The 40,863-nt window shown below is 27.1% G+C and carries 41 protein-coding genes; all 41 read left to right on the forward strand.

The window, feature by feature from the left end; all coding sequences use genetic code 11:
* The first annotated feature begins 65 nt into the window (after positions 1 to 65).
* Positions 66 to 164: an LPXTG cell wall anchor domain-containing protein gene (locus tag Q5O44_RS15270; RefSeq protein ID WP_370545577.1), complete on the forward strand. Its 99-nt coding sequence runs from the start codon at positions 66 to 68 to the stop codon at positions 162 to 164.
* Positions 165 to 294: 130 nt separating this feature from the next.
* Positions 295 to 1,455, forward strand: coding sequence for a DUF6688 family protein (locus Q5O44_RS12200; protein WP_022168708.1), 1,161 nt, complete (start codon positions 295 to 297; stop codon positions 1,453 to 1,455).
* A gap of 140 nt (positions 1,456 to 1,595) precedes the next feature.
* On the forward strand, positions 1,596 to 1,754 hold the full coding sequence (locus tag Q5O44_RS12205; protein WP_302637996.1) for a hypothetical protein: 159 nt from the start codon (positions 1,596 to 1,598) through the stop codon (positions 1,752 to 1,754).
* 70 nt (positions 1,755 to 1,824) lie between these two features.
* Positions 1,825 to 1,980, forward strand: coding sequence for a hypothetical protein (locus tag Q5O44_RS12210; RefSeq protein ID WP_022168710.1), 156 nt, complete (start codon positions 1,825 to 1,827; stop codon positions 1,978 to 1,980).
* Between the two features lie 184 nt (positions 1,981 to 2,164).
* Positions 2,165 to 3,841 carry a PP2C family serine/threonine-protein phosphatase gene (locus Q5O44_RS12215; RefSeq protein WP_302637998.1) on the forward strand — a complete coding sequence of 559 codons (1,677 nt, stop codon included), beginning with the start codon at positions 2,165 to 2,167 and terminating at the stop codon, positions 3,839 to 3,841.
* A gap of 18 nt (positions 3,842 to 3,859) precedes the next feature.
* A complete protein-coding gene (locus Q5O44_RS12220; RefSeq protein ID WP_022168712.1) occupies positions 3,860 to 5,218 on the forward strand; it encodes a VWA domain-containing protein in 1,359 nt (452 codons plus the stop codon).
* An 18-nt stretch (positions 5,219 to 5,236) separates the two neighbouring features.
* Positions 5,237 to 5,743 carry an FHA domain-containing protein gene (locus tag Q5O44_RS12225; protein ID WP_022168713.1) on the forward strand — a complete coding sequence of 169 codons (507 nt, stop codon included), beginning with the start codon at positions 5,237 to 5,239 and terminating at the stop codon, positions 5,741 to 5,743.
* An 11-nt stretch (positions 5,744 to 5,754) separates the two neighbouring features.
* Positions 5,755 to 6,891: a protein kinase gene (locus tag Q5O44_RS12230; RefSeq protein WP_022168714.1), complete on the forward strand. Its 1,137-nt coding sequence runs from the start codon at positions 5,755 to 5,757 to the stop codon at positions 6,889 to 6,891.
* Positions 6,888 to 7,967 carry a mitogen-activated protein (MAP) kinase gene (locus Q5O44_RS12235; protein WP_022168715.1) on the forward strand — a complete coding sequence of 360 codons (1,080 nt, stop codon included), beginning with the start codon at positions 6,888 to 6,890 and terminating at the stop codon, positions 7,965 to 7,967. Before Q5O44_RS12230 ends, Q5O44_RS12235 begins: the two co-directional genes overlap by 4 nt.
* A 30-nt stretch (positions 7,968 to 7,997) precedes the next feature.
* A complete protein-coding gene (locus tag Q5O44_RS12240) occupies positions 7,998 to 8,702 on the forward strand; it encodes a hypothetical protein (protein WP_022168716.1) in 705 nt (234 codons plus the stop codon).
* Between the two features lie 546 nt (positions 8,703 to 9,248).
* Positions 9,249 to 10,844 carry a peptide chain release factor 3 gene (locus tag Q5O44_RS12245; RefSeq protein WP_022168718.1) on the forward strand — a complete coding sequence of 532 codons (1,596 nt, stop codon included), beginning with the start codon at positions 9,249 to 9,251 and terminating at the stop codon, positions 10,842 to 10,844.
* A 362-nt stretch (positions 10,845 to 11,206) separates the two neighbouring features.
* Positions 11,207 to 13,153: a nucleoside-diphosphate sugar epimerase/dehydratase gene (locus tag Q5O44_RS12250; RefSeq protein ID WP_022168720.1), complete on the forward strand. Its 1,947-nt coding sequence runs from the start codon at positions 11,207 to 11,209 to the stop codon at positions 13,151 to 13,153.
* A 28-nt stretch (positions 13,154 to 13,181) separates the two neighbouring features.
* Positions 13,182 to 14,324, forward strand: coding sequence for a DegT/DnrJ/EryC1/StrS family aminotransferase (locus tag Q5O44_RS12255; RefSeq protein ID WP_022168721.1), 1,143 nt, complete (start codon positions 13,182 to 13,184; stop codon positions 14,322 to 14,324).
* 13 nt (positions 14,325 to 14,337) lie between these two features.
* A complete protein-coding gene (locus Q5O44_RS12260; RefSeq protein ID WP_302638018.1) occupies positions 14,338 to 14,961 on the forward strand; it encodes a sugar transferase in 624 nt (207 codons plus the stop codon).
* Between the two features lie 22 nt (positions 14,962 to 14,983).
* Entirely contained in the window at positions 14,984 to 15,679 is a 696-nt protein-coding gene (locus Q5O44_RS12265; protein WP_022168723.1) for a YveK family protein, read from the forward strand.
* Positions 15,670 to 16,359: a CpsD/CapB family tyrosine-protein kinase gene (locus Q5O44_RS12270; RefSeq protein ID WP_022168724.1), complete on the forward strand. Its 690-nt coding sequence runs from the start codon at positions 15,670 to 15,672 to the stop codon at positions 16,357 to 16,359. The genes Q5O44_RS12265 and Q5O44_RS12270 overlap by 10 nt, the downstream gene beginning before the upstream one ends.
* A gap of 12 nt (positions 16,360 to 16,371) precedes the next feature.
* Positions 16,372 to 17,049, forward strand: a complete 678-nt coding sequence (locus tag Q5O44_RS12275; RefSeq protein WP_022168725.1) for an acetyltransferase — start codon at positions 16,372 to 16,374, stop codon at positions 17,047 to 17,049.
* On the forward strand, positions 17,015 to 18,172 hold the full coding sequence (locus Q5O44_RS12280) for a glycosyltransferase family 4 protein (RefSeq protein ID WP_022168726.1): 1,158 nt from the start codon (positions 17,015 to 17,017) through the stop codon (positions 18,170 to 18,172). Before Q5O44_RS12275 ends, Q5O44_RS12280 begins: the two co-directional genes overlap by 35 nt.
* An 18-nt stretch (positions 18,173 to 18,190) precedes the next feature.
* On the forward strand, positions 18,191 to 19,378 hold the full coding sequence (locus tag Q5O44_RS12285) for a glycosyltransferase (RefSeq protein WP_022168727.1): 1,188 nt from the start codon (positions 18,191 to 18,193) through the stop codon (positions 19,376 to 19,378).
* On the forward strand, positions 19,332 to 20,405 hold the full coding sequence (locus Q5O44_RS12290; RefSeq protein WP_022168728.1) for a glycosyltransferase: 1,074 nt from the start codon (positions 19,332 to 19,334) through the stop codon (positions 20,403 to 20,405). The genes Q5O44_RS12285 and Q5O44_RS12290 overlap by 47 nt, the downstream gene beginning before the upstream one ends.
* A gap of 20 nt (positions 20,406 to 20,425) precedes the next feature.
* Positions 20,426 to 21,577: a glycosyltransferase family 1 protein gene (locus Q5O44_RS12295; protein ID WP_022168729.1), complete on the forward strand. Its 1,152-nt coding sequence runs from the start codon at positions 20,426 to 20,428 to the stop codon at positions 21,575 to 21,577.
* Positions 21,543 to 22,418 (forward strand): glycosyltransferase family A protein, encoded by an 876-nt coding sequence (locus Q5O44_RS12300; protein WP_022168730.1) that lies wholly within the window; start codon positions 21,543 to 21,545, stop codon positions 22,416 to 22,418. The genes Q5O44_RS12295 and Q5O44_RS12300 overlap by 35 nt, the downstream gene beginning before the upstream one ends.
* A gap of 29 nt (positions 22,419 to 22,447) precedes the next feature.
* Positions 22,448 to 23,512, forward strand: coding sequence for an EpsG family protein (locus tag Q5O44_RS12305; protein WP_022168731.1), 1,065 nt, complete (start codon positions 22,448 to 22,450; stop codon positions 23,510 to 23,512).
* Positions 23,513 to 23,524: 12 nt separating this feature from the next.
* Positions 23,525 to 24,259: a glycosyltransferase family 32 protein gene (locus Q5O44_RS12310; protein ID WP_022168732.1), complete on the forward strand. Its 735-nt coding sequence runs from the start codon at positions 23,525 to 23,527 to the stop codon at positions 24,257 to 24,259.
* A gap of 24 nt (positions 24,260 to 24,283) precedes the next feature.
* Positions 24,284 to 24,877, forward strand: coding sequence for a DapH/DapD/GlmU-related protein (locus Q5O44_RS12315; protein ID WP_022168733.1), 594 nt, complete (start codon positions 24,284 to 24,286; stop codon positions 24,875 to 24,877).
* 20 nt (positions 24,878 to 24,897) lie between these two features.
* Complete coding sequence (locus tag Q5O44_RS12320; protein WP_022168734.1) at positions 24,898 to 26,091, forward strand: glycosyltransferase; 1,194 nt, start codon at positions 24,898 to 24,900, stop codon at positions 26,089 to 26,091.
* Between the two features lie 13 nt (positions 26,092 to 26,104).
* Positions 26,105 to 27,136, forward strand: coding sequence for a glycosyltransferase (locus Q5O44_RS12325; RefSeq protein WP_022168735.1), 1,032 nt, complete (start codon positions 26,105 to 26,107; stop codon positions 27,134 to 27,136).
* Between the two features lie 12 nt (positions 27,137 to 27,148).
* The gene (locus Q5O44_RS12330; RefSeq protein WP_022168736.1) at positions 27,149 to 28,312 is read left to right on the forward strand and encodes a polysaccharide pyruvyl transferase family protein; all 1,164 of its coding nucleotides are present in this window, start codon (positions 27,149 to 27,151) and stop codon (positions 28,310 to 28,312) included.
* An 11-nt stretch (positions 28,313 to 28,323) separates the two neighbouring features.
* Complete coding sequence (locus Q5O44_RS12335) at positions 28,324 to 29,508, forward strand: glycosyltransferase (RefSeq protein WP_022168737.1); 1,185 nt, start codon at positions 28,324 to 28,326, stop codon at positions 29,506 to 29,508.
* Positions 29,509 to 29,539: 31 nt separating this feature from the next.
* Positions 29,540 to 30,370: a GT-D fold domain-containing glycosyltransferase gene (locus Q5O44_RS12340; protein ID WP_022168738.1), complete on the forward strand. Its 831-nt coding sequence runs from the start codon at positions 29,540 to 29,542 to the stop codon at positions 30,368 to 30,370.
* A gap of 24 nt (positions 30,371 to 30,394) precedes the next feature.
* The gene (locus Q5O44_RS12345) at positions 30,395 to 31,522 is read left to right on the forward strand and encodes a glycosyltransferase (protein WP_022168739.1); all 1,128 of its coding nucleotides are present in this window, start codon (positions 30,395 to 30,397) and stop codon (positions 31,520 to 31,522) included.
* A gap of 23 nt (positions 31,523 to 31,545) precedes the next feature.
* Positions 31,546 to 32,580 (forward strand): acyltransferase family protein, encoded by a 1,035-nt coding sequence (locus Q5O44_RS12350; protein WP_022168740.1) that lies wholly within the window; start codon positions 31,546 to 31,548, stop codon positions 32,578 to 32,580.
* Positions 32,581 to 32,591: 11 nt separating this feature from the next.
* Positions 32,592 to 33,128: a DapH/DapD/GlmU-related protein gene (locus Q5O44_RS12355; protein ID WP_022168741.1), complete on the forward strand. Its 537-nt coding sequence runs from the start codon at positions 32,592 to 32,594 to the stop codon at positions 33,126 to 33,128.
* 20 nt (positions 33,129 to 33,148) lie between these two features.
* Positions 33,149 to 34,045, forward strand: coding sequence for a glycosyltransferase family 2 protein (locus tag Q5O44_RS12360; protein ID WP_022168742.1), 897 nt, complete (start codon positions 33,149 to 33,151; stop codon positions 34,043 to 34,045).
* A gap of 4 nt (positions 34,046 to 34,049) precedes the next feature.
* Positions 34,050 to 34,607, forward strand: coding sequence for a DapH/DapD/GlmU-related protein (locus Q5O44_RS12365; RefSeq protein WP_022168743.1), 558 nt, complete (start codon positions 34,050 to 34,052; stop codon positions 34,605 to 34,607).
* Positions 34,608 to 34,622: 15 nt separating this feature from the next.
* On the forward strand, positions 34,623 to 35,798 hold the full coding sequence (locus Q5O44_RS12370) for a glycoside hydrolase family 88 protein (RefSeq protein ID WP_022168744.1): 1,176 nt from the start codon (positions 34,623 to 34,625) through the stop codon (positions 35,796 to 35,798).
* Between the two features lie 3 nt (positions 35,799 to 35,801).
* Positions 35,802 to 37,355 (forward strand): lipopolysaccharide biosynthesis protein, encoded by a 1,554-nt coding sequence (locus tag Q5O44_RS12375; RefSeq protein WP_022168745.1) that lies wholly within the window; start codon positions 35,802 to 35,804, stop codon positions 37,353 to 37,355.
* 15 nt (positions 37,356 to 37,370) lie between these two features.
* Complete coding sequence (locus Q5O44_RS12380; RefSeq protein ID WP_022168746.1) at positions 37,371 to 38,285, forward strand: SP_1767 family glycosyltransferase; 915 nt, start codon at positions 37,371 to 37,373, stop codon at positions 38,283 to 38,285.
* An 18-nt stretch (positions 38,286 to 38,303) separates the two neighbouring features.
* Entirely contained in the window at positions 38,304 to 39,311 is a 1,008-nt protein-coding gene (locus Q5O44_RS12385) for a glycosyltransferase (RefSeq protein ID WP_022168747.1), read from the forward strand.
* A gap of 18 nt (positions 39,312 to 39,329) precedes the next feature.
* Positions 39,330 to 39,773, forward strand: a complete 444-nt coding sequence (locus tag Q5O44_RS12390) for an acyltransferase family protein (protein WP_022168748.1) — start codon at positions 39,330 to 39,332, stop codon at positions 39,771 to 39,773.
* A gap of 460 nt (positions 39,774 to 40,233) precedes the next feature.
* Positions 40,234 to 40,863: glycosyltransferase (locus tag Q5O44_RS12395; protein WP_302638020.1), on the forward strand; the 630-nt coding region annotated here is incomplete at its 3' end.

The following is a 40,863-nucleotide window of genomic DNA, read 5'->3' on the forward strand; positions in this document are numbered from 1 at the left end:
CACAGCCAGCTCCAAAGCCAGCACAAGAGCAAAGTAATATATCTAAAAAACCAAGCAATAATAATATTTCTGAGCTACCAAAAACAGGTGATGCAAGCATAATGGGATTTGTTGGTGCATTATTACTTTCAGTTGGTGGACTTTTAATTAATGATAGAAAGTAAAATGATAGATAATGAAAAACTCCGTTTAGGCGGAGTTTTTTGTGCATATAAATCTGTTTTTAATAAATCTTGCCACAATAAAATAGAAATAATATGGTAAAATTAATATAGAATTAAAAGGAGTAATTTTATGTTAGTAAAAGTGTTGTTTTATTTATATGTAATTATAGCTTTTTCAGTGCCAATTTTTTGGATTTATAAATTAATACAAAGCTTCTTTGGTAAAAGTGGGATATTTATAAGCAAAAAATTTATCTTAAATAATGAGAAGGTAGAAGTATTTTACTCTTTTATTGTTATAGCTTTAAGTAGTTTTAATTTACTGTGTATCAGTGGATTAGTAGATACAGGTAAGCCCCTTCAAATATATGAATTGAGTAATCAATATCTAAACAGCTATACTCCATTATCCTTTCAGCATATATTAACCTTTGTTGTATTTTTTATTTTAGGATTATTAGTGTATTTTATATTGATAAATTTCAATGGAAAAATGGCACCTTTACTTTATGTCATAAGTTGTAGCATACTTTTAATAAATATAGCCTTAAACGTAACATATTTTACTCATACCTTTAGGGTGAAGGATTTGGAATTTACATCTTCTTATATGATAAAAGCTTTAGGACGTCATTTAATTTATTTAAGCATGATGTATGTATCACTTTTAAAGCAATCTATGGATAAGGTTAGAAGTGTAGAAGGAGAAAAAAATAAAATTTATAACAATATATTAGTAAATAAGTTATATAAAATTTTTATAAAGTATGAAACTAATGTTGGTTTTTGGACATTATTTATATTTCCTGTACTTATGGTAATTCAGCTATTTCTTGTATTATTTGGTCAAAAGCCTGATAGCTTTATTCAAGTATTTTTAGATACAAGTACCTATAATTATTCCAAGGTCATACCACCAGATCCAGTTATAATTCCAGGAGATGGACACTATCTATGCACTGTGGCAGCTAGAGGCCATGAAAAAGTAGTAAAGCCTTTAAGAAGTGGCGTTAGAAATGGTAAGAGAATAACTGTAAACAGACAGCTTATGGTGGCCAATGCCTTTGAAAATATTTTAGAGCAATATACTCCTAAGCTTCATAAAATTATCAGAGACATCTATGATAAGTATGGTTATCCATTAAGTAAGCATATAAACAGTAAAATTTCTGCAGATATAGTTTATTATCTTATGAAACCTTTAGAGTGGAGTTTTTTAGTTGTTTTATATTGTGTAGATAATAATCCAGAAAATCGTATCAATATTCAATACAGTGAATTAAGAAAATAATCATAGTGTATTGTTTTTAATAAATAATGAATAATAACATTTCTTAAAAGTAGAATTACATATGATAAATGTATTTAAAATATGGAAAATGTGTTATCATTATGAATTGTGGTGTAAGAGAATTAGGTGGAGGGATGGTAATGAAGAAAGTGAACTTTGGTATTATTATTGCAATACTATGTATTGTTTTAGCAATGATTATTGAAATAAGTATTATGCTCACCGCTAGAAGAAGGGTACATATTAAATCAGAAACTGTTAAGTATAATAGAGAGTGTACATTAAATAGTATAGTTTAATAAGAGGAACAATTAATAAAAATATAAGCAAAACATAAAATATATAAAACGTACGAAACGGGGAAGACAAATGAACTTAAGAAAAGTATCCATAATAATTTTAATGATAATAATGATTTGTATATTACTTTTTGTTAGAGGAAAAATTATAGAAAATAAATTTCTTCTAGATAAGATTAACGGATTAGACAGTATGATATTTGAAGCAGAAGATAGTATTAATTAAAGCGGTATTGATGAGCAATGCTGCTTTTTTTGTGCAGAAAAATAAGGATAAACTTCAAGAGTATAAATAACAACATTTAATGCAAACAGAAGTAGAGGCAGTTATATTTCAAGGGAAACTGTAATATATATTATGGAGTTATTAGTTTGATTTATAAGAAATTATAAGGCAGGGAGGTGGAATGGTGGTAAATATATGTCCAAGGTGTGGAAAGCTGCTGAAGGATTCAAAGTATTGTGATAGCTGTGGCAATATAGTTAATCTTGGAGAAGGAATTCAAGAATATGAAGAGTGCACTCTTACCAATAAGTTTTACAAGATAAAATCAAAGGTAAGCTATGAAGATTTTATTTTCCATAGAAAAACTATTGAAAATCCTCAATATGTTGATGAGGAAAAAGAAGAAATTTACTTTTTAAAAAAAGAAAATAGTAAGTCCTTACATCAATATATAGGTGATAGAAAGCTAGAGTTAAATGAAATAAATAAAATTACCATGAGGCTTATAAAAATCTTTAAAGAACTTGCAGAAGAAAAGCTCATTATAAGTGCTATTAACTTGGAAGATTTCTGGTTAAATAAAGATGATATAGAAACCTTAAAGCTATTTAATAGACGTAGATTCATAAAAAATAAGGTCATTGTAGATAACTTTGATTATGGCTATTCAATAAGTTCACCGGAGGTGTTAAATAAGGTTGAAGAAAAACTTGGACAGGAGTCCAATGTTTATATTTTTGGCAGGCTTTTCTTACAGCTTATCTTAAATAACTTTGGCATCCTAAGTGATGATGAAGAAATGTATTATGGATATAATTTAAGATTATTTAGAGATGATCTACCATATAGATTTCATAATTTTATAATGAAATGCTTAAATATTACTAAAGAAAAAAGGTTTAAATCCATTAAAGAATTGGAGGAAAGCTATAAGTATTTCATTGAAGAAAAATATAATGTTGAAAACACAAAATTAAAGGTAAAAAGCCTTGGCAGTACTAATGTAGGTGTAAATAAACTGAAAAAGGCCTTACGAGATATGCATATAAAAAAATATGAAGATGAAAACCAATTTAATGAAGATATGTTTTTAGTGATGAAGGATGAAAAAAGGGAAATTACCCTTTTAGCCTTAGGAGATGGAGTATCAACGGCAAAGCTAGGATCAGGTAAGGAAGCTAGCTCCATATTAAGAAAAAATATCATAGAGGCTTTTAAGGAAAAGGCATCTCTTTTAAAAGATGAAATTAGTATTAAAGAATTTTGTAGTAAAGTAATTGCAAAATCTAACATAGATATTATTGAGTCAATAAAAACAAAGGTGGATATAACAAAAGAGACACCATCAGGAATCATGGCTACCACATTGATATTGGCTGTTATTGTGAGAAATAAAATGTATTACACCTCTATAGGAGATAGCAGGCTTTTTATATATAGTGAAAAAGATGGACTTAACTTGCTAAATTATGAAGATAATGTGATGAATTTAAAATTGGCCAATGGAATGGCTTGGGATAAGGTGGTAAATTCAGAAGGCAGATATGCAATAACAAGATATATAGGGGGAGGTTCCTTTAAGGATGGCAACCTTTATCCAAGAGAATTTACCATAAGTATACATTGTCTAGACTTGGAACCAGGTCAAATTATTATTATTTGTTCTGATGGAGTTACTGATTACATTAATAAATCTTATTATAATGATGACTTATGGAAAGTCACAGAAAGCCTAGAAAAAATCATTAAAGAAAATAAGGAAAAGTCATTGGATGTATTAAATAACAAGATAATAACTGAAGCTAACTTAAATGGCGGAGGAGATAATATAACAATTATAACTTCTAAAGTTTTAAAATAATTTCATGGAGGGAACTAAATGCAAGATTTAGTAATAAAAACTGGAGCTAATATTCCATATTTGCTTTCAGATAATGAAGAAAAAAATATCATTGTAAGGGTTGGGGTACAGCCTAGCGATGAAATAAGAAAAGACTTTATGGAAAAAGAAAAAGTAAACTCAGGTGTAGATTTATGTTTAGTGTTAGATGTTAGTGTATCCATGACAGATGTTATAGAAGAAGATAATGTTGAATATGGCAGTAGATTTAAAGTAGCTAAAAAAGCAGTGGAAAGTTTAATAAAAAATAGTAGTGATGAAGATAACTTAAGCTTAATAACATATAATGATTTACCTAAAGTAGTATTTAAAAATATCAGCGGTAGTGATAAAGATTTTATGCTATCAGAATTAAACAAAGTAACTGCATCAGGTAATACCAATATTTCAGCAGCCATAAGAGAAGCAAGGATATTAATGAAGGAAGAAGTTAGTGATAAAGTAAAAAAGATAATTTTCGTTACTGATGGTATTCCTACTTGTGATACTGAGGAAGATGGTATTAGAGAAGCAGAATACTTAGGTGATGATAGTATTTCACTAGATTGCCTTGGTGTAGGAAATAAAGATATAAAATTTTCATTCTTAGAAAAACTTTCAATACCTAGCAATGGTAGAACAGATATTATATCTAATGGTGAAGAAGCAGTTAAGATATTTCATAATTTATTTGATAAATCAAAACAAGTAATTATGACTAATGTAAAGCTTAGACTTACTGAAATAAGTCCTCTTGTAAGAATAACAGATCATTATAGAGGTACTCCAGAAAAGAAGTATTTAGGTAAGGCAAAGATTTCATCAGATAGAGAATACGTCATCAATATAGGTCAAATAGAAAAAGATCAGCTTTATAACTTTTACTTTAATGTAACTGTATCCAGCAGAGTTAACTTAAAGGGACCTTTTAATATCATGAAAACTTCTGTGGAATACTGTATACCAGATATGTATGGTGATAATGTAAAAACCAATGCCAATGTAGTTGTGGTTGAATTTGGTACAGATAGTAGAAGGAGCAGATATAGAGTTGGAGATATTGAGAGAAACTTTAAGATGGTGGAAATCAAGCGATATGAGGATGAAATAGAAGAAGATTCTAAAGAAGGTAATGATGTTAGAGTAATAAATAACCTTCAAAGAATTATAAGTATCTGTGAATACTTGAAAAATGAGGAGCTTATTACTGGCTATAAAGGAATACTTGAAAAGTATCGTGAAGAAAAGAAGCTTGATATGTCAAAGATGAATGAAAATAGAAATACCAGCACCAAGATAGGTGATGATGGGCTTATTAATCTGCCTCTAGACATAGAATCAATTTTTGAAGACCAATAATGGGAGGGAGCAAGGTAAATGGAAAAGAAAATATGCATAAAGAATTCCTGTGGCAAGATCTATACTCCAGAAAATGATGAAGAATATGAAGCAAGAACATGTTGTGGAATATGCGGTGCACCTGTGGAAGTAGATTTAGGTGATTACCCTTATGAAATAGTGGAAGAAGAAAGAATTGTAAAAAAAATAGAGCCACTTCCAGGGCAGGGACCAAGGGTTATTATTTATAAAGGAAGAGAAATTGCAGCAGTAGTTAATCTTGAATATGATGAAACCATAATAGGACGCCAAAGTATCAATTCAACACCAGATATAGATATGACTAGTATTGATGAAGATAGAAATGTCAGTAGGCAGCATGCAATGATTTATAAGGAAGATGGTAACTTTTATTTAAGAAAGCTTTCAGCTTCCAATGCACTGCATGTTAACACAGAACCAGTAATAGATGAAGATGTTAAATTAAATGATGGAGATATGATAGTCTTAAGCAGGAAATACGGATTACAATTTATAGCGCAGTAGGTGATGAATTTATGTGGAAGTGTTGTAGATCACTAAATAGAAATTTTCAAGAATTCACCATTGAAAGTGGTGAAAAGGATGAAACACTAAAGGCTCCAATAACCATTGGAGAAGGAAGGTATGAAATCAAGGATATAAAATCTGCTGATGGAGGCTTTGGCATAGTATATAAGGCTATTGATAAAAGACTTAATAATAGAAATGTCCTTATAAAGGCAAGAAGATATGATAATATTCCAGGACTATTCAGTTATGCTTATGATAAATCCCGGGATGATGAAATAAAGGATATGAGAGAAGAAATATCCTTTGAAATAAAGTGTCTTAAGGCATTTAAAAACAGTGGTGAAAGCAGGATGCCTAATATAAATGATGTGGTCTACGATTACTGTCCAGAAATCCATGGGCCGCATATAGATGTAGATGGTGTTAGATTTTATTGTGAAGATGAAGAAATATATAATAATGAACCATATATAGTAATGCAGATGATAGATGGGGAAAACTTAGGACATTATGTTAATATGGGATTTAATTATGTGATGAATGATAGAAATTATACCAATATAAGACGTTGGGAAAATGATGTGATGGAATATGCCTTAGAGCTTACGACTATTCTTTCAAATTTTCATAAAAGACATAAATCAAAAATTTATCCTAAATATAATAAGCAGTATTTCATTTATCAAGACTTAAAGCCAGACAATATCATCATCACCAGCAAACTTTTTATTACTCTCCTTGATTTTGGTTCAATGAACCTTGTATTAGAAAATGATGATGGAGAAGTAATCAGTAATATAAAAGGGGCAGGTATACCAGGAGCAGGAACCTTTGGATATAAACCACCAGAATTTAGAAGTGGTAGTGCTTCTTTGGCCAAGCTTGATGAAAGAGCTGATATATATACCTTGGGAGCAACTCTCTATCATTTATTAAGATGCAAGCCTTTAACAGAAGAATTAAAAACAGAAGATACCATTATTCCTATAGAAAGATTAATGGAAATGGGATACTTAGATGAAACAGCCAACATTATCAAGAAGTGTACTGAATATAGGAAGGAAGATAGATATAAGAATGTAATGGAAGTGCGGGCTGCAATTCTCAAGAACATGGAATTAATAAGGAGAAATATGCTATGACCATGGAAAATATAAATGAAAGATGGAAGATATTATCCTTAGAAGAAATTGAAGAACGCTACAAGGAAAATTTTACTTGGGTAAAGAATGTAGAAGAAAGAACAGATACTCTTACTAAAATAAATATGGCTTATGATCAATCGGTGAAGAGGCTTGTAATAGCAAAAAGTACATGCTATAGGGAAAAAGATATAAATGAAGGGCGTATAGAAGAAAGAAGAGAATACCTAAGGCAGCAGTTAAATATCTTAAATGATATTTCATCAATGCTTTTACCAGAACCACTGGATTGGTTTAAGACCGTAAATGACAACTTTGAAGGTGAATATAGTATTAGTGAGCCTATATTAATTTTAGATTATATACCTGGCACAGATTTAAGAAGTAAAATTAAAGAAAAGGTATTTATAGATGAGTTTGGCAAGGTGCAAGTAAATAGAATAATAAAGCTTTGCCGTAAGATATTAGCATTCTTAAAAGTATTAGAAGAAAAAGGCTATGGAGTAGTAGGTTTAAGTGATGAGCATATTATAATTCTCAATGACGATGTACCTAGATTTGTAGGTTTAAGTCACATATGTAAGATGAGAGAAGGATATCTGGACATAGGGCATTTAAATTTTGAAAGAACTATTTATGGATATTCAGCACCAGAGCTTAATGATTATAGCAGTAACGCTCGTTTTAATATAAAAGGAAGGCAAGTGGGAGCTTTTTCTTTAGGAGTGTTAATGCATCAAATGATTTGTAGTAGAAATAAGTTTACTTCCAGTGATATAAAAGGTGGAGCTTTTGTTTATCCCAATGCAACCACAGGAGATTTTATTATAGAGATTAATAATAAAAGCTATAAGGGCAAGCTACTTCATATGCTTATAACAGATTTATGTAGGCATGAAGTCACTGAAAGGCTTATGGATTATGATGAAATTGAAAGGCGCCTTATGGAAATAGAAGAAGCCAGTGATGAAGATATTTATGAAATGAAACCTATAAGAAGTGGAACAATTCATATCCAGCGCCAAAATAAGAAGGGATTTTTAGATAAGTTAAAAGAAATTTTAGGATTAAATTAATAAATTATTTGTGTATAAGGAAGTGACATAGTGGAAGAAAAATTAGAATTAAAATTTGCACAAATAGATAAAAGTGGAGCCATAGAATTTACCAATAAGTGGCTGCTATCAGAATATAATAATGGGGCTTTCTTTTTAACTAAGGATGATAAGTCATTGGTGGGCAGACGTATAGTAATGTTAGATGATAATGAACAAGAAATATGGACATCAAAAATAATGTGTATGGATAATGTGTTTTTTGATAGCGAAAATGTTAAGTATAATTACTTATCATCTAATGCCATAAATATAAAAAATATGCCTAATATGAATAAAAGCTATCGTATATATGTGGAAGGAACAGAATTATATACTAATTTATCCATAGAAATAGCAACTGATAAAGATGAGATTGTGCTTAATGAAGAAGTAAATGGTCAGGAAAAATCCATTTGTGATTATTTAAAAGGAGCCATTGCTAATTTGCAAAATGAAAGCAAGTATACATTTTTTCACAATAAATCCAGTGTGAACTTTGTTAGATTTGCCCATAATAAATTTCAGTTTTCAGCAGTAGATAAGGACAACGGAAATATATGGCTAGAGGTGGAGTACAGGACACCAGCAGAAGAGGAAGCTTTAAAGGAAGCAGTAAAAAAGATTAAAAATAACTTTAAGGAAATAAATTTAGTAGAAGTTAGCAAGGATGAAGAAAAGTTTGCTTCCATTGCAGAAATTATGGTTAAGAATTAAAATATAGGGAAAATGTATTGCTAATATAGCATAATACATTTTCCCTGTATTTTATTGATCATTAAATTTATCTTTTGAGCTAGCATTTAAAAGCGCAAATATGAAAATATATATAGCTAATAAAATTACTAAAAATATAAACATTTCATCAAATCCTTTTATTTATATATAACCATATAGTAAGTTAAAAAAGTATTTTTATAATATAGTATTTACTAGATAATTTATTTTAAAACAATTTTAAGAAAATAAAAAAACATAGTTTTTTAAGGAGCTTGTATATGTTGTTTTTTGATTATTCTTCTTTTAATTTAATACAATAAATCCTTCTTTAAACAAAAAATACATAATTAATTATATATTTAAAATATATCCAATTAAAGAGGGAAAGATTGAATTATAAATAAACTTGAATAAAAGACATACATGAATTAAAATAAATTAGGAAGATTTATAATGATGAATTATATATTATGAATGATGAATTAAGGAAAAAACTCCAACGGAGTTTAAGTAATTATAGATTAAATTTAGGAGGATAATAAATTGGCAGATTACATAAATGAGATTAAGAAAAGAAGAACCTTTGCAATCATATCTCACCCTGATGCTGGTAAGACAACATTAACAGAAAAATTCCTATTATACGGAGGGGCAATTAGATTAGCAGGTTCTGTAAAGGCAAGAAAAGCATCAACACATGCTGTTTCAGACTGGATGGAAATAGAAAAACAAAGAGGGATTTCTGTTACATCATCAGTAATGCAGTTCAATTATTCAGGACACTGCATCAATATATTAGATACTCCAGGACACCAGGACTTCTCTGAAGATACATATAGAACTCTTATGGCTGCTGACTCTGCAGTAATGGTTGTAGATGCTGCTAAAGGGGTGGAAGATCAAACAAGAAAGTTATTCCATGTATGCTCATTAAGAGAAATGCCAATTTTCACTTTCATCAATAAGATGGATAGAGAAGCACAAGATCCATTCCAATTACTTGAAGATATCGAAAGCGAACTTGGAATCAAAACATATCCAATGAACTGGCCAATAGGTTCAGGTAAGGAATTTAAAGGTGTTTATGATAGAAAGAATGAAAGAATCATTGCTTTCAATGGTGGTAACCACGGTGCTACAGAAGTTGAAGCAATAGAAGGTTCTGTAGATGATGAAAGATTTAGAGAGATATTAGGATCAGCACTTCATGATAAGTTAATGGAAGATATTGAACTTCTTGATATAGCTGGTGATGAATTTGATGTGGAAAAAGTAAGAACAGGAGAATTAACTCCAGTATTCTTTGGATCTGCCTTAACTAACTTTGGGGTTGAACCATTCCTTGAAAACTTCTTAGAAATGACAACATCACCACTTCCAAGACAATCAAACATTGGAGAAATAGATGTATTTGATGAAAACTTCTCAGCTTTTGTATTTAAAATACAAGCTAACATGAACAAAGCTCATAGAGATAGAATTGCTTTCATGAGAATATGTTCAGGTAAATTCCAAAAAGGATTAGAAGTTTTCCATATGCAAGGTGGTAAGAAGGTTAAACTTGCTCAACCACAACAATTTATGGCTCAAGATAGAGAAATAGTTGAAGAAGCATATGCAGGAGATATTATTGGGGTATTTGATCCAGGTATATTCTCAATTGGAGATACATTATGTATGCCTTCAAAGAAGTTCAAGTTTGAAGGAATTCCAACATTCGCACCAGAACATTTTGCAAGAGTAAGACCAGTGGACACTATGAAGAGAAAACAATTCGTTAAAGGTGTTACACAAATAGCACAAGAAGGTGCAATCCAAGTATTTAGAGAAAACCATGTTGGTATGGAAGAAATCATTGTTGGTGTTGTAGGGGTACTACAATTTGAAGTTCTTGAATATAGATTAAAGAGCGAATACAACGTTGAAATAAAAATGGATAGACTTCCATTTAGATATGTAAGATGGATAGAAAATAATGATGTAGATGTAGATAAGTTAAACTTAACTTCAGATGCTAAGAAGGTAAAAGACTTTAAAGATAGAAATATATTAATATTCCAAAATGACTGGGGTATCAATTGGGCTCTAGAACATAATAAAGGTTTAATACTTTCAGGTGTAGGGAAAAGTGACGAATAATTAGATTAATTTACATATAATGAAATATATGTAAATTAAAATAAGAAAAAGCTATTGAATTTAAAGTGAATTCAATAGCTTTTTTTATATTATTCAAGAAATAATTCAATAAATAGAGAGTGTTAATGGAATATATAGAAATATTAAAAAATAAAAAAAATAATAGGATAAAAGAGAGAGAAAATAATTATGTAATGTTGAAAGCTATCAATTTGAATCGTAAATTTGGGGACGAAACTTTTTTTCTGTATATTTAAAGAGTGTTATACTAAATTAAGTAATAATGTTAAATAATGGGGGGTTGTGCTGATAAATACTTTATTAAAATTAAATATAGAAATGGTAGATAAGGGGGAAATCTAATGACAAATATTACGCTGGCAGAAGATGTATTAAAAAATAGAAAGATTAAAGTTGGGGTTTTACTTTTATTGGATTTTTCTTTAATTATATTTTCATATTTTTTATCTTATATATTTAGATTTTATTTAGAAAATATGAGTTTCTTAGAAGTTATGACATACTTTAAAGGAAATTTTAATAAGATAATTTTAGCAGCAGTAATATATATTATAGTAATGGCAATATGTAAGCAATATAACAGTATATGGTCGTTGGCTGGAGTTTCAGAATTAAGTAATGGAATTATTGCAATTACAATAGCCTATTTAATAAATGTTGTATCATCATTAGCATCAACAAATAGAATTCCAATGATGGTAACTACTTTGTCAGCCATATTTATCATGGCTTTTTGTAATGGTCTTAGATTAGGTTGGAGAATATTAAGACGAGCAATTATTTTTAGCACAGCCATTAAAAATAAGGATTTTAAGAAAGTACTAGTTATTGGGGCAGGAGCAGCAGGAGCTTTAGTGGTAGGAGAATTAGGCAGAAGACCTGAGCTTAAAAAAAGAGTTGTAGGACTTATTGATGATGATAAGCAAAAGCTTGGAACTTATATAGATGGTGTGAGAGTATTAGGCAATAGGCATGATATGAAGCAAATAGTTAAAGAAAAGGATGTAGAAGAAATAATAATTGCCATTGCCAGTTTGGAAAAAAAGATATTAAAGGAATTAATTAATGAATGTAAGGATCTAAAGGTTAAAGTTAAAATAATGCCTGGTCTTAATGAAATAATTGATGGTAAATTTTCCGTTGAAAGCATTAGAGATGTGGATGTTAATGACTTATTAGGAAGAGAAGCAGTGAAGCTTGACTATAGTGGAATAGCTGATTATTTGCAAGAAAAAATAGTATTAGTAACTGGTGGAGGAGGCTCTATTGGGTCTGAGTTGTGTCGTCAAATAGTAAGGTTTAATCCAAAGCAGCTTATTATATTTGATATTTACGAAAACAATGCATATGAAATTCAAATGGAACTAAAAAGAAATTATCCAGAACTTAACTTAGTAACTCTTATAGGTTCAGTGAGAGATAAAGCTAGGTTAGAACATGTATTTAATAAGTACAGGCCTAACGTTGTTTTCCATGCAGCAGCTCATAAGCATGTACCTCTAATGGAAGATAGTCCATGTGAAGCTATTAAAAATAATGTTGCGGGTACATTAAATGTAGCAGAAGTATCTAGTAAATATAAAGTTGAAAGATTTGTTTTAATATCAACAGATAAAGCAGTAAACCCAACAAATGTTATGGGTGCAAGCAAGAGGCTTTGTGAGATGATAATACAAGCTATAAATAAAGAAAGTAATACAGATTTTGTGGCTGTAAGATTTGGTAATGTACTAGGATCAAATGGTTCGGTGGTTCCATTGTTTAAGAAGCAAATTGCTAAAGGGGGGCCAGTTACCCTTACTCACAAGAAAATTACAAGATTTTTTATGACTATTCCAGAAGCAGCACAGCTTGTGCTTCAAGCAGGTGTTTATGCTAAAGGTGGAGAAATATTTGTTCTTGATATGGGAGAACCAGTTAAAATATATGATTTAGCAGAAAACCTAATTAAGCTTTCTGGTTTTGAACCTAATAAAGATATAAAGATAGAAGTAACAGGATTAAGACCAGGTGAAAAACTATATGAAGAGCTTCTTATGGATGAAGAAGGACTTAAAAATACAGCTCATGAGAAGATTTTTATTGGAAAGCCTGGCACATTTGATTTAGCAAAATTGAAACAATCAATTTCAAAATTAATGAATATTTCAACTAATGATGACATGGGACAGTTAAGAAATACATTGAAGCATATAGTACCAACTTATAAAGAAAGTACGGAAAATAAAGAAGTATTAAATGATATATCAAAGAAAGAAATAGCAGCAACTACAGTTTTAATAGAGTAAATAATTATGATAATTAGAGGTGTTTAGTATGAGTAATAAGAGAATATTTTTATCATCACCACATATGGGAGAATTTGAAAGAAAATTTGTTAAAGAAGCCTTTGATACAAATTGGATTGCACCACTAGGACCAAATGTTAATGAATTTGAAAAAGAATTATCAGAATATGTAGGGATAAAATCAGCAGCAGCCTTAACTTCAGGTACCAGTGCTATTCATTTAGCAGTGAAGCTTTTAGATATAACAAAAGGAGATTATGTTCTTTGTTCATCTTTAACATTTTGTGCAAGCTGCAATCCTATAGTATATGAAGGTGGAATTCCAGTATTTATAGATTCAGAGCCAGAAAGCTTTAATATGTCACCAAAAGCTTTAAAAAAGGCTTTAGAAGATTTAAAAGTAAAGGGAATCACTCCAAAGGCAGCAATTGTTGTTAACCTTTATGGTAATAGTGCCAATATGGATGAGATTAAGGAATTATGTGATGAGTATAATGTGAAAATTATTGAAGATGCAGCAGAAAGCTTAGGTTCTACTTATAAAGGTAAAATGAGTGGGACTTTCGGTGAAATAGGAATATATTCTTTCAATGGTAATAAGATAATTACTACTTCTGGTGGAGGAGCATTAGTATCAAATAACGAAGAATATGTGAAAAAAGCAAGATTCTTATCAACACAAGCAAAGGAACCTATGCCTTATTATGAACACAAAGAAATAGGATATAACTACAGAATGAGTAATGTGGTGGCAGGAATAGGTCGTGGTCAATTAAGAGTATTAGATAATAGAGTAAAAGAAAAGAATCATATATTTAACACATATAAAGAAGCTTTTAAGGATATTGATGATATAAATATGATGCCAATAACAGAAGGGTGTACAAGCAATCAATGGTTATCAGTGATTACATTAAAAGAAGAAAGTAAGGTTAAGCCAACAGATATAATTGATGCTTTAGAAAAAGAAAACATAGAATCAAGACGTATTTGGAAGCCAATGAATTTACAACCTGTTTATAAAGATAATATGTTCTATAACCATAATGAAAATGGTATAAGCGTTGGAGAAGATATATTTAATAGAGGAGTATGTCTTCCATCAGATACAAAAATGACTAATGATGATTTAAAAAGAGTTATTAATATAATTACAAGTCTTTTTAATTAATATGAAGAGGTGAATTGATATTAAAGCAAATATTTTATATGAAATTGTAAAAAGGTTTTTCGATATTATTCTTTCTTTCACTGCATTAATAGCTTTATCGCCTATATTAATTGTAGTGTCAATTCTTGTTTATTTTAACTTAGGAAGTCCTGTATTTTTTGTGCAGGAGAGAGTTGGTAAAGATAATAAGGTTTTTAAAATGATTAAGTTTAGATCAATGAAAGATAGTAAAGATAAAAATGGGAATTATTTAAGTGATGAAGAAAGATTAACTCCTTTTGGAGCTAAGCTTAGAAGTTTAAGTATAGACGAGCTTCCGGAGCTTATTAATATATTAAAGGGAGATATGAGTATTGTGGGACCAAGACCTCTTTTAACTCAATACTTACCTTTATATAGTGAAGAGCAAAAAAAGAGACATGATGTAAGACCAGGATTAACAGGATGGGCTCAAATAAATGGAAGAAACTCAATTACTTGGACAGAAAAATTTAAGTTAGATGTTTGGTATGTAAAGAATAGAAGTTTTCTATTGGATTTAAAGATAATATTTTTAACTGTGAAGAAGGTAATTATTAAAGAAGGTATTAACCAGGATGATAATGTAACAATGGAGTATTTTAATGGAACTAACTAAAGCAAAATAGGAGGCGAATCTAATGGAAGATAAATTAATTAACTTAGAAGATATGAGAAGTTTATTTAGAAAGAGGTTATGGATAATTATAGTAGTTACAGCTTTAACAACAGTTTTAGGTATATATAAAACTAGACAAATGGCACCTACTTATACATGCAGTATGAAGTTTTTAGTAAGTACCAGTGATAAGATACTAGATAATTATTCTGAAAATGAGATAGAGGCATATAGTAAATTTATGGCTACTTTCAATGAAATAATGAAGGTAGGAGATTTTTTAGATGATACTTTAAAGAAAAATAAAATATCTAAAACATCAGATCAAGTTAAATATGCAATATCTTATTCAGTATCAACAACAGCTCCTATATTTACATTAAATTATACTAGCTCTTCAACAAATGAAATGGAAGATATCTTAAATGCTGTTTGTGAAAAATTTGAATATGAAATAAAAGAAATAGATTCAAGGGTAAAAGTAAAGATACTAGAAGAGCCTACAACATATAGTTCGCTTCCTAATAAGGCTAAGGTTATTTTAGTTGCCATTGCAGCAGGAATAATAATATCTATTGGAATTATATTATTTTTAGATTATATAGATGACACTATAGGCAAAAGAGAAGAACTTGAAAAAATACTACCAGTTCCAGTGTTAGGCGATATACCACATCATGAAAGAGAATTTGAGAGGGAGTTAAAAAAATGTTCATAGTTAATAAAATGCCTCAATCTTTATCGGCAGAAAGTTATCGTTCAATAAGAACAAGTATAAAATATTCATCGGTAGATAATCCAATAAAAACAATTGTAATTACCAGTTCTAATAGTAGTGAAGGTAAGTCTACAGTGGCAGGAAATTTAGCTTTTAGCTTAAGTCAAAATGGAAGTAGAACTTTACTGATTGATTGTGATTTAAGAAAACCTTCAGTACATAAGAAGTTTTTAATACCTAATGATAAGGGATTAACAGATGTATTATTTGATAAGCAAGATTTAAAAGAAGTTATTAAAAAGATAGAGAATAATCTTTATGTATTACCATGTGGAACAATTCCACCAAACCCAGCAGAAATTCTTGGTTCTAAAACTATGGAAGAATTCTTAGATGAATTATCAATAAATTATGATTATATAATTCTTGATACACCACCAGTGTTAGCAGTGACAGACGCACAACTTTTAGCAGCAAAGTCGGATGCAACAGTATTAGTGGTGAAAGCAAATAAAACTAAAGGAAAAACTGTTATAAATTCATATAAAGAATTGGAAAAAGTAAAAGCAAATATAATAGGTACAATTTTAAATGATTATGATAATTCAGGAGAAAGACTTTATTATAGACATGAAAGTGATAAAAAAATTTCTAAATTTTTAAGAAAGTTTAAAAGGTAAAAGGAAATTATTATGAAAAATATAGTTATTGTTGGAGCAGGAGGCGTAGGGCGAGAGGTCTCTTTAATAATACAACAGATAAATATGTTAGAGCCAACTTGGAACTTGCTTGGGTATATAGATGATAATCCTGCAAATTGGGGTAATGTTGTAAATGGTTATGCAGTTTTAGGCGGAACTGATTCTCTTATTATGATGGATGAAGATACTTATGTGGTAATTGCCATTTCCAATTATGAAGCTAAGAAGAGTATTGTAAAAAAATTAAATAATAAATTTAAATTTGCTACAATTGTACATCCAAATGTTTGGATACATGATTATATGGAAATTGGAGAAGGATGTATAGTTTATGAAGGTGTTATATTAACAGCGAATATATCCATAGGTAATCATGTAATAATAAGTCCAAAATGTGGAATTGGTCATGATACAGTAATAAAAGATTATGTTTCTCTTTTATGGAATGTCAATATATCAGGTAATGACAAAATTGGAGAAGGAGTTATGTTTGGAACAGGATCCACAATAATTCAAGGGAAAACAGTAGGTATGGGAGCTATTATAGGAGCAGGAGCAGTAGTAATAGAAGATATACCAGTAGGAGCTACAGCAGTAGGGGTACCTGCTAAAGTAATAAAGGTAGGAGGAGTTAATGAAGAAAGTATTATATGTAACAACAGTAAGTAGGACAATAAATGCATTTCTTGTTCCTCACATTGAAATGTTATTGAAAGAAGGATATGAAGTGCAATGTGCTTGTTCCATAGATAAGCCTGTAAATAAAGGACTGCTAGAAAAGGGAGTAAAGATATATGATATTCCTTTTTCTAGAAATCCTTTAGGTTTAGGAAATATAAAGGCATTTAAAGAACTTGTTAATATACAAAAAAGAGAAAATTTTGATATAGTACATGTTCATACACCTATAGCATCTATATATGGAAGATTATTAAAGCTTAGGTTTAAGTATTTAAAAACAATATATACTGCCCATGGATATCATTTTTTAAAAGGTGGTTCAAAGTTAGGATGGATAATGTATTATCCCATAGAAAAGATAATGGCCAAGCTTACAGATACTACTATTAATATTAATTCTGAAGATTATGAAATAACTAAAAATAAGTTAAAGCCAAAGAATTGTTATTTATTAAATGGTGTAGGTTTAGATTTAAATCAATATAAGAAATTATCAAAAGAAGAAATAGTAAATAAGAAAAAAGAGCTTGGCTTAAAAGAAAGTGATTTTGTTATTTTAATGATAGCAGAACTTAATGAAAACAAAAATCAAATACAACTTATTAAAGCAATGGAAGTTTTAAAGGATAAATATCCAGAAATAAAAGCCATATGTGTAGGCGAAGGAGATAAACTTTTAGAACTAGAAGAAGAAGTTAAAAATAGAGGATTAAAAGATAAAGTTACATTCCTTGGTTTTAGAAATGATATTAATGAACTTATTAATATATGTAATATAGGAGTACTTCTTTCTTATAGAGAAGGACTACCAAGAAACTTAATGGAACTTATGGCATGTGGTAAAAAAGTAATTGCTACTAATATAAGAGGCTGTAGAGATATTGTGGTAGATGAAACCGTTGGTGAATTAGTGGAAGTAGGAGACTATGAAGCTACAGCTAAAGCCATAGAAGAACAATACCTTTATGGAGATAATGAGTTTACAGTTTCTAAGGAAATTGAAAAATATGATGTGGAAAATATTAATGAAAGTTTAAGACTTATTTATAAAGGGCTTTGTGATAGTAGCGTAGTTAGTTCAAATAAGTATGTATTAACAGAAAATAAATAAAAGAAGTATGAGGTAAGTATGAGTAAATCAGAAAAAGTAAGAGTTTTAGAAATATCTCATGGATTAGCTCCAGGAGGGATAGAAGCATTTTTGTTGAATGTTTTTGATAATATTGACAAAGAAAAAATAGAATTAGATTTTGCAGTAGCATGTCAAGGAAAGCAATATCATGAACAATATATTCTTGATAATGGAGGAAAAGTGTATCACACTGCAGATTTAAATGGAACTAGAAATATAGTAAAACATTTTTTCAGACTGATAAAGCTTTTAAAAAAAGAAGGACCTTTTGATGTTGTTCATACTCATATTGACTTTTTTAACGGAATAAATTTATTAGCTGCATTTATTGCTGGAGTTCCAATTAGAATAGCACATTCCCATAATACAAATAGTGCACATGCTAGAACAGTTGGAGTAAGTAAAAGCATAAAGATATATAGAAAATTCATGAGAATATTAATTAACACATTTTCAACTTTAAATGTGGGATGCTCAAGTGAAGCTAATATATATATGTATGGTGAAAAAAATATAAAGAAAAAGGGCAACAATGTTATTTTTAATGGAATAGATTTAAAAAAGTTTAGTCAAAAAGATATTGTTATTAAAGATCTAGATATAGATAAAAGTAAAATAAATTTTGTTACAGTAGGAAGAATGTGTGAACAAAAAAACAGTATCTTTATAGTAAAAGTAATTAATGAGATTAATAAATTAAGAAATGATATTCATTTATATTGGTTAGGAAAAGGGCCTGATGAGGAAAAAGTAATAAATTTAATCGATTCATATAAGTTAAATGATGTAATTACTCTTTTAGGAAATAGAAAAGATGTAGGGGATATTTTAAGTAATATGGACTACATGATTTTTCCATCTAAATGGGAAGGACTTCCTGTTACATTAGTTGAAGCTCAAGCAGCAGGATTACCATGTTTTATTTCAGACAAAATTACTAAAGAAGCAGATTTAGGTTTATTAAATGTAATATCACTACAAGAAAATGAATTTAAATGGGCTGAACATATTAATAAATTTATTAATGAAGATAAAAAAGACTTTAGTAAAGCAAATTTAGAGAAATTTAATATAAAAAATGTAAGTAAACAGATTGATAAAATTTATTTAAGTGGCAGATTTAATTCGGAGGTAACTTATGAAGAAAATAACTCCAGAAGTAAGTATAGTAGTACCAGTATTTAATGTTGAAAATTATATAGAAAGATGCGTAAAAAGCATAATTTCACAGACATTAAAAGATATTGAAATAATATTTTTAGATGATGGTTCAACAGATAATAGTTTAAATATATTGCGAGATTATGAAAAAAAAGACGAAAGAATACAAGTTTTCGATTGTGGAGAAATTGGAGTATCTAAATGTAGAAATAAAGGAATTGAGCTATCCAGTGGAAAATATATCATGTTCGTAGATAGCGATGATTGGATAGATTCTAATATGCTTGAAGTAATGTATAAAAAAGCAGAAGAAAATAATCTTGATTTAGTAATGTGCAGTTATATAAGAGAGTTTAAAGATCATTCAAAAGAAAAGATATTTAATTTACCAGAAGAAATAATTTATAAAGAAGATAAAGTGAAAAATGAATTGTTAAGAAAATTAGTTGGACCAATTAAAGAAGAATTATCAAATCCAGAAATGTTAGATGCATTAGGTACTGTATGGGGAAAGTTATATAGAGCTGATATATTGAAAGAAAATAAAATAAAATTTGTTGATTTAAAAAAAATAGGATCAGCTGAAGATACCTTATTTAATATATTTACATTTAATTATTTGAAAAAAGTAATGTTTTTAAATAAATCTATGTATCACTATTGGAGAGATAATCCTAAATCAGTAACATCACAATATAATCCAAAGTTAAAAGAGCAAAGAAAAGTTTTTTTCAAGTATATTAGTGATTTTATAAAAGAAAATAACTTTGAACAAGTATTTGAAGAAGCATTAAATAATAGAATATGTACTTCTGTATTAGGATTAGGTTTAATAGAGTGTTCTAAAAATAATAAGATAAGTGGAATTAATAAAATAAAAAATATAAAGAAAATAATCAATGAAGAATATATAAGAAATGCATATAAGAATTTAGAATTAAAATACTTTTCCATTCATTGGCGTTTTTTTTACTTTTTTATAAAGAATAAAATGAGTTTTTGTAGTTATTTAATGTTAAGTACAATAGAATTTTTAAGAGCTAAAATATAGAAATATTTAAAGGAGAATTTATGGAACCAATTAGAGTATTACAAGTAGTTACTATAATGAATCGTGGTGGACTTGAAACAATGCTTATGAATTATTATAGAAAAATAGATAGAAGCAAAGTTCAATTTGATTTTATGGTTCATAGAAGTGAAAGAGGTCATTATGATGATGATATAGAAAAACTAGGTGGAAAAATATATAGAATGCTTCCAATACGACCAGGAAACTATCATAAATACTTTGGTCAATTAGATAAATTCTTTCATGAACATAAGGAGTATAAAGTAGTTCATTCTCATATGAATGAAAATAGTGCATTTGTACTAAAGGCTGCGAAAAAAGCAAATATACCTTGTAGGATTGCACATAGTCATTTAGCTGATTTAAAACTAGATTATAAATATGTTTTTAGAATATATGCAAGAATGAATTTAAAAGATAGTATAACTGATTACTTTACTTGTTCAAAGAGGGCAGGAGAGTGGCTGTTTGGAAAAGAAATAAATAATTCTGGACAAGTTATTACGTTAAACAATGCTGTTGATAGTGAAAAGTTTCAATTTAATAATGATATAAGAAATAAAGTAAGAAAAGAATTAGGTATTGAATTTAAAAAAGTTATAGGACATGTAGGACGATTTAATCCCCAAAAAAATCATGAATTTTTAGTTGATGTATTTAATGAAATTCATAAAAAAGATGAAAATACTGTTTTGCTATTAGTAGGAGAAGGTGACTTATACTCAAAAATAAAGGAGAAAGTTAAGTTGCTAGGTATTGAAGATTCAGTAAAGTTTTTAGGGGTTAGGGAAGATATAAGTGATTTAATGCAGGCAATGGATTTATTTTTATTTCCATCTTTATTTGAAGGGTTAGCTGTGGTTTTAGTTGAAGCGCAAGCTGCAGGACTTAAATGTATAACTTCTACAGGAGTAACAGAGGAATCAAATATATGTGGTGATGTAGAATTTATAGATTTAAATTTAGAAGCTAAAGTATGGGCAGATAAAATATTAAAGATGAACTGGAGTAAATCTAATAATATGAGAAAAATTATTGAAAGTGGATATGATGCAGCAACAAACGTAAAGTTTTTAACAAAGTTTTATTTAGATAAATATAAGGAGGAAAGAACATATGAAGACACTAACAGTGTTTACGCCAAGTTATAATAGGGCATATACTTTGCATAAGTGTTATGAGAGTTTATTAAGACAGACTTCCAAAGATTTTACTTGGGTAATCATTGATGATGGTTCTAGTGATAATACTAAAGAATTAGTAGATAGCTGGATAAATGAAAATAAACTTGAAATAAATTATATTTATCAAGAGAATCAAGGAATGCATGGAGCTCATAATACTGCTTATAAAAATATAAAGACAGAATTAAATGTATGTATTGATTCAGATGATTATATGCCAGATGATGCAGTGGAAAAAATAATTAGTTTCTGGAATAAAAATAAAAGAAGTGACTTAGCCGGAATAATGGCATTAGATGCTTATACAAATGGAAAAGTAATAGGTGATAAGTTTCCAAATGAATTAAAGGAGTCAACTTATTTTGATATTTATAATAAATATGGCTTAAAAGGTGATAAAAAGCTTATATATAGAAGTGAGCTTACTACACAATATCCATATCCAATATTTGAAGGAGAAAAGTATGTAAGTTTAGCATATAAATATGCAAAGCTTGATTCTAAATATAAATTAGCATTAATGAATGAAGTTGTATGTAATGTTGAATATATGGAAGATGGATCTTCCTTAAATATGTTAAAGCAATATAGAAGAAACCCTAAAGGATTTGCTTTTATAAGAATTGATAATATGAAAAATCCAAAGGCTTCATTAAAATTTAAATTTAAAGAATGTATTCATTATGTATCTAGTAGTTTTATAAGTAAAAATAAGAATTATTTAAAAGAGACACCATGTAAAATACTCACTGTTTTAGCTATTCCAGCTGGATATGTATTATACAGACATATAATAAGAAACACGTAATAAATATAGTTTATTCAGGAGGATAATTTATGGGGGCGTTTTATTTTGCTTTAGTTACTACATATTTATTAGGGTATATAAGTAGAATAGCAAGGAATAGAAAATGCTTATCAATTTTTTATGCTTTTCTTATATTTTTAGTTATTTTTTTAATATCAGCATTTAGAAATGATATTGGTGATACATTTCAATATAAGCATAGTTATTCATTATTATATAAATATAAATTTAACACAGAAGGTGATTGGGGATTTAATTTATTTCAGTATATTCTATATACAATAAATAAAGATCCATTATTATTAATAGTTGTAACTTCATTAATAACAGTAGGATTTAATATTTATAATTTGTATCATTATAGCAATTATTTAGAATTAGAAATATATATGTATATCACATCAGGATATTTTACAACAACAATGAATGGTATAAGGCAAAGCATGATTGCAGCAGTAATATTTACATTTACAAGAATTATTGAAAAAGGAAATACAAAACTATATATAATCTCTATTTTGCTAGCATCAACATTTCATCAATCGGCATTAATACTAATTCCAGTATATTTTATAGTAAAACAAGAAGCTTGGTCAAAAACAACAGTAGCAGTAATAATTGTAAGTTGTATAGGATTTATGGGGTTTTCAACTATATTTCCGGCATTATTAGGAGCACTAGAAGATACTAATTATGGATACTATTCAAATCAAACTGATATGGGTGGATCAAGCTTTATGAGAGTAATAGTAAATGCTGTTCCTATAGTTTTAGCATATATAAAGAGAAAAGAACTTAAAGAAAGTTGGCCTAAGAGTAACATATTTGTAAATATGTCTTTAATAAATGTTATATTTGTTGCTTTTGGCATGTACAATTGGATATTTAATAGATTTACAATTTACTTTCAATTATATAATTTCGTATTAATTCCGTACATAATCCAAAATTGTTTTAAGGGAAAAGAAAAGAGATTATTATATTTTGGGTTTATGCTTTGTTATTTTGGATTTTTTTATTACGAACAGGTTATTGGATTTAATATGCAGTATAATAGTAAGTATTTAAAATTTGATAAGATATTTTATAAATAAGGGTGAGTATATATGGATAGAAGTATACCTAAAATAATTCATTATTGTTGGTTTGGAAATAAGGAAAAGCCAAATATAGTTAAAAAGTGTATTTCATCTTGGGAAGAACATTTAAAAGAGTATGAGATTGTAGAATGGAATGAGAAAACATTCGATATAAATAGTAATAAATTTGTTAAAGAGGCTTATAAAAAAGGAATGTATGCATTTGTAAGTGATTATGTAAGAGTTTACGCTTTATATAATTATGGTGGTATATATTTAGATACAGATGTTGAGGTTAAAAAAAGTTTTAATAATTTATTAAATAATGATTCTATATGGGGATTTGAAGAAAAGAATTTTATAGCTACAAGTACCATTGGAGCATGTAAAAAAAATAAATTAATTAAAGAGTTTTTAGATTCCTATAATGATAAAAGCTTTATAAAAAAAGATGGAACAGTAGATACATTAACTAATGTGGCAATAGTAAGCAAGATGGTAAAAGATTTAGGAATTAACCTTGATGGAACTTATCAAAAAATAGATGGAGTAGCTACATTTTATCCACAAGAATACTTTTCACCTTATGATTATATTAATTGCTATATGAAGGATGGAAAAAATACTTATGCAGTACATCATTATTATAAAAGCTGGTTACCAGTAAGTACTAGAATTAAAACATCAATAAAAAAATCAATGGCATTTATTATTGGTGGAAAAAATATAGCTAAATTTAGAGAAGTGCTTAGTAAAAATTAATTTAGATAGGTTGAGATAAATAATATGAAAAAAATAATTAACGTTTTAATAAATGAATGTAAAACAAGAGGTTTTTACCATACTTTTATAATGTATTTTTCTAATTTTATATCAGTGCTAAGAGGATTAAGATATAAAATTTTCTATTTTAAAAATATCAAAAGTTCTATTTTTTTTATTCAAAGTAGAAGTAAGATAGATATATTCAGCAATAAATGTAGGATAATAATAAAACCTTTCGTGTTTATAAGAAGAAATACAACTATAAGAATAGATCATAAAGGACAATTAATTTTAGGTGATAAAGTATTTATAAATGATAATTGCAGTATAAACTGTATAGATAAAATAGAAATTGGTGAATACACAAAAATAGGACCAGGGGTTTCTATAAATGATAATGATCATAACTTTAGAAAAACTGGTGATGGAAGAATGTTAACTGGACAAGTTATTATAGGGAAAAATGTATGGATAGGTGCTAACTCAGTAATATTAAGAAATACAGTAATTGGAGATAATGCAGTAATTGCTGCAGGAAGTATTGTTAAAGGTGAAGTTCCTGCTAATACAGTTTTTGTAGATAAAAGAGAAAAAAGTTTAATTAAATATAAATAATAAAAGGAGTAATAAATCTTATGAAAGACGTGTTAATTGCATCTTTTGATATGGAGATAGGTGGAGTAGAAAGAAGCCTTATAAGTATGTTAGATAGTTTTGATTACAAAAATAATAATGTAGATTTAATGCTATATAGTCATACTGGGGATTTTATGAATTTAATAAATAAAAAAGTGAATTTAATAAGTGAAAATAAGAAATACTCCACCTTTAGAAAATCAATAGGTGAGATATTTAAAGAGGGGCAAGTAGCATTAGGTATTTCAAGACTTAGAGCAAAAAGAAATTGTAATAAAATAGCTGAAAAGTATAAATTAAATGAAAGTTCTTATGTTCAAATGCAATTAATGTGGAAATATTCAATGAAGTATTTACCTAAATTACAAAAACAATATGATATTGCAATAAGTTACCTTTGGCCACATTATTTTGTAGCAGAAAAAGTAAATGCAAAAATTAAAGTGGCATGGATACATACTGATTATTCAAAGCTAGATACAGATATAGAATTGGATTTAGAAATGTGGGATAAATATGATTACATATTTGCTGTTTCTGAAGAATGTAAAAATTCTTTTTTATCTAAGTATCCCAGTTTATTGAATAAAGTGAATGTACTTGAAAATATAACAGCAGTTAACTTTATACAAAAAATGGCTAATGAAGAAGTAAAAGATTTTAATACAAAAAAAAATGAATTTAGTTTATTATCAGTGGCAAGATTTTCACCAGCAAAAGGTATTGATAATGCAGTAAAGGCATTAAAAGTATTACATAATAGAGGGTTAACTAATATTAAGTGGAATGTTGTTGGCTATGGTGGAGATGAAGAAAATATAAGAAAGCTTATAAAGGATAATAATTTAGAAGACAGTTTTATATTGCTTGGAAAGAAGACAAATCCTTATCCGTATATGAAAAAGTGTGATTTATATGTTCAACCATCACGTTATGAAGGTAAGGCAGTAACTGTAGTGGAAGCACAAATATTAAACAAGCCTGTGCTCATTACTAATTATCCAACTGCAAAGAGTCAAGTGAAAGAAAATTATGATGGAGTAATTTGTGAATTATCTGTGGAAGGAATTGCAGATGGTGTGGAAGAATTATTCAAAAATAGAATGAAGTTAAATGCACTAGAGGAGAATTGTAAGAAAACTAATTATTCCAATAGTTATGAGTTAGAAAAATTATATAGTTTATATAGATAATGAGGAAATATTTATGAATGTAAAAGTATCAGTTATTATTCCAGTTTATAATTGTGAAAAGTATATTGAAGAATGTATAGAAAGTTTAATAAACCAAACTTTGCAAGAATGCGAATTCATATTTGTAAATGATGGCTCTAAAGATAAAAGTGAAGAAATAATTAAGAAGTATGCAGATAAAGATGAAAGAATTACACTTATTAACCAAAAGAATAGTGGAGTAAGCGTAGCAAGAAATGTTGGTATAAAAAAAGCTGTAGGAGAGTATATTGGATTTGTTGATGCTGATGATTATGTAGAAAGTAATTATTATGAAAAATTATATAATGCAGCTAAAAGTAATAATTGTTCAATTGTAGTATGCAATTGGAAATCACAAATTAATGGAAAAGAAAATAAGTTAAGTTTACCATTTGAAAAAGATAAAATATTAAATAAAAGTTATATAGAAGAAAAAATATATCCCTTTCTTATAGAAAATGATAGTTTTAATTCTGTTTGTAATAAATTATTTAATAGTAATTTAATAAAAGAAAATAAAGTAGAATTTCCAGTGGGAATTGAATTAGGGGAAGATGGAGCATTTAATGTTCAAGCTTTTACTTATTGTAAGGATAGTTATTATATAGATTACTGTGGTTACAATTATAGAGAAGTTGAAGGCAGTGCTACAAGGAATATCGTTAAAAAAGATTATTTTAAAAGGGCACTTAATGTATATGAAAGTAATTTAAAAGAATATGATAAATGGCCAATTAAAAAGGATAAAATTGAGAAGTTAAAGGCTATTAAATTTCTAAATGTAGTAATAGGATTAACATATATTTATTTTGTACCTAATGAAAATACTCAATTTAAAGACAGATATTTATATGTAAAAAATATGATTAATAACGAAACTGTTTCGAGAAATATAAATAAATATTATGAACTTATAAGTAAAAATAAGGGACGTTATGAGAAAAAAATAATTGATTGTATAAAAAATAAAAATACAGTTGGAATATATTTATTAACTTTATACAGCAGATTAAGAAATAGATAGTGGAGGATTTAAATGATGAAAATAATGATGTTTGCACATAATGGAAGTTTAAATAGAGGTTGTGAAGCAATAGTAAGATCAAGTAGTAAAATAATAAAAGATTCTATTGATAATGCTTATATAGAATTGGCATCAGGAAGACCTGAAACAGATAAAATAATAGATAATGTGGACAACTTTTTTAATGCGGCACCAAGGGAATTAAATCCGTCATTGGTTGATAAAATAAAAATGTTTTTAGAATTAAAAATCAATAAAACAGAAGAATATGCACAAACACAAATATATAAAAGTATTGTAGATAAAATTGATGATGTGGATGTTTGTTTATCAATAGGTGGAGATAATTATTGCTATGGTGAGCAGCAATGGTTATATTCAATTGATAGAAACATAAAGAAAAAAGGTAAAAAACTTGTATTATGGGGATGCTCTATTGGTGATGAAGATTTATCAGAAAGAAAACTTGAGGATTTAAAAACCTTTGATTTAATTTTAGCAAGAGAAACTTTAACTTACGAAGCATTAACATCAAAGGGGCTTACTAATGTTAAACTAGTGGCAGATCCAGCTTTTACTATGGTTAAAGAAGAATTACCTCTTCCAAAGGGATGGAAGGAAAATGATACAGTAGGGTTAAACTTTAGTCCATTAGTATTAGAAAGAAATCCTAAAGCAATGGAAGCCACTATTGAATTAATAAAGTATATATTAAAAAATTCAGAATCAGTAATAGCACTAACTCCACATGTTATTGATAAAGGTAATGATGATTCAGAGTTATTAAAAAAATTATATTATATGTTTAAAGATACTAATAGAGTTATTTTACTACCAAATAATTTAACTGCCATTCAATATAAGGGATATATTGCAAGAATGAGATTTTTTATAGGGGCTAGAACTCACGCAACTATAGCAGCTTATTCTAATTGTGTACCAACTATGGTATTGGGATATAGCATTAAATCAAGAGGAATTGCTAAGGATTTATTTGGAGAAGAAAAATTAGTATTAGGAATAAATGATATTTCAAATACAGAAAAATTAACTAAGGGATTTGATGAATTATTAAGAGATGAAAATGAAATAAGAAAAACATTAGAAAAAAGAATTCCAGAAATAAAGAAAATGTCATATAAAGGGGCAGAATATTTAAAAGAATTATTTAACTAATGGGAGATACTATGAAAAAGAATATTTTATTTATTATTCCCAGCTTAGGTGCAGGAGGTGGGGAAAAAAGCTTAATTAATTTATTATCACAATTTGATTTTAATAAATATAATGTTGATTTGTTTTTATTAAATCATAATGGACTTTTTATGGATTTTATTCCAAAAGAAGTGAATGTGCTTGATATTCCTAATGATGTAAAAGTGTTTAATAAGAATTTAAAAAAATCAATTATTGAATTTTTATGTAATGGAAAAATAAAGTTAGCATATAGTAGATTAATGTTTTGTATAAAAAATAGGAGACATACTGTAGGAAAAGGTGAGCAATATGCTTGGAAGTACTTAAGAAATGCTATAGGCAAATTAGATAATAAATATGATACTGCCATTGGATATTTAGAAAAAACATCTAATTATATATGCGTAGATTGTGTACAAGCTAATAAAAAAATAGGTTGGATACATAATGATTATAGAAAATTAGATTTAGATAAGGATTTTGATAAAAAATATTTTAAAAAATTAAACTATTTAATTACTGTATCAGAAGAATGTGAAAGTGTATTAAAAAGTGAGTTTCCAGAAGAAAAACATAAGATAAAACTAATTTATAATATAGTATCTAAGAAAGCTATAGAAACTTTGGCACAAGAGAAGCTTGATGAAGATGAGATGCCAAAAGATAAAATAAATATTCTTTCCATAGGAAGATTACATGAACAAAAAGGCTTTGATATGGCCATTGAAGCATGCAAAATACTTGTTGATAAAGGGTATAAAATATGCTGGAGTGTCATTGGAGAGGGAATGGAACGAGAAAGATTGGAGAATTTAATTGAAAAAAAAAAATTGCAAGAATCTTTTAGGCTTCTAGGCTTAAAAAGCAATCCATATAAATATTTAAAAGCATGTGATATATATGCACAACCTTCAAGATATGAAGGAAAATCAGTTGCAATAGATGAAGCAAAAATATTATGTAAGCCTATATTAGTTACAAATTTTTCTACGGTTTATGATCAAATAGAAGATAAGAAAACAGGTGTGATAACTGAAATGAAATCAGAAAATATAAGTGAATGCATACAAATGATTATAGATAATAAGGATTTAGTAGCGAAGTTAAAAATAAAGTTAAAGTCTTTAGATTTAGGAAATGAAGAGGAAATAAAAAAACTATATATTCTTATATAGCGAATAATAGTATATGAAAGGAATTAATTCTATGAAATTAAAAACATATATAGTATATAGCTATAATAGGGCATTAAAATATTTTTTAAATCTTAATATTTTAAATACTGATGAATCAATTGATGTAATAAAAAATTCAAATAAATCTTTAGTAAGATATGGTGATGGTGAAATGTCTATTATTTTAGGTGGATTTATAAATTTCCAAAAATATGATGAAGTATTATCAAGGAGATTGCGAGAAATATTAAAAAGTTCAGAAAGTAATTTAGAAATAGGAATTCCATTAGCTATAAAAAATACAGATGGTTATAACAATGCAGCTAAAAAATTTTGGAAACAAAATATGGATACTGGAAGAATGCATTGGAAAAGACTTTGTAATTCTAATAGAATATACTGTAATGCAAGTATGACAAGATTATTTAGAGATTATGAAGATAAAAGTAATTCAATTAGATGGTTTAAAAATTTCAAGCAGATATGGAATGATAAAGATATACTGTTAATTGAGGGAAGTAAAAGCAAATTAGGAATTAATAATGATTTATTTAGTAATGCAAAAAGTGTTGAAAGAATAATAGCACCTTCAAAGAATGCATTTGATAAATATGATGAAATTTTAGCTGTAATAAAAGAGAGATGTAAAGGAAAACTAGTATTATTATCATTAGGACCAACAGCAACTGTATTAGCGTATGATTTATGTAAAAAGGGAATACGTGCACTAGATATAGGCCATATACAATTAGAATATAATGAATTTTGTCAGTATATTAATAAGAATAAAATAGAAATAGAGTCCAATGAAAAAGTACTATCAGAGGAAGAATATAGGAATCAGATAATATTTAAAATATAAATGATGGAGATTGAGGAATGATATATGAAAAATGTGTTGTTTTTAATAACATGTATGTCTATAGGTGGAGCAGAAAAGGTTCTAATTGATATTGTAAATAGTTTAGATAAAAATAAATATAACATTACAGTAATGCTAATTTATAAGAGTAATATATATGGTAAGGATACTTTTAAATATGAAGACTATTTTGATAAAAATATTAAAGTAAAGTACATGTGTGATAATGAAAGTAAAATTATGTATAGGACATTTAATAGGGCTTTGAATAGAATTAATAATAGATTTATTCATAAATTATTTATTGGAGATAAATATGATATAGAAATAGCATTTTCTGAGGGTTTACCAACTCAAATAATTTCATCATCTACAAATAAAAAAAGTAAAAAAATAGCTTGGCTACATACTGATTCAGTAAATAGAACCAAGGGAAAAAATATGGATGATATTGAAAAAGAAAGAATAATGTATTCAAAGTTTACTAATATTGTAGCAGTATCAAAAGATGTAGCTAAGTCATTTAATATAGTTCATAAAGATTTAAATAGAGTAACTGTAAGTTACAACCCCATTAATATAAATAATATTATGATGAAGGCTAAGGAAAATGTAAAATTCGATTTTGGAAAATATATAAAATTTATATGTATTGGAAGATTAACAGAAGTAAAAGGGTATGAAAGATTAATAGAAGTAATGTATAAATTAAAAAAGGAAGGGTTTAATTATAGATTGCTGATTATTGGAGGGGGGGAACTGAAAGATAGATTAAAGGCTTTAGTTGAAAAATATAATTTAGAAGATATGGTATTATTGTTGGGGTTTAATAGTAATCCATATAAATATTTATATAGAAGTGATGTATTAATTTGTTCATCTTTTGTTGAAGGTTTAAGTACTGTTGTGTTAGAAGCTATTAGTTTAAATAAACCAGTTATAACTACAAAATGTAATGGAATGGATGAAATATTTGGAGGAAATAAATGTGGGATAATTTGTGAGAATAGTGAGGAAGGATTATATGTTTCAATAAAAAAAGTACTTTTAAACCCCGATTTGATAGAGCAGTATAGTAAAAATTGCAAAGAAAGAGCAGCAGAATTTGAAATAAATAAAATATGTTTGAACATTGAAAAATTAATTGATTAGAGTTAATAGTGAGGTATATAAAAATGAGTATTGGAATATATTTAGTTACATATTTAATAATACCAATAGTCGTTGTATTTAGTATTAGAAGGAAGAAAGATGAATATGAAAATTTAGATAAAGAAACTACAGATTCCATAAAAGGTGTACTTGTATTAGGAGTTGTATTAAGTCATTTGGCGACTAGAGTAAATAAGGGACCATTTTTATTACAATTCCCATTTGGACAAATAGGAATGTATTGTGTAATACTGTTCTTTTTTTTATCGGGATATGGGCTTATTAAATCATATATGAAAAAAGGAGAAGTTTATTTAGATAGTTTTTGGAGCAGAAAAATAGTTAAACTATACATTCCTTTTATTATTGTTAATATTATAAGCGTAATAATGAGGTATCCACAAAAACATAATATTTCTTTTTTAGATTTAATTTTGAACATATTAGGGATAAAACTTATAGATACTACATTGTGGTTTATACAAACAATTTTTATTTTTTATTTAGTATTTTATATTGTAATAAAATATTTTAAAAATAAAGCAATTGAAGCAATGTTGGTAAGTTCTATTATGTATATATTAATAGAATATTGTATAGGGGCAGGAGTATGGCAGATAGACACATCTATCTCATTCTTTATAGGTTTTTTATATGGATATAGAGAAAGAATAATTTCAAAATTTATGAATTGGCACTATAGAAACGTTTTAGTGGGATCATGTATTTTATTTATTATTACTAAATTTATTTCAATGAAGTTTTATACTGAAGTTATAGATATTATATTTGTTAATATTTCGAGTATATTTTTTATAATATTTACAGTATTAATATTATATAAAATATCAATAAAAAGTACTATTTTAAAGTTTATAAAAAATTATTCATATGAGATGTATTTACTACATATGAAAGTGATGTTAATTTTAAATACTAATAAGCCCGTTAGAGTTTTAGAAATAATGATATTTTTAAGTATGTTATTTTTTTTATCCATTATATTTAGTAAATTGTGTAATATTATTAATAAAATATATTTCAAAATATTTAATTAAAGAGGTATATCATGATTATTAAAAGAATATATAATTCAATAAAATTTAGATTAAACCCTAAAAGTGAACTTGAAATTTTGGAAGAAAAAGGGTTGATACATGGGAAAAATTTTGATTTAATAAATAGTCATATTGATTATGGACATGCATGGCTTGTTGAAATTGGTGATGATGTAACTATAACTCATAGTAGCATATTAGCTCATGATGCAAGTATAAAAAAAGCATTGGGAAAAGTTAAAGTAGGAAGAGTTATTATTGGTAATAGGGTATTTATTGGATGGGGAAGTATTATCTTACCAAACGTAAGAATTGGTGATGATGTAGTAATTGGAGCTGGAACTGTTATAAGTAAGGATATTCCAAGTAATAGTGTAGTAGTAGGAAACCCAGCAAGAATAATAGGAAAAACTTCTGAATTTTTAGATAAGCATAGAAATAATTTAAATAAAAAACATGTTTATAGTGTATATGCTGATAATAAGACTTATGAGCAAAAAGAGCAGATGAAGAATGAATTAATAAATGATTTTGGTTATGATGATTAAAAATAAGTTAGGTGAAATGAATGCAATATAAGATTACAGTATGCACTCCAACATATAATAGGGGGCACTTATTAATAAAATTATATAATAGTTTTAAGCAGCAGGAATTTAAAGAGTTTCAATGGTTAGTTGTAGATGATGGAAGTAATGATAATACTGAAGAAATTATTAAAAAATTTATAGATGAAAATATTATTAAAATAAAATATATAAAAAAAGCTAATGGCGGAAAGCATACTGCACTTAATGTAGCAATTGACAATGCAGACGGAGAATTATTTTGGATAGTAGATTCAGATGATTATATTACCAGTGATTCCTTGAAATATATATGGAGTCAATGGAGTAATATTGAAAACAAGGAATTATATGCTGGGATATCTGGATTAAGAGCATATAAAAATGGAACAGTAATAGGTACTAAATATAATGAAAAATATTTAGATACTGATGCCTTAAGTTTTAGATATAAATTTAAAGTACAAGGTGATAAAGCAGAAGTGTATAGAACAAGTATATTAAAAAAACATAAATTCCCGGAATTTAAAGGTGAGAAGTATGTAACTGAAGCTTTAGTATGGAATAGAATAGCCAATGAAAATTTTAAGTTACGTTATTTAAATAAAATTACATATATATGTGAATATTTAGATGGCGGGTTAACTAATACATCTGATAAAAATATAATGGATAGTTGGCAAGGAACAACATTATATTATAAAGAGCTTCTTAGGTATAAACAGGTTCCATTAAAAGACAAGATATTAAATGGAGCAAGAGCATACTTACATTATTGCTATGAAAAAGGCATAGGATTTAAGGGAATATTCAATATTACAAAGAATCCACTATATTTAGTTTTATCTTGGTTTGTATATATATCTAAATTAAGTAAAAGAGTAATAAAAAGAGGTTAATGATATGAAAATAATTAATTTTCTAAGATATAGATTTAGAAAGTTTTTAATGGAAGAGAAAACAATAGATGATTATATTAAAAGAGGATTAAAAATTGGTATAGGATGTGATATTAAAGACAATGTTATATTAGATTATGGAGCATGTAATCTTATTACAATTGGGAATAATGTAACTATAGCTCCTCAGGCATATTTATTAGCACATGATGCATCGACAAAAAGAGATTTAGGATATACAAAAATAGGGTTAATTAATATAGAAGATAATGTATTTATAGGAGCAAGATCAATAATCATGCCAGGAGTAACTGTAGGTAAAAATTCTATAGTAGCAGCAGGTTCTATAGTGACTAAAGATGTTCCGCCTAATACAGTTGTAGCCGGAAATCCTGCTAAAATAATTACAAGTAAAGAACAATATATAAATAAAAATAAAATGTTATTAGAACAATGTCCTAAATTTTCATGGGATTACACATGCGATTCAGGTAAATTAGATAAGAAAAAGATGGACGAACTTAGAGAAAAATTAAAAAATACTAAAGGGTATATTGTGTAGTGAAAGGAGAAATTAATGAAGAGTATAACAATAATTATATTTGCTATAATAATCTTAATTGATATTATTCCAATAATGAAAACATGGGCATCTAGAATACATATAGGAAGATATGATAATAAAGATATTTGGAAAAATGTTATAGCTAAAGAAAGTATTAAGTGGTTAAATAATACTCCAAAAATTAAAGTTACTGATAATACGAGATTAGTCATTATTGATAAATTAAAGGGCAACTATAGCAAGAGTGCTATACAGCACTGGCAGCATGCTGCTTTATTACTAGGGTTAAATGAAGGTGGAGATAATAAAGCAAATGAATCAATAAATAAATATTTAAATTCTCATTTTGATGGTAATGGGCAATGGAAAGAAAAACCGGAATTTGTTGATTGTTCGATATTATCTTATGCAATTATGAAATATGATACAGCAGATAAGTACAAGCCTTCTTTAGATTATACTTATGAATTGATAAAAGAGCTTGTAGGTGAAGATAATACTGTTAAATATAGGGAATCTATGCCGAATTATAGATATGTAGATACAGTTGGTTTTATAAGTCCATTTTTAGTTAGATATGGACTAAAATATAATGATGAAAAAGCAATAGAATTAGGTATCAAACAAATTACTGAATATTATAAGTATGGATTTGACTCTGAAAGTAATATTCCATTTCATGCCTATGATGTAAATAATAAATATAAATTAGGTTTATGCGGATGGGGAAGAGGGCTTGGATGGTTTGCTATTGGATTAATAGATGCGTGGAGAGAACTTCCAAGTAGTAATGAATATAAAAATGTTTTAGAAAAAATAGTAATTAAATATGCAAATACAATATTAAAATTACAATTAGACAATGGTGGATTTGGATGGACAGTAACTAGAAAAGAAACTAGGATAGATTCTTCAACAACAGCTACTTTAGGTTATTTCTTAGTATGTGCATCAGAAATTGAAGAAATTACAGATAAATGTTTAGAAGGATATAATAAAACAATTAAATATTTAATGTCTGTAACAAAGAAAAATGGAGAAATAGATTTTTCTCAAGGAGATACAAAGGATATTGGTGTATATTCAATACTTTTTGATATATTACCATTTGCTCAAGGTTTTGCATTAAGAGCTATAAATAAAAAAATAATAAATAGTTTTACAATAAATAGCGAAGGATTGAGATAACTAATGAGAACAAAGAATTCAATGTTTAATATGGCTGCAGCTTTTGGTAGTCAAATAATTACTGTATTATTAGGATTTATTTCGAGGACAGTTTTTATAACAGCATTAGGAGCAGAATATCTTGGGGTTAATGGTTTGTTTACTAACATATTGTCTATAATATCATTGGCTGAATCAGGTATAGGGTCTAGTATAGTATATAGTTTATATAAACCAGTAGCTGAAAATGATGAAGAAAAAATACTAATATTAATGAATGTATATAGAAAAGCGTTTAAGGTAATTGGATTAATTGTATTTACTATTGGGATTACGATAATGCCATTTTTGAAATATTTTATAAATGGTGAAACAGGTATAAGCAACTTATATCTAATATATTTTATATTTGTATTTAATTCAGCAATAACATATCTTTTTTCATATAAGATTTCATTTTTAAATGTATGTCAAAAAAATTATGTGGTAACTTCAATAACAACAGGCTTTTCTGTAGCTGCAACAATAATGAAAATATTAATATTATATTTTACACAAAATTATATTTTATTTTTAGTTGTAGATTCCATAATAACAATTGTAACTCAAGTTATGGTATCTAGGAAGGCTGACAAATTATACCCATATTTAAAAAATAAGACTGATAAAAAATTAGATAATGAAACCAAAGGAAGCATTATTAAAAATATGAAGGCTTTAGTAGTGCATAATATAGGTGGAAGGGCAGTATTTGGAACTGATAATTTACTTATTTCATCTTTTGTTAGTGTAGCATCAGTAGGGTTATATAATAACTATTTAATGTTTATTAATTTATTTAGAAACTTAATAAATACTGTATTTAATGCAGTAGAAGATGCTTTTGGAGATCTTATAGCACAAGAAGATAATAATAAAACTTATGATGTTTATAAAGCTGCAAATTTATGTGTATTTTGGTTAAACTCATTTTTTGCTATAGGGATGTATATATGTTTAGAGCCTGCTATGGAAATATGGTTAGGTAAGAACTATTTAATGGGACAAACTGTTGTAGCTGTGTTGATGGTAAGTTTTTATGTATCAGGTATGAGAAGAGCTATTAATATAGTTAAATCAAAGGCTGGTATATTTCATGAAGATAGATTTGCTCCTTTATTTGAAGCTGCAGTAAACCTAATTAGCTCAATAATATTAGTTAAGTTTTTTGGAATAAGCGGTGTATTTTTAGGTACTATCATAAGTACATTAGCAGTTCCATTTTGGATAGCACCTTATTTAGTATATAAAAAAGTGTTTAATAAATCACCATGGCTGTATTTTTTAGAGTATATAATATATACAATTATTGGATTAGTAACATGTATATTAACTGTTCTAGTATGTAGTTTTATACCGAATAATGGGATGATAGCATTTTTAGGAAAAGTAATTGTGGCAGGAATAATTCCAAATATAATTTATATTTTAATTTTTCATAAAACAAAAGAATTTAAATATTTATGGGGTGTTGCTGATACAATGGTATTTAGCAAATTTAAAAGAAAAACAAATTCAGAAAATGAGCTTGGAGCATAAGTTGGGAGATAGAATATGAAAATAAAAAAGATATTAGTATATTTATGGAATAAGTTTTTTGATATAAAAATAAGTGTAACTAATAAATTATTAATCTTTAAAGATAGTATTTTTTCAAGATTTCAAAAAATTCCTTCAATTAAAAGTATAGAGGAAACAATAAATTATATTATTGAAAATAAAGCTTCAGTATCTAGATATGGAGATGGTGAATTTAAATTAATTAATGGTCTAGATATTGCTTTTCAAAAAAATAATAATGAATTACAAAAAAAATTAGCAAGTGTTTTAAAGGTTAAAGAAGATAAATTTATTGTTTGTATTCCAGATGTATTTAGTAGTTTAAATCAATATGCAGATGAACCGAAGGCTTATTGGCAGCTACATATGGCTAGATATAGAAAAGAATGGTGTAGAGTTCTTAATTTAAATATGAATTATGGAAATGCGTTTATTTCTAGATGTTATTACTCGTTTAAAGATAAAAATAATTCGGAAAAATACTTTAACTTATTAAAAAAAATATGGAATGATAGAAATATAGTATTAGTGGAAGGTGCTAAAAGTAGATTAGGAATTGGCAATGATCTTTTTAATAATGTTAAGGGAATTGAAAGAATTTTAGTACCAGAAATAAATGCTTTTAATAAATATGATGAGATAATAAATGAAGTAAAGAAATTAAGTAAAGATAAACTAATATTATTAGCAGCAGGACCAACAGCTACAGTGCTTGCTTATGATTTATATAAAGAGGGATATCAGGCTATTGATATAGGACATGTTGATATAGAATATGAATGGTTTTTAAGAAAAGCTGAAACAAAAATAAAGATAGAAAATAAATTTGTATGTGAAGCTGGATTTGGGGAAGGTGTTGGAGAGTTAGATAATAATGAATATAAAAAACAAATACTAGCACAAATATAATGAAAGTGAGGATAAGTGATGAAAGATACTAGTCTTAAGATATCAGTAATTATTCCAGTATATAATGTAGAGAAATATTTAAGAATTTGCTTAGAATCAATTTTAAATCAAAATTTTAAAGGGTACGAGATTATATTAATAAACGATGGATCTACTGATAACTCACTTAATATTTGCAGAGAGTATGAAAAAAAATATAGTAATATAATAGTTATTAATGAAGAAAACTCGGGTCCAAGTGCGGCAAGGAATAAAGGATTAGAATATGCAAAAGGGAAATATATAAGTTTTATTGATTCTGATGATGAACTTTTACCAAATTATTTTAAAATACTTTATGATACAGCAGAAAAAAATAAATGTGACGTATTAACATGTGGATATAATACAGGAAAAAATACAGTAGATATAAAACCTAATTTTATATTTAATAAAATTATGTCAGGAAGAGAATTTATATTGAGTAATAAGAAAATCCATAGCAATAATGATTTATGTTTTCCATGGAGATATTTTTATAAGAGAAGTATTATAAAAGATGGAAAAGTTAAGTTTAATACTAATATAACAATAGGTGAAGATACTGTATTTAACTTAGAAGCTATTTTAAAATCAAAAAGAGTAATGGCAATAGAAGATATATTGTATAGTCACAGAATTGATAATCCAAATAGTTTAATGACAGTAAAATATAAACCGAAGTTAGAAGAAAGTTTAATAAATCAATATGATAAAAGACTTCAATTATCTGAAGAGTATGGATTAATGAGTAATATGAAATATTGTAAAAATATGGCTAATTATTACATAAATAACATATATACAATGATGGTAAATAATATTTTAAACAGTAATTCTAGAGATAAAAGAACTGATATAAAAAGAATATTGAATTATAAAATGTTTAAAGATAGCTTTAAAGTTTTAGGAATAGGGTATAAAGCTAATTCTTTAAAAGAATATATTTATTATTTAGCTATTAGATTTAAAATATATATAATAATAAATCATGTAATGGGAATTTAAATAGGGGGATAATTAGGAGTGAATACTATTAATAAAATAAATGAAGGTAAAGATAAAGAGCTAATTATAAGTGAGCGGTATGTTGCTATAGATATATTTAGAATTGTATGTTCTTTATTGGTTGTAGCTATTCATTGTAGTATATTTATTGAGCAATATTCTGAGTTATATTTTATTATTAATAATATTATTGCTAGGATAGCGGTACCTTTCTTTTTTATGACTACAGGATATTTCTTTTATAAAAAGTATAGTAAAAATAGTAATATTTTAAAAATAACAATATTAAAATTATTACAAATTTATATATTATGGTCAATTATATATTTAGCAATTGAGTTATATAGTAAAGCAAAAACAAATTCAATCAATATAGGATATTTAATTGGTATGATAAAAAGAATTATATTTAGTGGAAGTAATGCTATCCTTTGGTATATACCAGCTTCAATTATTATTTAAATATAACTAGTTTTGATATGTATATTTCTTTATTATTTGTTGTTCCATTAATTTTTATAATATTAACTAAAATAAAAGTTAATATAAAAATAAATTCAGAACTATTTAGGAATATAAGTTTGTATATATATGTGTCTCATGGTGTTTTTTTGATTATTACTAGAGCTATATTAGAATATTTAAATTTAAATGCTATTAAAGGAATATCTAGTATTAAATTTTTAATAGTGAGTAGTACCTCTATAATTTTTTCAATATTAATTATAAAAGCAAAGCAAGCATTAATAAAAATAAAGAATATATATATGGTTGGTTGATTTTAAGCTCAAATAGTGATTTAATATATCACAATTTGAGCATATTTTTATTATCAAAAATCAAATAAAATACATTGCATTTATTGAAAAAATATAACTAAAATGTATAATCATTACATAAGAGTTATTTATTTGTGAAAGGAATGATATATATGCCAGAAATAAGTATTATAGTACCAGTGTATAATGTGGAAAAATATTTAACGAGATGTATAGATTCAATATTAACTCAAACTTTTACTAATTTTGAATTAATACTTGTAGATGATGGTTCAACTGATAAGTCAGGAGTTATCTGTGATAGTTATGAAAAAAAAGATAAAAGGGTAAAAGTTATTCATAAAAAAAATCAAGGAGTATCTGAAGCTAGAAATACTGGATTAAATTTTGCCAAAGGAAAAAAAATAAGTTTTGTTGATAGTGATGATTATATTTATAAAGATATGTTAAAGAGAATGAATGAAATAATGAATAGTGAAAATGTAGATATAGTTGAATGCGAATATTCATTAATTAATGAGAAAAATTTATCTATTAATTATAAGGAAAAAGATAAAATTATTGAAATAGGAGATGAAAATTTAGGAATAAAAAGGGTGATAGAAATTCCGTTTAGTAATGTAGTATGGAATAAAATATATAAAAAAGAAGTTATAAAAGGTTTAAGTTTTGTTAAAGCAAGAATATGTGAAGATACAGATTTTTCTTACAAGGCCATTTTAAAATCAAGAAAGTATGCTTATACAAAAGAAAAGTTATATGGATATTGTTAT

The organism is Clostridium sp. CAG:221, assembly GCA_000435835.1.
Lineage (GTDB): Bacteria > Bacillota > Clostridia > Clostridiales > Clostridiaceae > Clostridium.

Excerpts from the sequence above, each read along its gene's own strand:
- Q5O44_RS12200 (WP_022168708.1), top strand. The coding sequence starts at position 295 with ATGTTAGTAAAAGTGTTGTTTTATTTATATGTAATTATAGCTTTTTCA.
- Q5O44_RS12205 (WP_302637996.1), top strand. The coding sequence starts at position 1,596 with ATGAAGAAAGTGAACTTTGGTATTATTATTGCAATACTATGTATTGTT.
- Q5O44_RS12210 (WP_022168710.1), top strand. The coding sequence starts at position 1,825 with ATGAACTTAAGAAAAGTATCCATAATAATTTTAATGATAATAATGATT.
- Q5O44_RS12220 (WP_022168712.1), top strand. The coding sequence starts at position 3,860 with ATGCAAGATTTAGTAATAAAAACTGGAGCTAATATTCCATATTTGCTT.
- Q5O44_RS12225 (WP_022168713.1), top strand. The coding sequence starts at position 5,237 with ATGGAAAAGAAAATATGCATAAAGAATTCCTGTGGCAAGATCTATACT.
- Q5O44_RS12230 (WP_022168714.1), top strand. The coding sequence starts at position 5,755 with ATGTGGAAGTGTTGTAGATCACTAAATAGAAATTTTCAAGAATTCACC.
- Q5O44_RS12235 (WP_022168715.1), top strand. The coding sequence starts at position 6,888 with ATGACCATGGAAAATATAAATGAAAGATGGAAGATATTATCCTTAGAA.
- Q5O44_RS12250 (WP_022168720.1), top strand. The coding sequence starts at position 11,207 with ATGACAAATATTACGCTGGCAGAAGATGTATTAAAAAATAGAAAGATT.
- Q5O44_RS12255 (WP_022168721.1), top strand. The coding sequence starts at position 13,182 with ATGAGTAATAAGAGAATATTTTTATCATCACCACATATGGGAGAATTT.
- Q5O44_RS12265 (WP_022168723.1), top strand. The coding sequence starts at position 14,984 with ATGGAAGATAAATTAATTAACTTAGAAGATATGAGAAGTTTATTTAGA.
- Q5O44_RS12270 (WP_022168724.1), top strand. The coding sequence starts at position 15,670 with ATGTTCATAGTTAATAAAATGCCTCAATCTTTATCGGCAGAAAGTTAT.
- Q5O44_RS12275 (WP_022168725.1), top strand. The coding sequence starts at position 16,372 with ATGAAAAATATAGTTATTGTTGGAGCAGGAGGCGTAGGGCGAGAGGTC.
- Q5O44_RS12280 (WP_022168726.1), top strand. The coding sequence starts at position 17,015 with ATGAAGAAAGTATTATATGTAACAACAGTAAGTAGGACAATAAATGCA.
- Q5O44_RS12285 (WP_022168727.1), top strand. The coding sequence starts at position 18,191 with ATGAGTAAATCAGAAAAAGTAAGAGTTTTAGAAATATCTCATGGATTA.
- Q5O44_RS12290 (WP_022168728.1), top strand. The coding sequence starts at position 19,332 with ATGAAGAAAATAACTCCAGAAGTAAGTATAGTAGTACCAGTATTTAAT.
- Q5O44_RS12295 (WP_022168729.1), top strand. The coding sequence starts at position 20,426 with ATGGAACCAATTAGAGTATTACAAGTAGTTACTATAATGAATCGTGGT.
- Q5O44_RS12300 (WP_022168730.1), top strand. The coding sequence starts at position 21,543 with ATGAAGACACTAACAGTGTTTACGCCAAGTTATAATAGGGCATATACT.
- Q5O44_RS12305 (WP_022168731.1), top strand. The coding sequence starts at position 22,448 with ATGGGGGCGTTTTATTTTGCTTTAGTTACTACATATTTATTAGGGTAT.
- Q5O44_RS12310 (WP_022168732.1), top strand. The coding sequence starts at position 23,525 with ATGGATAGAAGTATACCTAAAATAATTCATTATTGTTGGTTTGGAAAT.
- Q5O44_RS12315 (WP_022168733.1), top strand. The coding sequence starts at position 24,284 with ATGAAAAAAATAATTAACGTTTTAATAAATGAATGTAAAACAAGAGGT.
- Q5O44_RS12320 (WP_022168734.1), top strand. The coding sequence starts at position 24,898 with ATGAAAGACGTGTTAATTGCATCTTTTGATATGGAGATAGGTGGAGTA.
- Q5O44_RS12325 (WP_022168735.1), top strand. The coding sequence starts at position 26,105 with ATGAATGTAAAAGTATCAGTTATTATTCCAGTTTATAATTGTGAAAAG.
- Q5O44_RS12330 (WP_022168736.1), top strand. The coding sequence starts at position 27,149 with ATGATGAAAATAATGATGTTTGCACATAATGGAAGTTTAAATAGAGGT.
- Q5O44_RS12335 (WP_022168737.1), top strand. The coding sequence starts at position 28,324 with ATGAAAAAGAATATTTTATTTATTATTCCCAGCTTAGGTGCAGGAGGT.
- Q5O44_RS12340 (WP_022168738.1), top strand. The coding sequence starts at position 29,540 with ATGAAATTAAAAACATATATAGTATATAGCTATAATAGGGCATTAAAA.
- Q5O44_RS12345 (WP_022168739.1), top strand. The coding sequence starts at position 30,395 with ATGAAAAATGTGTTGTTTTTAATAACATGTATGTCTATAGGTGGAGCA.
- Q5O44_RS12350 (WP_022168740.1), top strand. The coding sequence starts at position 31,546 with ATGAGTATTGGAATATATTTAGTTACATATTTAATAATACCAATAGTC.
- Q5O44_RS12355 (WP_022168741.1), top strand. The coding sequence starts at position 32,592 with ATGATTATTAAAAGAATATATAATTCAATAAAATTTAGATTAAACCCT.
- Q5O44_RS12360 (WP_022168742.1), top strand. The coding sequence starts at position 33,149 with ATGCAATATAAGATTACAGTATGCACTCCAACATATAATAGGGGGCAC.
- Q5O44_RS12365 (WP_022168743.1), top strand. The coding sequence starts at position 34,050 with ATGAAAATAATTAATTTTCTAAGATATAGATTTAGAAAGTTTTTAATG.
- Q5O44_RS12370 (WP_022168744.1), top strand. The coding sequence starts at position 34,623 with ATGAAGAGTATAACAATAATTATATTTGCTATAATAATCTTAATTGAT.
- Q5O44_RS12375 (WP_022168745.1), top strand. The coding sequence starts at position 35,802 with ATGAGAACAAAGAATTCAATGTTTAATATGGCTGCAGCTTTTGGTAGT.
- Q5O44_RS12380 (WP_022168746.1), top strand. The coding sequence starts at position 37,371 with ATGAAAATAAAAAAGATATTAGTATATTTATGGAATAAGTTTTTTGAT.
- Q5O44_RS12385 (WP_022168747.1), top strand. The coding sequence starts at position 38,304 with ATGAAAGATACTAGTCTTAAGATATCAGTAATTATTCCAGTATATAAT.